The organism is Paenibacillus sp. JT31N7 (genome assembly GCF_059692095.1).
Map to the genome: position 1 here is coordinate 230,687 of NZ_JCAUAT010000005.1, position 57,671 is coordinate 288,357.

Below are 57,671 nucleotides of genomic sequence, written 5' to 3' on the forward strand. Positions count from 1 at the left end.
AGGCGATCCGTATAAGCACCTCCGGTTTCTGTCTTCCGGTTGAGACGGCGTGAAGTTCCGGTCCGGCGGGATATGGGCTCATCTCGTTCTTCTCCTCTCGGCTTGTATAAAACGCCTTACAATACATCCTCGGCCAGGGCCTGCTTCCCGCCAGATGGGGCGGCAATAAACGCAAAAAAAACCACTTTCCGCAGAAAGTGGTTTTCCCGTACACCGTTGCACGCGAGCCTGACGCCGCTCCGCCGTTTGGCGGAAACGGCCGGTGCCGGTTTTCTTCATTCCGGTCTTCTCGTACCTACGGCCGCCAGGCGGTTCGTAAGCAGACAAGATTTCTCCGGAACAACCGGCAGGGGCCTCAGGCTTGCAGTGAACTAAAAAAGACCGGACGGAATATACCGTGCGGCCTTGGTCGGCAGGGTTATTCTCTCTACGCTGGCATTACCCAGATCAGATACGGTTAGTGACATTCGCGGTCACACTCTCAGCCGGACTTCATCCAGCTCCCGAAACATATAAGGTTATCTTTACCTTACCCTATCCATTTTCCAATTACAAGCTAAATTTTACCGAAAAAGCAGCCCGAGCCGAAGTCGTCCTCTTCCGGCAAGCTCCGGCTATCCGCTTCCGCATGTTTCCATCCTCCGCTTTTGCGTCAAAGAAAGGGATCTTCGGGTAATAAAAAAATACGATCGGGCGGTGTTCATCTCTTCAGGAGAAACCGTCCCAAACACGTAACCGAAGGGGAGGAATGTCCGATGGCAGCGCTGACCGAAGAAGAAAGAAACAAGCTGGAGCAGCGGCTTTATAAGGAAAAAAGCGAGCTGGAGCACGTCCTTGAGTCCGACCGGGAGGAAAACTCTCTGAAAGACTCCACCGGAGAACTCTCCTCCTACGACAATCACCCCGCCGACATCGCAACCGAAGCGTTCGAAAGAGGCCGGGACCAGGCGGTGGATGAAAATATGGAACAGCAGCTTACAGACGTCAAACATGCGATCGGCCGGCTTGAATCCGGTTCTTACGGCGTATGCGAAGTATGCAAGGAGCCGATTCCGTTCGAACGCCTGGAGGCGATTCCATGGGCTTCTACCTGCGTGGAACATTCGCAGATACGTGCGGAAGGCGATCTCTTAGAACGCCCGGTAGAAGAAGAAATTCTCGAACCGATTCTGGAGTCTCCGAACGATGACGACACGGGCCGTGCCGAAATCGATGACGTGGACGCCTGGAAGACGGTAGAAGAATACGGCAACAGTTCGGATACCCGCAGTACGGGAAACGCTCAGCCGAAGGAACCCGCGGACGATTGCGGAGACCAGAAGTAAATCATCATAAAAAAAGGATGAGGCATTCGCGAAGAATCCCTTCATCCTTTTTGGCATGTCGCATGTATAATCCCTGCTGTAAGTTGACCGCAGCCTAGCTTTCTTCTTCCGTCAGCCGGTATCCGCAGGTCGTGCAGAACTGCATACCGGGTTCGATATCTTCTTTGCATTGGGGACAAAAAGGCTTCAGTTCCATGATAGCCGTAAAATCCGCCTGCTCATGAATCGGCTCGAATTTCCGCCCGCAGTTCGGACAAAACCGGGTATCCACCGCGACCACGTGACCGCATTCGCACGATTTCTCGTCGTACAGGCTGTAGATCCGGTTCTGCATCGCTTTGATTTCATCTTCGATAGCCTGGAGCTCAGCCGTTACGGCCGCGACCTGCGTCTCCGGATAAGGCTGCTTCTGCTTGCCCGCTTCGTAGACGAATTCGCCGATCTGCGTATACAGTTTCTGCATATCTCTCTGCTTCGCCGCAATTTGCAGCTTCAACCGGTTAACTTCGATCGTCTGCTGCGCTTTTTTCCCCGCTTCGGCTGCGCCCTGTTTAATCTTCCCGATAAATCCGGACATAGGGTACCTCCTTGATGTTAAGATTGCATGGGCACAATCTGACTTTTATAATACCCCCATTATACCCGTTTCCCGCTGGATGCGCTAATTTGGCCTCGTTACAGTGTATGGTCCCTTTCCGGAAAAAAGGACACCAATTCCGGTTTGCCCCGGAATTTAACGAATTCCGCGAAATTTCCGGGTCCGATTTGGAGGCGGTTTGAAGGGCGGGACGCTGCCGGCAGTTGGGTCAGGCCATCAACCGGATGGCGGACAGTTCGCATATGCAGATGAACCGCATTCCCGAGAACGAAGCCGTCAGCCAGCTATTCTTTTGCAAAGCTTATCGCGTCCTTCCCCGCTTTCCCCTGTATAAAAAAGCGCCCCGGCCCTTAAGGCCGAAGCGCTTGCCGCATCTTCCGATCCGATGCTCGAATCCGGTATCTGATACGCGAAGGCACCTGTAAAAACAAGCCCGATCCCGATCAGCTCCGGGCGGTCGCTTTACTTTCGCGGGAGGACGGATCAGGGCTGCTGTCTCCGACCAGCTCCAAATCAAAACCGACCTCGAACATCCGGTTCCACGGCAAATGAACGTTGGCGAGCCGGATATGCCCGGACGTCAGTCCGGCGAGGCGCTCCTCGACAAACGAGCGGAGCTTCTCCGCGATGACGGCTTCGATTTCCGGCTGCTTGCCGGCCAGCCCGAAATACCCCGCTCCGAACGCCGGAAGCACGTTCGCCGTCACATCCTTGCGGATGAGGGCCTGATAGCCCCAGTCTTCTACCAGCCGGTAGAAGTAGAAGGCCCGGCTGCTCCGCTTTTGGGCTTCGCTCCGCAAACGGCCTTCCGGCGCCACGTCTGCGCCGGTGCCGCCGGCGGTTTCCCGCGCGCCCGCGTAGTACGCCTCGATGACGGCGTGCGCGATGACGGTGCCCAGCGTATTGCCCGAGGTGTTCCACCCGGCATACGCGGACAGGCCTTCAAGCTGGCCCTGGCGGGCAAGCAGCTTGAGCAGCACGGTATCGCCGCCGTTGCAGACCGCCACGTCGGCCAGGGCTACGGTCCGCCCTTCTCCGAGATACACGCGCATCGCCTGGGCGAACTCGCGCAAATTCACCTCGGAGAAGTAGGACCGGTGCCGCTGGCTCCACGCCTGCGACGTTTCCGCCATGTCCGATTCGCCGACGGCCGGCGAATTGACCATCAGCACGGCGTCCGCCCCCTGCGAGCTATCCGCCATAAAAGCCCCTGCACTCGTCAGGTGCGCCTTGATGCTTTCGTTCAGGCTGCGGTCCTCGTACTTCGGAATACAGAAAGGCCCCCTCGTGGAGGAATAACGGACGAACAGCCTCGGAAGATATCCTTTGCTTTCGCAGAAAATCCGGGCAAACAGCGTACAGCCGATTTCGTCCGCCCCCGGGTATATCGCAACGCGGTCCGTCAGATCCAGCTCTTCCGAAAGGATCGCGAGCGCTCTCTGCTCCAGCGGGGAGAAGCCGTACTGGGAATTATCGTCGAGCGGAATGATCAAATAATCGATAATGCCTTCTTCCGCGAGCTCCAGCGCCGTCCGGTTGACGAAAGCGTTGATTTCGCGACGTCCGGTGAAATCCTCCAGCACATCCTTCGGAATTTTGCCCAGAATGCCGGCGAAAATCTGTTCTTCTTCTTCCGTCAGCGCTTCCTGCTCCTTCTTGTCCGTATACCAGCCGTACAGGAACAGCTCGCGGCCGTAATCCGCGTAATAATCCGGCTCCTCTTCGCTGCTGGAATAGGCGGGCACTCTCATAATCAGATTAAAAGCGTGAATCCGCAGGTCCGGCTTATTCCTTTTGAGTTCGCGCAGCACTTCAAGACGTTTAAGCGCATCCTCACGGGTCAAATAATGCAGCCGGGAAGGTACGATCCCTCCGTAAACGAGCATATCCAGCGAAACCAAGGCATAATCCGCCCCTTCCGCTTCCCGTAGCAGCCAGTTCCCCAGAGCCTCTGTATCCCCAGGTGTTTTCTTGCGGCCCAGGATGGACACAGACGGAGCGGCAAGCTCCAAATCGGTCATCTCGGCCAGGCGCTGCGGATAGTCCAGATTACACGGCCGCTCGTCGAGCGGTACAAATACGATTTTCGTCATCCCGTTGATCTCCCCTGATCAGAAAAAGTGATAATTGCTACGCCAATCGTCCGGCAGGAACCGGTCTAAACGTGTATACGCACGAAGTCGACAAAACGTTTTGTAATCTGCTGGGGCCTTGTGATAGCGCCTCCGATAACGACAGTATGCGCACCGCTGCGGAAGCATTCGGTCGCTTCTTCCCGGGTATGGATACGCCCTTCGGCGAACACCGGGATATCGGCCCGCGCGGCCATCTCGCGGATCAGCTTGAAATCCGGCCCTTCCTGCTGAGGACTGTACGGCGTATAACCGGACATCGTCGTAGACAGGATATCGAAGCCGATTTCCTGGGCATGGAGCCCTTCTTCAACGGTAGAGATATCCGCCATGAGAAGGACACCTGCCCGTTTTTTGATCTCGGACACGATTTCCTTCAGCATTTCTCCTTTGGGCCGCGGCCTCATCGTCGCATCCAGCGCGATTATATCCGCCCCCGCCCGCCAAACGGCCTCCACTTCTTCCAGTGTAGGTGTGATATATACATCGCTGCCTTCATAGTCACGCTTCCAGAGCCCGACAAGCGGCAGCTTTACCCTCGATTTAATCGCGGCGATATCGACCGGCGTATTGGACCTGATGCCGACAGCTCCCCCGGCCTCCGCGGCCAGCGCCATCCTGACCATCATCTCGCTTCCGAACAAAGGTTCATCCGGCAATGCCTGACAGGACACGATAATGCCACCCTTAACTGCTTCCAATAGGCTGTGTTTTTCCATAGCTGTACCTCCGTTAGTTATAAGACCGTCCGGCACCGCTGCCGGCATTTAAAAGAAAACCCCGTCAATTTATTATATGAAGTAATTATCCGTAATTCAACATAATTTTGGAGCAAATTTTCTTTATTTTTTAGTTAAATGTGATTCCTCTCCACACCCTGAAAATAAGACTATGGACCTCCTGCTCTATATGCGTTTACTTTTATAGACACATATTTCCAACAAAAAGTTACATATTCCGCAGTTTTTTGACTTTATTGTCCCCGCTTTAAGAGCGAACCTGAGGAAAACTGGCTTGAAAAAAGCAGCTCCGGCCGCAGATGACCTCTCGCCAGTTTCGGTAAAGGTACGGTCGATAGGGCGGTAGATTGGCGAGGGTACACGCTTGACTTCTGATAGTCCCTGCAACAAAAAAAAGCCCTGTGCTTTCGCACAGGACTCAAAATCAAGATATTTACTGCCCTTTCATCCATCCGAAAGGCTCGGAACCCGGAAGCTCGGCCGGACTCGGCTGAAGTCCGTCCTGGGCCAGGAACCAGTCCCGCAGCATGGCGAGAAGCTGGGCGCTGTTGACCGGCTTGGTGATATAATCCGAGGCCCCCGCCTCCAGACACTGTTCGCGGTCCCCTTTCATCGCTTTTGCCGTGAGCGCAATGATCGGCAGGCCCTGGAACTGAGGTCTGCGGCGGATTTCCCGCATCGTTTCGTATCCATCCATAACCGGCATCATAATATCCATCAGAACAATATTGATGTCCGGCATCTGTTCAAGGATCTCGATGGCGTCGTGACCGTTCTCGGCGGATATGACCTTCATATTCTGACGTTCCAGAATGGTCGTCAGAGCGAAAATATTACGGATATCGTCGTCGACGATGAGCACCTTTTTCGAATCGATCATTTCGTTGGATTGGTGCTTTTTAATCAGAATATCTCTCTGGCTGTCATTGAGGTTCTCCAGCTTGCGGTGAAGGAACAGCATCGTTTCGTCCACAATCTGAATCGGCGATTTCACTTCCTTGATGACCGCGATGGAACGCAGCTCCTCCAGATCGTCCTCTTCCTCTTTGGTCAGCTTCTCGCTCCGGTTGATCAGGACCGGCTTGTATTTGTTTTTGGCGTTCTTCTGCATTTCTCTCACAAACTGGGCCGGGCCCATGTCCGGCAGGTCCGTATCGACGAGTACACAGTCGAAGTCCTTGGTTTTCAGCTGATTCAGCGCCTTGCGGCCGGTATCGGTCGCGCTGACCTTAATGTCGCTGTTCTTCACGAGATCCACCGTCTGTCTGCGGCGCTCCGAATCGGACATGCCGACCAGAAGCTGCTGGAACGGCTTGGCGCTGAAAGCATTCAACTTGTCGATCGCGTTCTCCAAATCTTCGTTCTTGATCGGCTTGCACAGGAAGTCGAACACACCTTTCTGCAGAAGCTCGGTCGCGTCGTCTTCGATCGTCATCACCGTTACCGGGATATGGCGCAGCTCGATGTCTTCCTTCAGCTGATCCAGAACGGAGGACCCGTTCATGTCTTCCAGACGCAGGTCAAGCGTAATGGCAACCGGCTTGTACCTCTTGGCGAGAGCGACCGCCTTGTTGCCTTTCGGCGTGATAATGGCTTTCAAGCCTTTTCTGTGAAGCATATCCAGCAGAATCTCATTGAATTTCATGTCGTCTTCCACGATCAGGAATACGCGGTCGCCCGCTTCAATGTTCGCACGGTCATCTACGAGCTGTGTCGTATCGAACCGGTCGTATTCGTACTTCTTAGGCTGCGGAGCCGGTACGTCGATCACTTCCGGCACATAAGCGGCGGCCGCTTCCAGCATGGCCGGATCCAGATCCACCGGCAGGAAGAGCGTGAAGGTGCTGCCGACGTTGACAACGCTGAACAGCGTGATCTCCCCGCCGAGCATACCCGCGATTTCGCGCGAAATCGCAAGACCGAGGCCCGTTCCGCCGTATTCGCGGTTCGTGCTGCCGTCCGCCTGCTGGAACGCTTCGAAAATAATCTGCTGCTTGTCCTCTGAGATGCCGATCCCCGTGTCTCCGACGGAGAAGGCCAGCACCATGCGGGCGCGGTTGAGCGATTCGTTGTCCTGGCTCCAGCCGCTGTTGGCCCGGCGCATGAGAAGAACGACTTCGCCCTTCTCGGTGAACTTGAAGGCGTTGGAAAGCAGGTTTTTCAAGATTTGCTGAAGCCGCTTGGAGTCGGAAATAATAGATTCCGGCAGCGCTTTTTCCGCCTTGATTTTGAAATCGATTTTCTTATCCTGCGCAATATGGCGGAAAGTCCGCTCCATATTATCGGTAATTTCGGTAAGCTTGATTTCGGTGAAGTCCGGCGCAATCGTACCGGATTCGATTTTGCTCAAATCGAGAATGTCGTTAATCAAGTTGAGCAGGTCAAGACCCGAATCATGGATGGTACGCGCGAATTTCACCTGATCGTCGGTCAGGTTATGGTCCGGATTCTCGGAGAGCTGCTCGGCCAGCAGAAGCAAGCTGTTCAGCGGTGTCCGCAGCTCATGAGACATATTCGCCAGGAACTCCGATTTGTACCGGGACGTCAGCGCAAGCTGCTCCGCCTTCTCTTCGAGGAAGCGTTTCGCCTGTTCGACCTCGTTGTTCTTGCTTTCGACTTCCGCTTTCTGAATGACAAGCAGCTTCGCTTTGTCTTCCAACTCGTCATTCGTGTTCTGCAGTTCTTCCTGCTGCTTCTTAAGCTCCTCCGCGAGAGACTGCGACTGTGACAGCAGCTCTTCGGTTCTCATGTTCGCCTGCATCGTATTCAGCACGATTCCGATACTCTCCGTCAGCTGGTCGAGGAACGCAATGTCGATCTCGGTGAACCGGCGGAAGGAAGCCAGCTCCATAACGGCCAGCACCTGATCCTCGAACATGATAGGCAGCAGCACGATGTTAAGCGGTGCGGCTTCGCCGAGCCCCGAGCCGATTACCACGTAATTCTCCGGCACGTTCGTCAGCAGAATCCGCTGCTTCTCGATGAGACACTGGCCGACCAGGCCTTCGCCCAGACGGAACTCGTTGGACAGATGCTTGCGCTGCTGATACGCATAGCTGGAGAACATGCGCAGCACCTGCTCTTCGCCATTCGCCTCGTTCATATAGAACACGCCGTGCTGCATGGAAACAAGCGGAGCCAGCTCCGACATGATCATGCGGCACACTTCGTACAGGTCGCGCTGACCCTGCAGGAGACGGCTGAACCGGGCCAGATTGGTCTTGAGCCAATCCTGCTCCGTATTGATCCGCGTCGTTTCCTTGAGGTTGCGGATCATCTCGTTGATGTTATCTTTGAGTGTTCCGACTTCGCCCGCCGCGATGACGTCGATAGTCCGCGACAAGTCGCCCTTCGTCACCGCGGTCGCGACGTTTGTAATCTGGCGCACCTGAGTCGTCAGCGTGGACGCCATGTAGTTCACGTTATCGGTCAAGTCACGCCACGTGCCGGAAGCCCCCGGCACATGCGCCTGACCGCCCAGCTTTCCTTCGGCCCCTACCTCGCGGGCCACGGTCGTAACCTGGTCGGCAAACGTATCGAGCGTGTCGATCATGTTATTGATTGTTTCGCTCAAATCGTAGATCTCGCCCGCCGCGTCTACCATCAGCTTCTGCTTCAGGTTACCGTTGGCGACGGCCGTAACGACCTTCGCGATGCCGCGCACCTGGTTGGTCAGGTTGGTCGCCATGATGTTAACGTTGTCGGTCAAGTCTTTCCAGATTCCGCCGACCCCGTTCACATGCGCCTGGCCGCCCAGCTTGCCGTCCGTTCCTACCTCGCGGGCTACACGCGTAACCTCGGAGGCGAACGAACTGAGCTGATCCACCATCGTGTTGAACGTTTCTTTGAGCTCCAGGAGCTCGCCTTTAACGTCGATCGTAATTTTCTTCGACAAATCGCCGTTGGCGACGGCCGTCGTAACGGCCGCGATGTTCCGCACCTGGCTGGTCAAGTTGCCGGTCATGAAATTCACCGTGTCGGTAAGATCCTTCCACGTTCCGGAAACCCCTTTAACATCCGCCTGGCCGCCCAGCTTCCCTTCCGTTCCGACCTCGCGCGCCACGCGCGTCACTTCGGAAGCGAAGTTACTGAGCTGATCCACCATCGTGTTGATCGTGCTCTTCAGCTGCAGCATCTCGCCTTTAACGTCAACGGTAATCTTGCGGGACAAATCGCCCTTCGCAACCGCCGTCGTTACGTCGGCGATATTCCGCACCTGGTCGGTCAGGTTGCTCGCCATGTCGTTTACGCTTTCCGTCAGGTCCTTCCACGTTCCGGCAACGCCTTTAACCTGGGCTTGGCCGCCAAGACGTCCGTCCGTTCCTACTTCACGCGCCACACGGGTAACTTCGGACGCGAATGTGCTGAGCTGATCCACCATCGTGTTGATCGTGTTTTTCAGCTCCAGAATCTCGCCCTGTACGTCTTCCGTGATCTTCTTGGACAGATCGCCGTTCGCGACGGCCGTCGTGACGACCGCGATGTTCCGCACCTGGTTCGTCAGGTTGCTCGCCATGTCGTTTACGCTCTCCGTCAGGTCCTTCCACGTTCCGGACACGCCCTTCACGTTCGCTTGGCCGCCCAGCTTCCCTTCCGTTCCTACCTCGCGCGCCACGCGGGTAACCTCGGACGCGAATGTGCTGAGCTGATCCACCATCGTGTTGATCGTGTTCTTCAGCTCCAGAATCTCGCCGGTCGCGTTAACCGTGATCTGCTTAGACAAGTCGCCCTTCGCGACGGCGGTCGTGACTTCCGCAATGTTGCGCACCTGATCGGTCAGCGTACTCGCCATGTAGTTAACGCTATCGGTCAAGTCCTTCCAAGTTCCGGAGACGCCTTTCACGTCAGCCCTTCCGCCTAGCTTGCCGTCGTTACTGACCTCGCGGGCTACGCGGGTAACCTCGGACGCGAACGTGCTGAGCTGATCCACCATCGTGTTGATCGTGCTTTTCAGCTGCAGAATCTCACCCTTGGCGTCTACCGCGATTTTTTTCGACAGGTCGCCGGTCGCAACCGCCGTTGTCACCTCGGCGATGTTGCGCACCTGATTCGTCAGATTCGTCGCCATGTAGTTAACGCTTTCCGTCAGGTCGCGCCATGTGCCCGATACGCCTTTAACGTCGGCCTGGCCGCCCAGCATCCCTTCCGTTCCTACCTCGCGCGCCACACGAGTAACTTCGGAACCGAACGTGCTCAGCTGATCCACCATCGTGTTGATCGTATTTTTCAGCTCCAGAATTTCGCCTTGCGCTTCTTCCGTAATCTTCTTGCCCAAATCCCCGTTCGCGACGGCCGTCGTGACGACCGCAATATTCCGCACCTGATTCGTCAGGTTGCTCGCCATGTCGTTAACGCTCTCCGTCAAATCGTACCAAGTGCCGGATACACCCTTAACGTCGGCCTGGCCGCCCAGCTTGCCTTCCGTTCCTACTTCCCGGGCCACACGGGTGACCTCGGAAGCAAACGTACTGAGCTGATCCACCATTGTGTTGATCGTATTTTTGAGCTCCAGGAACTCGCCCTTCGCGTTAACGGTAATCTTGCGGGACAGATCGCCCTTCGCAACCGCCGTCGTCACATCCGCGATGTTCCGGACCTGGTCCGTCAGGTTGCTCGCCATGTTATTGACGCTCTCCGTCAAATCGCGCCACGTACCGGATACGTCCGTCACTTCGGCCTGACCGCCCAATATGCCTTCCGTTCCTACTTCGCGGGCTACGCGCGTAACCTCGGCCGCAAACGTCCCAAGCTGATTGACCATGCGGTTGATATTGTTGGCGGTACGCAAAAATTCGCCCGTAAGAGCGCGCCCTTCAAACTCAAGCTCTACTTTCTGCGAAAGATCGCCCTGCGCCACGGCATTGATCACCCGTACCATCTCGCTCGTAGGCTGAATCAGATCGCTGATCAGATTGTTCAGGGAATCGTTAAAGGCGTTCCAGCTTCCGCCCATGCTCCGGCACATAAAGCGGCGGTTGGTATTGCCTTCCTTGCCGACAACCCGCTCGACCGTCTGCACTTCCTGCACCACGTTCTCCTGCATATCGAGGATATCGTTCAGCGTATCGGCGATTTTACCCGGCATTCCGTTCAGATCATAGGGCATACGTACGGAAAAGTCGCCCTTCTTAAAAGCCAGCAACACCTGAAGCAACTGTTTTTCATCCAAAACATCTAGGGAATCATTGGATCTCTGATCTTGTTCCGACATACGGCTTTTCCTCCGAGTTTGTATATATATATGGAAAAAATGAATCGTAAAATTTTAATGATGCCAATTTTAATAGTAGTGTTTCTAAAAACCGAATACAATAGCAAGTAGAGGAAATTTTGTATACTTCTTCGCATGCGGGAACCCTCTTAGTCGAAGTCAGATCCCCTGCCGCGTTACCGCTTACATATCGCCGGTTTATCCCCCTTTTCCGCTCAAATGACAAGTTTATTCCCTTTGGCCTTACACGTCCTTTGTAAATACGTCCCCCTGTGCAGATAGTTTCTGTCTGCAAAAAATTGTCACAACAACAATTCCCGGTGAAAGAAGTACGAAACATTTTTCGACATTAAGGTACGTTGATGCGCTTTTATACCCGATTTCGTTAATCTTGAAACAGGGTTTTCGATTTTTTTCGAAAAAATGTTGTGGGGTTTTAAAGGAATCGCGCGGGGCCTGATAAAAGGCGGAAATCCCGGGAATTACGAGTGCGTTGAAGCATGTTTAGAGTATAGTGCGGGGATAAAAACGGCCTGCTATTCTATTAAAGTAAAGCGTACCGAGTAATAAGGAGGAAGCATGACTATCTTGCCGAGGGTAAGGAGTTTGATTTCGCGGGAACTTTACGGGGACGAAGACGGATTTACCGGTGGAACCGGGTACGGATAAACTGCCGTTTTTCATTTACAGGGCAGCAGGCTTCTCCTATAATAAAGAAGTAAAAATTCTTTTATCATTATATATTAAGGAAAATTAATTCTTCTAAAATCACGAAGCGGGGGAAAAGGATCATGTCTTCTTACGCAGCGATCGGCATCGACATTGGGGGCACCCACATTAAAAGCGGCCTCATCCTTCCCGACGGGAAGGTGCTTGCTTCCCGCAAAACCGAGACGGAAGCGTCCGCCGGCAAAGCCGGTCTCATGGCCAAGCTCGCCGGACTTATGCAAACGTATTCGGAAGAGGCCGCTGCCGCAGGCGTCAAGCTCGCCGGCACCGGAATCGGGAGCGCCGGCTACATCAACCGCGAAGGAACCGTAGCTTTCGCGACCGATAATTTGCCCGGCTGGAGCGGAACGACGCTGCGCGCGGATATCGAAAAGCTTTCCGGTCTGCCCGCGGCCGTCGACAACGATGTCAATGTCATCGCCCTCGGCGAGCAGTGGCTCGGAGCCGGACGCGGCTGGGACACCTTCCTCTGCGTAGCGCTGGGCACGGGAGTGGGCGGCTGCTACATCCGCGAAGGCAGCCCCTTGCACGGGCGCGACGGCTTCGCGGGAGCTTACGGCCACATGGTCGTGGCTTTCGGCGGCGAGCCGTGCACGTGCGGCCACCGCGGCTGCTGGGAGCAGTACGCGTCCGTGACCGCGCTGAAGCGCCTCATTCGCGAACGGGGCGGGGAGACGCTGGAAGAAGCGTCTCCGCCGGAGCTGTTCGCGCGCGCCCGCGCCGGGGACGAGACCGCGATGGCCATCGTGCGGCTGTACGCCGAGTACGTCGCCACGGGGCTCAGCGGTCTCATCCACGCGTTCAACCCGCCCGCCATCGTCGTGGGCGGGGCCGTCACCGAACAGGGGGACTTCCTGTTCGATCTGATCCGCCGGCATGTCCTGGACATGACCATGCCGGCCTATACGGCGGCGCCTGTCCCGGTCGTGCCGGCCGAGCTCGGAGGCACGGCAGGCATGTTCGGCGCCGCCAAGCTGCTGTTCGACCGCCTGAAGGCCGAACAGCCCTAAAGCAAAAAGCCCTTCGCATCGTGCGAAGGGCTTTTGCTTGTTTGCGCCGGGCGCCGCCAGTCCTGCTCGAATCGCTGCAGCGTCCCCGCTCTATCGGCGCAAATAAGCACGGTAGGGCTATGAGGCGAGAGCGGCTCCCACGTTTCATCCCGCAATGCTGAAGTCATTGCTGACTACTGGGCGCTGCCTCCTAAGTCCTTGCACGGACTCATACAATCTGGCTATGCCGCTAATGCGTAAATCCGGCTCCTCCAGATTCGCCCGACAGTTCAGCAAGAGTTGGGAATTTGTCGGCGGTCGATAGAGGGCGGACCTTCAAAACATTTGTAGGAAGCCTTACTCCCTTTTCCCCGCCTCCTGCCACACCGATACCTGCCGGCTACCTCATGGCAGACTGCCGCCTGTTCCGGTAGCTCCGGTACGTCCAGATACAGACGCCCAGCCAGAAACCGCTGGCCAGATATCCGCCCAGTACGTCGCTGGGATAATGCACACCGAGATAGATCCGGGCGAGTCCCATCGCCACAATCAGTGCGGCCGCCAGCACGACGAGAACGGCTCTTCCCGCCGCACTCGAAATATGCTTCCACAGCAGATAGACCAGAATTCCATATAAACCGACTACGGCCATGGAATGTCCGCTGGGGAAGCTGAATCCGGCTTCTTCCATAATAATATGGATGGTCGGACGTTCCCGCTGGAAGATCTTTTTAAGAATCGTATTTAAAATAGCGGAGCCGCCGATAGCGGCAATGAGCAGAATTACTTCCGACCGGTGCTTCAGCACGAAGTATAAATACAAAGCGGCGGCGATCGTAATAAACGGGACCACGGCCGAAGAACCGATTTCCGACAGCAGACTAGCCGCCGCGGTTAATCCGGGGCTTTCCGCCCCCTGCACGAACGAAATGATCGTCTCGTCGAACGAGGCAACCTGCTGGCGGCTTACAAGCAGCGCCACCATTCCGAAGCATAGGGCAAGTAAAAGACAGACGAGAAAAGAACGGGTCAGCAAAACGTTTAATTTCGTATTCATTGCAATAAAAAGTCTTCCTTTCTTCACCTAATTCCTGGTCCTGAACAAAGAGATCGGGAACAGCCTGATCATACCATATTTTAATAAATTGTAAAAAACTTGCCTTTGAAATGCAAAAGGAGCTTTCCGTTAATCCCTTAAGGAATCACTGGAAAGCTCCTGTTATTTAACGCCTCGGCGATTGCCCGAAATGCTACGGTCAGCGGCTTTTGATAAGAAGCTCGACGGCTTCCTGCACAAGTTTGCCCGTATCCTTGCCCTTCTCTTCTTCCTGCCGGATGCAGTGTTCGAGATTGGTGGCGACAATATAAGCCATCGCTTTATCGGCCGCGCTTCTGACTGCGGAAAGCTGAGCGACGACGTCTTTGCAGTCTTTTTCTTCTTCCATCATTTTGAGAATGCCGCGTACCTGGCCTTCCATCCGCTTCAGCCGGCGGACTATGCTTTCATCGTAGTTCATCGCGATCTTCCTTTCCGTATAATGCCGTTTGCGTCGTTGTTAAGGGCAGCCTGCTCCGCAGGTCTTCTCGGGACCAGTCCCCAAAGCGCGAAGTTCGGAACGAAGCTGCATGGCGTACAGCCCCTTGAATCCGCGCCTTTTCAAAAAACGGGCCGCTTTCTTGATGTGACGGTTGGAGTCCCCGACCAGCAGAACCCGGTCTTCCGGAGAGAATTCATCCTTCCACAAGTAAGGCAGCCGGCCGACGGACATATTAATGGAAGGAAAACCGGACGCCTCTTCATAGTCCGAAGCGTCACGCACGTCCAGCACCTTAATCCGTCCTGCTTCCTTGGAAACGACAAGCTCCCTCGCCTTCTCCTGACTCAGATAAGATAGCCCTCTTACCGGAAGCCAGCTCAGCGCAATCGCCAAGACCATCATTCCCGCGATGATCTCCCACATAATCATTCGACAATCCCTCCATATTCACGCTGTTGACAGCTATAAATCGGTTGCCGGTCTATCTGCCGACTTTGCGGCTCTCGATCTAACGTCCGGATGAGATACGGTCCGTCCAGTTGTTCATACCGCCGGTCATATTAACGACGTCGTAGTTTTGCTCCGCCAGCAGTTCGCAAGCCAATCCGCTCCGGTTGCCGCTGCGGCAAACCACCGTAAGTTCCCGATTCCGGTCCAGTTCGTCCAGTCTCTGCATCAATTGCCCCAACGGAATATGAACGGCCTGCGCGATATGCCCGTCGGCCCATTCCTCATCTTCCCTGACATCCAGGATATAAACATCCTCTCCGTCGTGAATCCGCCGGGCGACATCCTCCGGTGTACGGTTCTTAGGTATTTGAAAGGCCATTCCAGCTCTCTCCTATATCGTTTCTGTCTTTATCATCCTGAACTCATATACCCATACGGGTATGTTTCTATGATAGGTTTTAAAGCCCTAACTGTCAATATAAAAATTACAGACTAGTCCGCGCAAAAAAACTGTGGACAACCCTGCCTGTGGGTATGTTTATAAATATTTCAAACTTATGCACAGCCTAATATTTCAGGTTGTTGATTTGTGTATAAACCTGTGTATAGATTTAAAATTTCAAAACGGCGGGTTTTATATCTTACCATCATCCTTTCCAAATTAAAAGAAAAGAACTCCGTTTCCGGAGCTCTTTTCGGGATATTTTACTTAGGAACTTATGTACGTTGCCCTTAAAGCTAATCAAGCTACCTCCTCAGCGAAGGCCGCGTTCGAACAAAAACGCAATATAGTCGGTCGGTGTGCCCTTATGACCGAGCTGGCGCAGCATGGCGGATATATTGCCGCGATGATACGTCCCGTGATTCACCACGTGCTGTACCAGAGCATAGACCCTGGTTTCAAGGGAGCCGAACTGGGGATGCGACGGAGCCGTTTCGGCGGCTGCGCCTTCTCCCTCGGCGAAGAAAGCCCGGTACTTCTCCACAGCCAGAGCGAATTTCTTCTGCAATTCGTCCAGCGAGTCCCCCCGGCCCTGCGCGTAAAGGTCCGCCACGACCTTCCTGGCTTCTTCATAGCCGCCCCCTTTCATAATGACCAGCCACATTTCATCCATCATGTAGATATGATTCAAAGCGTCGGCGACGGACGGAAAAATACTCTGGATCTGCTCGAAGGAAAGCTTCTCGGGCAGGGCCTTGAGGCCTGCGAAAACCTTCTCGTTTGCCCACACATGATAGTCGTACTGCTGCTCCGCATAACCGCTTAATACAGCGGCCTTTTCCAGTTCCTGATTTTGCGTATCCGAAGACATTCCGGTTCCTCCCTGTTTCTGTGGATATGTTGAGGTGTTGCTTTTAAGGCCTGCGTATAACTCCGTGCGAAGCCGGATAACTGTTTGACGGGTGACCGCCGTCATGCACGCTCCTCTGCGCGCACGGAAATTCCGCCGTCCAGGCTGCTCCTTTTTCCCGTAAACTTCCTTGCTTTCTTAGGATAACCCGGATTAACTGATAATTCCGGTCAGTGAAGCTAAAGCTGTTTATAAAATTCAAGCAGGCCCGACGTCACGTCAATCAGCTGCTCTTTCAGCAGAGGAGGTTCAAGAATCCGGATCGACTTCCCGTAGATCATCAGAAAATAAGGGACGTAGCTGCGGATCGCTTTTTCTTCCAGCTTCATATGGATCTGATCCGTCGTACGCTCCACGATCGCATGGCTGAAAAGCCAATGATCGCACAGCTCGGCTATCGCTTGGGGAGCCCCGTGTATACGGATGGAGACAAGCTGATCCTGCCGGCTGGTATCAGGCAGAAGATTATTCATAAAAAACTGACGAGCGGAAAACCCCGTCGGCCTGGTAAAGAACCCTTCCGTATGGGACAAAGCCTGGATACGGTCGACGCGGAAGCTTCTAAGCTCGCCGCGAAGGTGGCAAAAGGCGACCAAATACCATTTGCTCTTCCAGTGAACGAGCCCGTACGGATCCATACTCCGGCTCTGGCTCGCCGCGGAGTTTCCCTTGCTGTATTCCATATGGAGGGTATGCCCGTCGGCAACGGCTATCTCCAGCATCTGCAGGTAAGCCTCCAGCGAAGAATCGGTCGGAGGATGAATCACATCGAAGCCAGCTTCGTGCCGCTGGATGGCACTCAGCTGCTCGGGGTTCGTATACTGCTTGAGCTTCCCCACGGCGCTGCTCAGTGCGTCCCCGAACGGGTAGCCCGCTTCTTGCGCGAATATGGCGGCATGAACGAGAGCCTTCTGCTCGGCGGCATTAAAGAACAGCGGAGCCTCCCGGAAACTCGGCAGCAAGCTGTATCCGCCGTTATGTCCGGAATCCGCCAATATCGGCACTCCGCTGGCGCAAAGCGCGTCAATGTACCGGTACACGGTCCGGATGTTGATTTCAAGCGCCTCGGCCAGTTCCCGGGCGGTCATTCTTCTCCCCGATTTCAAGTGCCACAGTATGGCAAGCATATTATCCGCTTTGGACATGTTCCATCACCTCGCGCTCCTTTCCGGACATTTCCATTCTAGGGCCGCGGGGACGAAGTTTCAATCGGGGAGGTTAGAGAGGACCACGTTCCTGACTTTTGGCCCGATATCAGCAGGACGCTGCCGAGGTCGCAGTTGAGCATCATTTTTACCTTTTCCGGAAAACCGGCGGTAGAAAATAAGGAAACTCTTGCGGGATTAAGACACTTAAATTACTTTGACAAGCAAAGTACATCTGTTTATATTGTAATACGGAAGGCGAGGTTTTCGTGGATAAAGAGAGCAAGTTAACTTCAAACTTGATACGGGGACACACGAATTATTCTCAAGCTGCTCCGAAGCGGCGATAAATACGGCTACGAAATTAGCAAGCTCGCTGTCCTCATCCCGGACCTGCTTCTATAGGAAGGGGCGGTCCTTGACGGACACAAAGCGAACCGGGGTCGTGTCACGGCCCTGTAAATCATTTCATTGAATCGGAGGAAACAAGCTTTATGGCACCAGCTAAAACCAAACACCTGGGCATCGTCATTGCGGGGCTCCTGCTCGGCATTCTGATGGCTTCCATGGACAATACGATCGTCTCGACGGCCATGGGAACGATTGTCGGGGAGCTCGGCGGACTCGACAAATTCGTGTGGGTTACTTCCGCTTACATGATAGCGGAAATGGCCGGCATGCCGATCTTCGGCAAATTGTCGGATATGTACGGCCGCAAAAAGTTTTTTGTATTTGGCATTATCGTCTTTATGATCGGCTCCATCCTGTGCGGAACGGCAACTTCGATCGTTCAGCTCAGCATCTACCGGGCGATTCAGGGAATCGGCGGCGGAGCGCTCGTTCCTATCGCGTTCACGATCATGTTCGATGCGGTTCCCGTGGAGCAGCGCGGCAAGCTCGGCGGACTGTTCGGCGCCGTGTTCGGCATGTCCAGCATTTTCGGGCCCCTCCTGGGCGCTTATATCACGGACTACATCCACTGGGAATGGATTTTCTACATCAACCTTCCTCTTGGATTAATCGCTCTGGTCTTTATCGCGGCCTTCTACAAAGAATCGCACGAGCATTCCAAGCAGAAAATCGACTGGCTGGGCGCGGTCACCCTGGTCGGGGCCATTATTTGCCTGATGTTCGCTCTGGAGCTAGGAGGCAAAGAATACGCCTGGGATTCCGCAGTTATTCTGGGCCTGTTCGCAGGTTTCGCCGTCCTGGCGGTTCTGTTCCTGTTTATCGAAACACGGGTGGCCGAGCCGATTATTTCGTTCGGCATGTTCAAGAACCGGCTCTACGCCACGAGCAACGCGACGGCAATTTTCAGCGGGGCTGCTTTTATAACGGCGTCCGTCTATATTCCCATCTTCGTCCAAGGCGTACTCGGCGGATCGGCCACGAATTCCGGCATGGTTCTGCTGCCGATGATGCTGGGCTCCGTCGTAACGGCCACGGGAGGCGGTTTCCTCATGAACAAGGTGAGCTACCGCGCCATCATGATCCCGACTACCGCCATTCTCGTGGTAGGTACTCTACTGCTCACCACGCTGAACGCGGATTCTCCCCGCTGGCTGGTCACGATCTTCATGGTGATCGTCGGCCTCGGAATCGGAGCTTCCTTCTCCGTGCTGAGCAATGCCGCGATTCATCTGTTCGATGCGCGCCAGCGCGGCTCCGCGAGCAGCACGCTGAACTTCCTCCGCTCGCTCGGCATGACGCTGGGCATTACGATCTTCGGCATCATCCAGAGCCACGCGTTCACCCGCAAGCTCACGGAATCGTTCGCCGGACAGGCGCAGGCGCCCCAGGGACTCGATACGAGCGATGCGCGCAGTCTGCTCGATCCGGCCAAACGGGCGCTTATCCCCGCTCCGGTGCTCGATAAGATCACGCAGGCGCTGTCCTCCTCCATCGTCCATACATTCGCATGGACGGTACTGCCCGCGGCGCTAGCGCTCGTATGCGCCATTGCGATGAGCCGGGAGAAGCTGGATCCGAACCAGCAGCAGGGGCCCGCTTCGCATTGAGGAGGCGCGCTGCTCCCCCTGCTGTTTAAGCAGACGCCAGCGCCAACCAGGCTCCTCGCGATGCTGCATAGCGACACCGGCGGGATGCCAAGCTTCCCGCGATACCGCGCTGCAGAAGACAGACGCAGTATCGCCAAAAAAGGCCTCCAGTTCCACCCTTTCGGGTGTGACTGGAGGCCTTTTGGCATCCTCCTCCCGAGACTCGGGAGGAAGTGCCAGGCAGTTCCGGATGGCTCCGGAGGGCGTTACTCTACTGCTGCTTACTTGATGCCTGCGCTGACTTCTTTGACCATTTCGGCTACGGATACAAGTCCGCCGCCGGACAGGTACCAGTAGTCCGGGTTCAGATAAATGATGTTGCCTTCTTTGAACGCTTTCGTCGTTTTCACCAGTTCGTTCTCGATGACTTTCTTGGCTCCCGCGCTTTCCGTACCGATAGCGGAGTCACGATCGACGACGAACAGGTAATCCGGGTTTTTCTCTACGATAAATTCGTTGGAGATGCTTTGGCCGTGTGTGGATACTTCAATCGTTTTGTCTACGGCCGGAACGCCGAATACATCATGAATGATGCCGAAACGGGAGCCTGGACCGTAAGCGCTGATTTTACCGCCGTTCACGAGGGTAATCAGACCGGTTTTGCTGCTTGCGCCTACTTTATCTTTGATTCCTTTAATCGCTTCGTCCACTTTGGCAAGCTCTTGATCCACTTGAGCTTCTTTGCCGAAAATTTGGCCGAGCTGTTTCGCGTTTTCTTTAAAGGACTCCATGTATCTCTTCGCGTCTACGCCCATGTAAATCGTCGGGGCAATGCTGCTCAATTCTTTGTAAGCGTCCTGCTGTCTGCCGGAAATAATGATCAGATCCGGTTTCAGCTTGTTGATCACTTCAAAAGCCGGTTCTTTCAGGCTCCCGACATTGGTGTACTTGGCTTCTTTGTATTTTTTGAGGTAAGTCGGCAGGCCGTCCTGCGGTACGCCGGCTACTTCTACGCCCAGTTTATCCAGGGAATCCAGGACGCCCATATCGAACACGACAACTTTGGCAGGGTTCGTTTTCACTTTTGTTTCGCCCAGTTGATGCTTGACGGTCAGCTCTTTAGAAGCCGCGGCCGTTGGAGCCGTTCCTTCTTTCGACGAAGTTGTAGCCGCCTCTTTATTGCCGCACGCCGCAGCCATAACGGCCAGTACGAGGGTCATGAGAAGCAGGGATAATTTCTTACTCATTGCAATCACTCCTATGGGTTTAATTGGGTTTGTAGTTAGCGGGCATGACACCGTCCGGCATCATCCGTCTAATTGGTTACCATTTGTAAAAAAAGCGGTTGATGGGAATGTGTTCCCTAAGCGAAGTACGTGCAAATCCTGCTGCCGTTTATGTTGTGAATCTCGATATCCATATCGTAAATCTCTTTCAAAACGGCGGAGTCGATGATCTCGTCCGTTGTGCCTTCTTTCACGACACGTCCGTTCTTCAGAGCGACGATATAGTCCGAGTGGCAGGAAGCGAAATTGATATCGTGAATGACGATCACAATCGTTTTGCCCAGCTCGTTGACCAGCCTGCGAAGCACTTTCATGATCTGGACGGAGTGCTTCATATCCAAGTTGTTCAGGGGCTCGTCGAGCAGGATGTATTCGGTATCCTGGGCCAGCACCATGGCGAGATAGGCTCTCTGCCTCTGGCCGCCGCTCAGCTCATCCAGATATTTGTCCTGGATATCCCCGAGTTCCATGTACTGAATGGCCTCGTCGATATATTTCTTATCCTCTGCGGTCAAACGACCCTGCGAGTATGGAAACCGTCCGAAGCCGACCAGATCCCGGATCGTCAAACGAATGTTGATATGGTTGGACTGCTTGAGAATGGAGATTTTCTTGGCCAGATCATTGCTCTTCCACTGTCCGATCTCCTTGCCCTCGATAAGCACTTCCCCCTGATCTTTGTCGATCAAGCGGCTTACCATGGACAGCAGCGTACTTTTACCTGCGCCGTTGGGACCGATGAAGGAAGTGATTTTGCCTTTGGCGATCTGGACCGACACGTTCTCGACCACATGCTTGCTGCCGTATAGTTTGGATACGCCCTTGACTTCTACCACGTTTTTTTCTCCTTTAATAGAAGATAGATAAAGTAGACACCACCGATGAAGTTAATGATCACGCTCAAAGTTGTCGAGAAGGTGAATACCCGCTCTACAATCAGCTGGCCTCCTACTAAAGCGATAATGGAGATAAGGATGGAACCGGTAATAAGAACGCTGTGCCGGAACGTCTTGAGAAATTCGTGCGCCACGTTCGCGACAAGCAGGCCCAGGAACGTAATCGGCCCCACCAGAGCGGTAGCGATCGAGATCAGGATGGCGACGACGACGAGCAGCCTTTTGACCACATAATCGTAATCGATGCCGAGGTTGACGGCATGTTCCCTGCCCAGCGCCAGGACATCCAGATACTTCGTGAATCTAGCAAAATAAACACCCACCAGAGCGATCATCACGACGGAAATGACGAGCAGATCCGTATTCACGTTGTTGAAGCTGGCGAACATTTTGTCCTGCACGATCAGAAATTCGTTGGGATCGATCAACACTTCCATAAAGGAAGAGATGCTCTGGAAAAACGTCCCGAAAATCAATCCCACCAGCAGCAGGAAGTACAAGTTCTGGCCCTGCTTCTTGAAAAGCAGCTTATACAAGACGCCGGTGAAGGCAACCATCAAGCCGACGGAGATAAGAAAATTCACGTTCTTGTTCATCAGGAAGCTCGCGGAGCCGGCCAGGAACACAATCGCGGTCTGAAACAGCATGTAGAGCGAATCGAGACCGATAATGCTCGGCGTCAGAATCCGGTTGTTCGTGATGGTCTGGAACACCATCGTCGAGAAGGCGATAGCGCCGCCCGTCAGGACAATCGCCAGGATTTTCTTTCCCCTGCGGGGAAGCACGTAATCCCAGTTGCCGGAAGCGTCAAGCACGAGAAACAGCGCGATAAGCACAAGCGCGAGTACGGCAAGGAGGCTGATTTTAACTTTTGCTTGTGAATTCATAGGGCCTTTCTCCTTGCCAGCAGCATGTAAAGGAAGATTCCGCTTCCGATTACCCCGACCGTTAAACCGATCGAAATCTCATACGGGAAAATGATAATCCGTCCCAGAATGTCGCAGAAAAGGACGAACACGGCTCCGAGCAAGGCGGTGTGGGGCAGCGCCTTTTTCAGATTGTCTCCCATGTAGAGCGTGACGATGTTCGGGATAATCAGCCCGAGGAACGGCAGCGTACCGACCGTCAAAATGACGACGGAGGACACCAGGGCCACGATGACGAGCCCGATATTGACCACCTGCTTGTATTTCAACCCCAGGTTAGTGGAGAACTCCTCCCCCATGCCGGCAATCGTAAACCGGTTGGCGAACAGGTACGCGATAACGAGCACCGGGATCGAAATGTACATGATTTCGTACCGGCCTTTCATCACCATCGAGAAATCTCCCTGCAGCCACGAGGACATGTTCTGAATGAGATTGTTTTTGTAAGCGAAAAATGTGGTGATAGAGCTCACGATGTTTCCGAACATCAGACCCACCAGCGGGATAAAAATCGTGTCCTTGTATTTCACACGGTCGAGAATCTTCATAAAGATGAACGTTCCCAGCAGGGCGAATACGAAAGCGATCAGCATTTTCTCCAGCGGACCGGCCGAGGTGAACAGCATCATCGAGACCAGAATGCCGAACCTTGCGGAATCCATCGTACCGGCCGTAGTCGGCGACACGAACTTATTGCGGCTCAGCTGCTGCATGATCAGACCGATGACACTCATGCTCATGCCCGCGATCAGGATGCTGACCAGCCGGGGAAGTCTGCTGACTAGCAGGATATGGACTTTATCGTCGCTCAGGTTGAACAGATCCAACGGGCTGATGTCTTTCACCCCGATAAAAATCGATGCGACGGATAAAACGATAAGCGCGATCACCAGATATCTCTTTTTCATAAGCTGTCCTTTGGGCGGGTAATTTTGTATATGTAGCTCGGTAGTAAGAACGTTTCTCATTAATAATGAGATTCATTATCATTTGGGTTCGTAGAGTATTATAACATCTCCCCCAGTTGTGTCAACCGGAAGGGGGGATTTTTTAGTAGTAGGACAATAAAAAGAAAACATTCAGAAATTAATTACCAAAGACACGTTGATAAATGTAGATGCCGTCCATTAATCCTTGCTTGTACATAAGTTCAATTGCCAACGCGGTTTGGATTTGTCCCTCTTCTTCGTATTTCAACAGCAACTCTCTTTGTTCATCCGACGCTTGTTCAAGAACTTCATTAAATTTTTTCTTAAGCAACTCAGATAAAAGTTGATAATCCTTATGTCCCATAAGAACATTTTGACCTAATTCATCCGTTCTTTTCTCAATAAATGATTTCAAATAGCCGTTTAAGTTTTCGAGCATATCTCCCACTCCTTTCCGATACCAAAGTGATGTCACTTAATTCCAATTCTATAGTGACATCATAACGATATCAAGGTGATCGTATATCGTTTTATTTCACCTTGCTATAATAATGACATCACTTTGAAGGAGGCCCGTTTTATGGCTACCAATAAAAGAGTCTTCACTCTGCGCCTAGAGGAAGAAAACTTCGAGAAAATAAAATACATCGCTGAAAGAAACAAACGTTCTATCGCGATGCAAATAGAGTATTTAATTGAACAATACGTTGAAGAATTTGAGAAGAAGAACGGCAAGATACGGGTTGAGGACTAACTCAACTTAATATTCTAAATTCATGATATAGTGCATCACTTTTAAAGAATGGGTTGAGCATTTTCGGGTTTGCTCGGAAAGTATCGCTTCAAGCTCATGTTTTTTATAGTATTTGCTTTCTTATAACGTGGGTCCTCTTTATCCCATCGCTCACTTTCAAACCATCCTACCAGGTATATTCCATATTTTTTTATTCTTTCAAATATCTACTTACTAATTGAGTTTCAAGCGCCTGAGATGTTCAAAGGAAATAAAGTATTTTCTTAGTGCTTAGGTTAAGATAAGTCCCCTGTTTAAGCACTACATGCTACCCACGTACGTTCTTTAATAGGTGATTGGAAATGGAATATAATGAGGAGAACGTAGCCCAAGCGAAGACGGAGAGCGTTCTTTTTATTGAACTAACTGGCAGGATAGATGAATTTTGTGAATATACTTCAGGTATGCGAACGATAAAAAAATAAGTTTAACTTTTAAGATTAAAGACGTGCTACAGTCTTCAGAGTTCACTGAATTCGTTAAAGGAAGTACGATCGCAGAAAAAAGAGGTCGAACCAGTAAGTTCTGGTGACCTCAAATCCGATCGGTTAGGTTATGAATTCATGAGAGATATAACCGGGCTAAAGAACAGGGAATCTTGCTAGGCCTGACAGACATCCAATGCAAGTGACGATCTATTCTTTAGTGCTAAGTGACAACAAGTGTTTTAGATTGTCATCAATAAATTGATTATCGGCACTGTTGATTCCACGACCGGCAAAATGGCCCCAGATCGATTGGATTGGTTTCAAGACAGCATTAGGTATACGCTTAGCTTCGTATTCATTATCGTCCGCTGTGCAGAAGAGATCCGTGCTTCCCGGCATGATACAGGCAAGAGCTTTTATGCTCTGAAGTGCTTTATCAAAGTCTCCGTTATAGGAGGGGTTTGCACTGATATCTGCATGTTGGCCTGTCCATAACATTGCCAGAACATTATGAGGATCCATATTCATAAAGCTATCTTCCCAGACACCAGCTACAAAATCCTCCAATGTGTCAAATCCCATCTCACGGTAAAGCTCTTCTCTATAAAATGCATGTGATAGTCCCCATCCCGCATACACCCGACCAACGGCACGCATGTCTGTAGAACTTAGTTGGTTTAATTTACTTGAGTCGAAGCCGACTGCAGATAGCAGTGAGGCTTTTACACCTTCCAGCACTACATATGTGTGAGGCCAAGGTTTGGCGATGCCTCCGAAAGGTGCGATTCGTTCGACCATCTCCGGGTAACTTGCCCCCCATTGAAATGCCTGAATGCCGCCCATCGACCACCCGACGACGAGAGCAATCTTTTGAATACCGAATTTTTCGGTCAGCAGTTGGTGCTGGAATCGAACGTTATCATAGATGGTTACCTGTGGAAAGTTAGCCCGATCAAATGGAGGAGGCGTGTTACTGGGAGAGGAAGATAGCCCATTGCCCAGCAAATTGGGAACGATAATAAAATATTTCTCTGGATCGAGTGCCATCCCGCTGCCAATGAGCCATTCATTCTGAACATGCTGATCCCCAAAAGCCGTTGGATAGACAATAACATTATCCTTCTGTTCATTTAATTTTCCGTATGTTTTATAAGCAAGAAAAGCATTTGGTAACGTCACTCCTGATTGTAAGAGTACATCACCCAAATTAAAAATTTCATAGTCCATCGTATAGTCGCTCCCTTCAAAATGAAAAACCACATGTTCACTGTGATCTCTTGTGCTCAGTATAGAGCTGTGATACTCTCAATAAAAGTGAATAGAATTCAAGATAGCATTCAATAAAATTGAAAGATGAAGGGGGAGCATCGGATGGAATTGCGTCAACTGAATACGTTTTGTACGGTTGCAACAACATTGAATTTCACGCGGGCAGCAGAAGTGCTGAGCTATGTTCCTTCCAACGTCACGATGCAAATTAAAGCATTGGAAGATGAGCTAGGTGTTCGTCTCTTTGATCGGTTGGGCAAGCAACTCGCGCTCACAACTGCGGGTAAACGCTTTTTAACACACGCCCAAGGCGTTCTTGAAAAAATGGACGAAGCTCGTAGTGCTGTCCATGATAATGAAAAACTAAGTGGTACATTAACGATAAGTGCGAATGAGGTTATTTGCTCCTACCGGCTTCCACCTGTCTTCCAACGGTTTCGTTCGCAGCATCCGGGAGTTCGTCTAATCTTCCGCTCAGTTCCGAATCAAGAGCTCAAGCAAACGCTCTTTGAGGGAACCACGGATATTGTTTATATGTTGGATGAACCCATTCGCTCGAGTGGACTTTCCGTGGAACCTTTGCTGGAAGAACATTTCCGATTGTTAGCTGCTCCAGATCACCCGCTCGCCAAACGAACTGTGCTTCAGTTGGAAGATTTTCACGGAGAAGTATTCCTGACGAATGAAAAGGGTTGTCCTTATCGAACTATGTTTGATCGATCATTTGAGAAAGAGGGCATTGATAGCATTACATATTTAGAGTTTCAAAGTGCTGAAGCCATTAAACAATGTGCAATTTCAGGAATCGGTATTGCCTTTCTTCCTGAGATCGTCGCGGAATCCGAAGTTGAACGCGGAGAACTTGTTGTCCTCCCATGGCAAATTCCGGACTTGCAGGTATATACACAGATGTTGTGGCATAAAGACAAGTGGCTTTCACCAATCATGCTATCTTTCATAGAAGCAACCAGCGCAGTTTTTGGTTCACAGAATGAGAAACTAGTTTTTCCGACCAAGGGCAAGAACTTAACTCCATAGCTGAAAAGGTTAAGAACATGGACCAATGTCGATTAGAATATTAATCTGTTTCGTTAAGCTAACGGGAAATATTAGTTCAATAAATAGGCTTTTACCACTTTTGAGCAACATGCTAAAACACCTTAGTACCAGTTAACCGCCCTTTTGTTGGATAGGAGAACCATATGCTTTGGTACAGTGCAATTCAGGAACCCGAAAATGATATTTACCAAGAAATTGATGAACCTGATTTTTCTATATCAACCCTACCATCTACTAATTCACCTGCATGGAATAGAATTAAAGACGATTTAATTCTGCAGTGGATCATTTGCCCATTTCTTAAGAAGAAGGAAGGGTTGTGCTACCAGGTTCCGATTCATACACCGGAGATACAAACTTACATTTTAAATCATGTGGCAGGCCACTTTAATACCGTTCAAGGTATCTATGAAAATCAAGAACTTACGATGATCAGACTCAGCGAGCTTAAATTGGCGACTCAAAACTATTTTCAAGACAAGAAGGGGAATATGCAGCTAATTAACCCGATTGTTTTTGACTTTTATATGAGGAAAGATCTCGGTTCGCAAATAAAGGGAATACTTGATTGCGAAAATGTTGAAATAATGATTCGAGAATTTCGCAACCTCTGCAAAGTGGAATTTGACGAGATGAATGATTCCTTATGGAAGTTCTTCAAAGAGACGCATCTCGATTATGAGGGAAACATAATTCTAGTTCCTCAAAACTGGCTTTTTAGCGACGAGCTTCTCACTTCCGAGACTTTAGCTTATTTTTCACGATTTGCACACCGTATAATCCTCACAATTAACAAAACAAATAACCATGTACGAGCAGTTGAACTAAGGTAGAACACTCATTTTAACGTAAGAAGATAAAAGTTGTTTCCTGACCCCTTCCACAATAATGCCTACTATATTTTAAGTCAGGCACAATTTGCTTGCTTAACTATTCGTAGCAAAAAGAAAAGCCGGAGCGCTCTGCTCCGGCTTTGTTTATTTCTAGTATTCTATCGGCGAAGCCCAACTGTCACGATCTCATGAGGCGCGACAGGTTCAATGGGAAAATAATACTAGAATAGAATTTTGCCATTGAATTAACGGTGAACGTTGGTTCAACATGAATACTAGCAGGTCGCCGCATATTAGTAAGGAGGAGTGGGAAGTATGTTTCATGTAAAAGATATTTTATCCGATCAGTTATTGGCAAATGCTAATGACCCTAGTTGGTACCTACCATTTTCAGCTGCAGTCGAAAATTTGTCCGAGGAAGCAGCTTTTTGGAAACCTAGTGAAGATAGCAATAGTATCGCTGAAATTGTGCAGCATTTACTTTATTGGAATGAAACATGGCAAACCAGGTACCAAAAATCTGATGTCAATACCGTGCCTTCCATAGGAAATAATAATAAAAGTTTTATAATTCCTAAGGACAAAAAATTCACTGATTTAAAAGATCAATTATTAGATGTGCTTTTAAAATGGCAAGATCTACTTACTGAAGAAAAAGTCGAAAGTGATGTAACCGGATTTCCAGTGGCTGCCAAGTGGTGGGAGTTACTTGGAAATTTATCAACTCATAATGCATATCACATTGGTCAAATCTGTTATATTCGGAAGCTACAAAAGAGCTGGAATGTAGATGAAAAACAAGAAATAATTTGACGAGATGCAAAAAGAACAAGCCGGAGCAGAGCGCTCCGGCTTTAATCATTTTATTATTCTATCGGCGAAGCCCGATGGTCACGATCTCATGAGGCACCCCGGTTGTGTCAACCGGTTGGGGGTATTTTTAGTAGTAAGAGTACCCATGCCCAAGCCATATGAATACCCTATTTTATAATTCTGTGAAGGGAATGAGGAAACTCCATGTATTACGCCAGAAATACGTTTCCATATCCATACTACGTTAACGCACCCGCGTATAACTATGCCAGACAACCTGTGGACCGGGCTATTCCACATGAATTAGAGAATGCAGACCGATTTGGTCATCGGCACCCCTCGAACACAAACGGCAAAATCGAGTTAAAAGATTATGGAAAAACACCGTTTGTCGTGAATATTAACGAGGCCGCAAAGCAAAACAATACTTATCGCACTGTCATATGGACAGGAGATCATTTACAAGTCGCGCTGATGAGTATCAACCCCGGAGAAGACATCGGTTTAGAAGTTCACCCCACAACTGACCAATTCTTGCGTATTGAACAGGGTCAAGGTCTCGTTCAAATGGGGGATACTAAAGATCATTTAAATGTTCAAAAAAGAGTTTACGATGAATACGCGATCATGGTACCCGCCGGTAAATGGCACAATGTAACCAATACGGGCCATACACCACTTAAGCTATATTCTATTTATGCGCCGCCTGAGCATCCATTCGGTACGATTCATAGAACGAAAGCAGACGCAATGGCTGCCGAATAAAAACACCATATACCCGCAGACATCCTCCATTAAGGTAACTGGATCTGTAACGGACCGTTCTTTAAGGACAAAAATAAAATCGGGCAGACTCCGGCCTTAAAAGCCGGAGTCTGCCCGATTTGTTTGATTTCTCTTCTAACGGCGAAGCCCGATGGTCACGATCTCATGAGGCGCGACAGACACGCGGATAGCGCCGTCCTCCGCAGGGATCGCCTCCCCTGCTTCCTCCATGATGGTGCTCTTGTAGAAGCCGCTGTGAGGCAGCGAGGTGCGGACAGGCAGCTCTGCCTGCTCCGAGCTCATGTTGAACCAGCGCAGCAGGATGTCTCCGGACTCCTCGTTCATTTTGAGCGAGGAGAAGGCCAGTTCCCGGCCCTCCCATTGGACTGGTGCGTAAACAGGCTTAACGGCGCCTGTATGCACGCCGGTCTGGCTGAGGGTCCACGGGATCTGGAACTGGTACGCCTGCGCATAAGCGCCGGAGATGACGCCGTCACCGCTGTGTGGAATAAGCATCAGGCGGGCCGTCTGCTCGCCCAGACACTGCGCCTCCGGTGTCGGGAACAGTCCCCAGTCGCCGAGCTCTCCGACTGCACGGAGCAGCGTCACGGCGATGGTGTTGCGTCCGTCGCGCAGCACTTCGTACTCGCTCAGGCCGAGGTTGGCGACGGTCAGACCGGCCTGTGCCTCGCTCACATCGACAAACGCCTGCTGATGCTGCGTGTTGCTCGGGTTTTCCCACTCAGCCGCAGGCTCGTTGTCCCGGCGGGCGATTTCGAAGACGGAATCGGCCGCATGAGAGCTTGCCTGAAGGTCCGTCGGGAACAGCGCGCGGATGCGATGATCCTTCGCCTGATTGTTGAAGGAGACGGACAGCTCCACGCCCTTGCCTCCGCGGTCCAGGCTGACGACGGTGCGAATGACCATCGGCACGGTCTCGGTGGAACGCTGGGCTTTGCGGTGCGGGAAATACACGATTTCCCGCTGCTCCCGGTCCAGCGTCTCGTCTGCGGACACGGGGATTTCCCACTCGTGGACGATTTCCACGGAAGCGCGGAAAGCCGTGTCTTCCAGCACGCGAACCTGTGCGGGAAGACCTTTCGTGGTCAGCGCGGTTTCGCCTTCCGGCTGCTTGTACATGTACTCGTTGCCGATGTCTCCGGTGTTCTCGTACACGCCGAGATCGCGGTACGTCCGTCCGCTCGCCTTGTCGGTCAGCGCAAACGATCCGTCCGGTGCGATCTCGACTTTGAGGCTCTCGTTCTCCAGCATGCGTTCGCCTGCGAACAGGGAAGCAGGCGCGGACGGCGCCTTATCGCTGCGCACCCACGCGTAGGTCTGGAGTCCGAGCGCCGGAACGTTCCGCGCTTCGAACGTCAGTTTCACCTTGCGGCACGAATACGGCTGGCGGAACTGATCGTCCGGCAAGTCGTAGCCGAACAGGAGTCCAAGGTCCTCCACCGTGCACGGGATGACCTTGCCTTCCGCGTCGACAAGCACGCGGCCCGACAGGTCCACGTTCTTCATGCGGCTTGCCGTTTCTTCCAGGGAATAGCCTTCCCGGAAGTACAGACGCGCCGCATCAAGCTCGATGGAGACGGTGCCGGTGCGTTCCCAGCCTGTCGTGTTGAACACGACAACGGGAAGGGCATCCTCGCCGAATCCCGCGAACACGCTCGTGTCGATCGCTTCGGCGATGGCACGCTTGCTGTCGTCCACGATGGATTCCGCCACGTGGCGGCTCTTCTCGAACCGCGTCACCATTTCGCGGTGCACTTCGTCCACGCTGCAGCCGCAGATGCTGTCGTGCGGATGGTTCTGCATCAGCGTTTTCCAGGCATACGTAAACAGATGATGCGGGTACTGCTCTCCGAGCAGATGCGCGAAGGAAGCGAGCGGCTCGGCTACCTTTTCAAGCAGCGCCTGGCCTTCCTGGTTCATCTGCTTCAAGTAGACGCGGGCCGACGCCGTGTTGACGAGCGTAGACCAGCCGTCCGTACGCTGGCTGCGCAGCTCGCCCTTGACGGAGGACAGCTCGCGCTCCACGCTGCCGCCCAGCGCCTCCAGATAAGCCGCGAAGCTCGAATGGACGAACTCCGTGTCCGGGTACAGCTTCCGTGCCGTTTCGATCGCTTCGGGCAGGTCGAGCTGGATCGGCTGATGGTCGCAGCCGTTCATAAACAGCAGCTCGCCCGTGGACGCGTACTTCTCGGCGTCCGCAAGCTTGCGGGCCCAGTACGCCTTCGCTTCCTCTTCTCCGGCCGGCACTTCGTTGCCGTTGGAATACCAGTTCGCGAACAGGACGCCAAGCACCTTGGAGCCGTCCGTTCCTTCCCAGATCAGCTCCGAGAACGACGATTCGTATCCGGAATCCGATACGGTGTTGTTAAAGCCGGTCGGCTTCACGCCGCGTCCGAAGAACGCGTTGCGGATGCCCGCCTGCCGCAAAATCTGGGGCGCTTGCCCGTAAATGCCGAACGTATCCGGGAAATAACCGATTTTGGATATTTGTCCGTACTTTTTGGCGTCCTGGTGCCCGATTTGCATGTTCCGCACGTTCGCCTCGGGGCTGGTCAGAAAAGCATCCTGCAGAATGTACCAGGGACCGATAAAAATGCGCCCTTCGCGGATGTATTTCTCCAAACGCTCTTTCTGCTCTGGACGAACCTGCAGGTAATCTTCGAGAATGATGGTCTGGCCGTCGAGATAAAAACTTTTATAATCCGGGCCCGCATCCAGTTTATCCAGCAGCGTATCGACCAGCTTCACGAGCCGGACGTGGTGCTTTTCGTAAGGCAGATACCATTCGCGGTCCCAGTGTGTGTGGGAAATGATGTGCGCCGTTCTTTTTTTGCTCATGATCATTCGCCTCCTGGCTTTTCTTTGTCGTGATGCCGTTTGTTTGCAGATCTTCTATTGAAAAAAGGGCCGGAGAGCTCCGCATCGAGGCAGAGCTTTCTCCAGCATAATTGTCATTAGTTAAAAACAAGCGACTGCCTGACGGGTCAAGGATAACGCAGGTACGTGCAAACGTACCCTGACGCTCCCTCCCGTCTTATTCGCTGTCTGCGACGATTTGAACCTCGTCCGGCCGGTAAACGGCAAGAAGCTTGCCTGCCGAATCGGCCGCGAAAAGAACGGACCGCTCTTTCTCCAGCAGGAAGGAGTAGACCGCGCCGGTCTCCGTGTCCTTCACTTCCACCGGGGCGTCCCAAGCGAATTCGGAAACGAACACGAAGAGCGAGCCTTCCTTGAAGCTGATTTTGCGTCCGTAAACGCCCGGCAGATTACCCCCGCGGCGCCATTCCAGACCGCTTTCGCAGCCGGCCGCCTCAAGGGCGTACCGGTAGAGTTCGGCCACGGCTTCGGTTCTCTCGTTAAGCTCGACGGGCAGCGGGCTCCAGATCAGGCGGCCCTTGCCCAGCGGTATATCCACAACCGGGTCGCCTTGCGGGCTGTCAGCTTCTTGTCCCGTTACGCCGGTTGCGGTTCCGGGCGCGGATGCCGTGCCGATGCCGTCTCCCTCGGCCGCACCGTTCTGTCGAACTTCCTTGACGGTTTCCGCGATGCGTCTTTGTCCGAATGAAACCGGCTGGACGGAGCCGCCAATGTTCAGCATTTCTTCCCGCCGCACGTTGGCGAGCTTGCCGCTGCCCAATACATCGTCCAGGCGGTCCGTCTCTCTCCAGTAAGCGTCGATGCCCAGCGGACCTGTCGCAAGCAGCACGGCTCCTGTGCGTTTTACAAACTCCACGAGCTCCGCCATCGCTTGATCGTCCACATTATGGGCGCTCGGCAGCATAATCAGCTTGACCGGCCCCTGCTCCAGCGCATCCAGGTGATACTCCGATGCCGCCCGGAAAGGCTGGTTAAGCTGGTAAGCCAGCACACGCGTCAGCCGGGTCGTGGCTTCGAAGGCCAGCTTCCGGTTCGAAAAATCGTTCGAATACGGGAAAACGGCGACGATATCTTCCAGTTTCCGTTCCCGGAATAAATCGCGGATACCGGCCATAAACGTTCCGAAGTCATAAGAAACGTCCGCTTCCGGCTTCTCCGTGCCGTCCGCCCGCAAAGCCCCGATATGCGATTCGTTGGCATTATCCATATAGAAGTTCGTGTTCCAGATCCAGTGGACAGCCCCCGCGCCGCCTGTCGCGAACGCGTAGGCATATTTGCGTTCCAGCAGGTTCCGCAGCTCCGTCTCGGTCCGTTTCGCCCGGCCGTCCGGTGTTTCCACGTACATGATGCCGGTTTCTTGGACGAGATTCGGCTTATCCGCCGTTTTGGTGAAAATGCCGTCCCACAGAAGCTGATCGTTCAGCCACCAGGAGTGAACGGTCGTATAGTCGACGGCTTCTTCGTAGAAGAACGGCGATGGTCTCTGCGCTCCCAGCGCTTCGTCCTGCCCGACGGTCACGAGATGATCCGGACACTGTTCCTTGATCGTCTCGTAAAGCTCTTTGGCCCAGCGGTTGTGCATGTCCATGGAGAAAAGGCAGTAATCCAACCAGCGGGTCCCTTTCTTGCCGCGGTGCATATCCTGCACATCGAAATTGATCTCCCCGGCTTCCGGCACGACAGCCGCCTCAAAATCAGGAAGCTGCTCGGGAGACATGTTCCAGCGCTCCTGGAGCGCTTCGATCGTGCCGTGGCGCTCGCGGAGCCACTGGGTAAAGGCCCTTTTCTCAAAAGGATCGCGGCAGGAGCGCGGGCCGTCGGAGAAGATTTTTTCCGGCTCGAACATGGACGGTTCGTTGATCAGATCCCAATCCACGTTCTTCGTATTCCGGTGGCGCGAAACGATGGAGCGGATAAACCGCTTCTGCGCTTCCACGCTCTGCGGATCGAGGTAAGGATTGACGCCTTCCCACGTTTCCGGCGTGAAGGAGAAGAATGTGAACGTGACCTGCAAGCCATGTTTCTTGGCCGTCATCAGGAACGCGTCGATAGCTCTGAGCACATCCTCCGACACGTGGCCGTCCACCTGCATAATGTTGCGGTAGGCGGTCCAGATGCCGGTGCGGATCCAGTTGATGCCCGCGCGGGCCATTTGAGCCATATCGCGGTCCCATACCGCCGCGTTGGGCAGGAACAGGAACTTGCGGGCCACGTCGGAAGTCATGTAGGTCATGCCGACGACAGGCAGCGGCCTGCCGTCTTGAATGAAGTAGTCGCGGTCCCGGCCGATCGGCTCGCCTTCCGCCAGAAGCTTGGCGTCCAGGCCCCAGAAACCCTGGCGCAGGATGCGGAGCTCACCGCCAGCGGATTCGGCCCGGCATTCCACCCGGTACAGACCGCTGCGAATGTCGAGCGTCACCGGGATACGGACAAGGCCGAATTCGCCGGTAACCTCCTGTTGAAGCTCATACGTCCAGCGGTCGGAGGAGCTCTCGTGCTCCACGGTGATGGAGAACGTCCAGTTCTCCGCCAACTTCGCACGGGATGCTTCGCTTGCGCGTGTCATCCGCTGGGTCTGCAAAGTAAGCTGCGGACGCTCGCCCTCCTCGTAGGACGCGTAATTCGGCTTCAGCCACAGCTCGGTCACGCCCGCCGCGCAAAATTCCGTCCACTGCTTCAGCGCCGAGGCGCCGCCCTGCTCCCAGAATGTCGAGCCGAGCGGCTGGTTAACGAACAGCCAGCGCGAGCCTTCGAACTTGCCGCGCGAGTTTTCCCACAGCACGACGGGGGCCGACACTTCGCGGCCTTCCGCGGTAATCCCCTTGAGCAGCGGATAAATCTGCGTGTTCATCGGTCCGGCGGAACCCATTTGATGCGGGAGATCGCTCGTTTTGGTGACGTGCGGCACGAGATTCCACGTGTCCGTCACACTAAACAGCGATTCCTGACCCGCCAGCAGAGGGACCGTGTCGGAAGCGGACAGTCCCGCTGCGGATGATGCGTCCACGCGAAGCGCCTCGTGGATGTGCAGCTCCTGGTGGTAAGCCGTCTGCTCGGCTTCCACGTGCCAGCCGCCGCCCTCGCGGCGTACCGGATGCTTGAACGGCGCGCCGCCGACGGAGATGAGGCTTCCGCCTCTCGTCAGGAAGCCGAGAATGGCCGGCCACGCCGCCTTCGGGAAGTATGGCGCGTGCAGGTTCACGAAGCAGCCGCCGGCCGCTTCGTCCAGGGCTTCGGCCAAGCCGTCGGCGCTGACGAACCTCCCGATACCCGCCAGGGTATCGGTCTGGAGCGCGGCGCCGGCAGCGCCGGTCAATCCCGCACCGGAGCCTGCGTCCGGCTGCCGGGTCTCTTGCCGCGAAGCCGGCACGGTCTGCCGGCCTGTTTTCACGTTTGCTTGTTCTGCGGTGCTTATCGGAAACGACGGATCATAGAAAAGAACGACCGGCTGATTCACGCTCATAGCAGTCCGTCCTTCATCGCCCGGTACACGAGCTGGGAGAACAGGCTGTTCGACCATGCGAACCAGGTTCTCGTGAACGTGTTCGGATCGTCGGCATTGAAGCCCTCGTGCATAAAGCCCGTATCCGCGTCGGTCGCTTCGAGCATGGCGATCATCTCCAGCTTCTCCTCGGCCGTAGTTGCGGTCAGTCCCTGCATGGACAAAGCCATATGCCAGATATAGCCGGGAGGGGTGTGCGGGCTGCCGATTCCTTTTGCCGCCGTGCCTTCGTAGTAGAACGGATTCTCTTTGCTGAGCGCGAAGCGTCTCGTGTTCTGGTAAACGGGATCGTCCGCGTTCACGTATCCGAGGTAAGGAATGGACATAAGTCCCGGCGTTCCCGCATCGTCCATCAGGCAGTAGTTGCCGAAGCCGTCCGTCTCGTACGCGTAAATCGGTCCGAATTCGGGGTGCCGGTAAATGCCGTACAGCTGAATCCCGTGATCGATATCCGCTTCAAGGTCTTTCAGTTCTTTCAGGAACTCCATATCGCGGAAAACCCACTCGGCGAATTCCTGCATGTGGCGGAGTGCCACCACGGCGAACATATTCGCCGGAATATTGTAATGGAAGTCGCAGGCATCGTCGCTGGAACGGAAGCCGGACCAGACCATGCCCGTATAATTGACCGGCATACCGAGCCCGCTGTTGCGGAGCGAATCGGTCGGAATGCCGTTGTCGCGCGTGAAACGGTAAGGAGACTGTTCGAAGTGGCGCTGCTCGGTTTTGAACAGCTCGACGATTTTGCGCATCGCGCTTTTAAAGCCCGCGTCGAAAATGTCCGTGAGTTCGGTTTCTTTCCAGTACGTGTAAGCCAAACGCATCGAGAAGCAGAGGGAATCGAGCTCGAATTTGCGTTCCCACACCCACGGGGACATGTCTGTAATGTCGGTGGTGTTCCAGTGCCAGTCGTTGGCGGATTCGTTGAACGCGTTCGCATACGGATCGATATGAATGTAAGCGATATGGCGCTTGATCAGGCCGCCGATAATACGCTGCAAATCCTTGTCTTCTTTGGCAAAAGGCACATATTGGATCACCTGCTCGACCGAATCCCTCAGCCAGGAAGCCGGAATGTCTCCGGTAATGACGAAGGTGGTGCCGTCATCCATCAGTTTCGTTGTCGTTTCCAGCGTGTTCGGGAAACAGTTCTTGAAAAGCTGAAGCAGCTTCGGGCGGTGCGCCAGCTTCTCTTCGGCTTCGTTCAATACTTCCTGGATGGCCTGCGGGAGCTCCAGCTTAGGCATCGGAATTTTGGGCAGTCTGAATTGTTCCATGGCTTCGGTTCCTCCAATAATTTCCCAGATTGTCTGCTAGTTTACCTGATCTATCTCGTTTCTTATATGTGTAGGTTTTGACCCGGTATGTCACTTCTGCTCTCATGAGGCAAAAAGCGGCATCCGGCGCGGAGTATCCGCTCCCGCTCCCGAAGCACGAGCGGCCCCGCAGGAGGCAGGGCCGTTATGTGCCGCTTCCGGGGTACGATCCCGGAATTAGACGGGGTATGCCCGCCCGCCGGTTCGCCGGGAGCGCCTTCCGCCTCCGGCTGACCGGTCCGCGACGCGCGGTATACATTACGTGCGGGTAACACCGAGTCGCGTGTTTCGAAGCATTCGTGCGGAACGCGACGCACGGTCCATCTATTCTTTCACGGCGCCGATCGTCAGGCCTTGAATGAAGTAACGCTGGAAGAACGGATACGCGAGAATGATCGGTCCGGTCGCCAGGACGACCATCGCCATCCGGGACGTATCCTGCGGCAGCGACTGCAGCACGCCCATCCCGAGCGACGGGTTGTTCGTGTTCTGCAGCAGAAACTGCATGCTGTTCTCGATCCGCATCAGCATCGATTGGAGCGGAACCAGCTTCGGATCGTCGATGTACAGAAGCGCGTTGAACCAGTCGTTCCAGTAGCCGAGCGTACTGAACAGGCCGATCGTCGCCATGCCGGGCAGAGCCAGCGGCATGACGAGCTTGTAGAAGATCTGGAATTCGCCCGCGCCGTCGATTTTACCGGATTCGACAATCGCGTCCGGCACCGAGGTGCTGAAGAACGTCCGCATAATCATGATGTAGAAGGCGTTCCCCGCCAAGGGCAGAATGAGCGCCCACAGCGAATCTTTCATTCCGAGCAGCTGGGTCACGACGATATAAGTCGGTACCATACCGCCGTTGAACAGCATCGTGAAGAAAGCGAAAAATCCGAAGAAATTGCGGTATTTGAACGTTTTACGCGAAATGGCATAAGCGAACAGCGCCGTCATAATGACGGAGATGACGGTTCCGACAATCGTGACGAGAATCGTCACGCCGTACGAGCGGAGAAGCTGGTCGCCCGCTTTGAACAAATAGCGGTAAGCCTCCAGGCTCCATTTTTCCGGGATAAGCTGATAGCCGTTGGCGGCCAGTGTCGTTTCATCCGTGAAGGAGATGATCGTAACGAACAGGAACGGAAAGACGCAGGCAAAAGCGAACAAGGCTGCAATCAGGTTAAAGACAACGTTCCAGACGGTCGGGAGCTGATGAAAATCGCGGCTTTTTTTTCTCGTTTGGGCTTGCACAGCCAATTCCCCCTTTCACATGCTGATCTATTAGAACAAGGCATTCTCTTTGTTGAATTTGCGTACGATGTAGTTCGAGGTAATGACGAGAACAAATCCGACCAGAGACTGGTAAAGACCTGCGGCGGTGCTCATGCCGATTTCACCGGTCGTTTTGAGGCCGCGGTATACATACGTGTCGATAACGTTCGTCACGGAGTAGAGCGTGCCCGAATCTCTCGGAACCTGGTAGAAGAGACCGAAGTCGGCATAGAAAATGCGGCCGATCGCCAGCAGCGTCAGGATCGTCATCAGCGGCTTCAGCATCGGGATCGTAATGTGGATGATCTGCTGCCATTTGCTCGCGCCGTCGATCATGGCTGCTTCGTAGAGGGACTTGTCGATCCCCATAATGGCGGCCAGGTAAACGACGCTGTTGTAGCCGACGGACTTCCACAGGAACACCAGAATGATGATCAGCGGCCAGTATGTCGGGTTGTTGTACCACTGGGTAGGATCTACGCCGAACATGGCGCCGACTTTGTTGACGAGACCTTTGTCGAAGCTGAGGAAGCTGAATACGAAATAGCCGACGATGACCCAGGACAGAAAGTACGGGAGGAACATGCCGGTCTGATATATTTTGGCGAGCCGTTTATTGACGATTTCGGATAGAACGATAGCCAGCAGGACCGAAAGGACCAGGCCGACGATAATAAATACGGAATTATACAGCAGGGTATTGCGCGTAATGATGTAAGCGTCGTTCGTACTGAACAGGAACTTGAAGTTTTGCAGGCCGACCCACTTGCTTTCGATAATGCTGGCCCAGAAGCCGTCCCGGCTGTACCGGTATTGTTTGAACGCAATGACCATACCTGCCATCGGCAGATAGGAGAAGAACAGGAACCAGATCGTGCCTGGCAGTACCATGAGAAGGAGTGCTTTATTTTTGTTGATGTCTTTGAAGAAATTCGTAATCCTTGTCACACCCTATCACCCCTTTTGAGAAATAATTCGAAGCCGGTAACGCTCGCGAGCATAAAAAATCAGGCGAATGCGGGAAACATTCGCCTAATCCGATTCTGATTCTCTTACTTCTTGGAAGCTTTCCACTCATCGATTTGACGTTGAGCTTCCGCCATAATTTTATCCAGACCCGCAGCTTTCATTTTCTCGTTAGCTTGCGGCAGGTATTGATTCGGATCTACCGTACCGGTCATCAGTGAAGTCCAGAAAGCTTCCTTCACGTTCTGTACGGCGGCGATTTCAGTTGTCACTTTCGAAGTGTCGAAGTTAAAGCCGAGCAGCGGAGCCGGTTTGCCCGCGTCGTTGAACTTCTTGAACTCGTCCCACTTGTTGGCAGGGTCTTCTTTGTTCAGGTAGGTAATAATGACGCTGCCGAGCGAGAAGGTCGGCATGTCGTAGTTCTTCGCATCCGGAAGGTTTTCCATCACGTTGTCGCCGAGTTTCTTGTAGTGCACGCCTTCGATGCCGGAGTCCACCATGTTGCGGAGCTTCGGATCGGTATTCAGCAGGTTCAGGAATTCCATCGCTTTCTCCGGATATTTGGAGTTGGCGGAGATCGCCTGCATGGAGCCCATTACGGACCAGTTGAAAATGTTGGACGGACCGGCCGGAGTCGATACAACCGGATATCCGTAGCTTGCGGACCATTGGTTGTCGGCGAAAGGCTGGTTGGTCGCTTTGTCCGCGAACCATTTGCCCGTTGCTTGAACGTCGCTCAGCGAGTTCAGTGTAGCCGCTTCAGTCGGGATGTAGCCGGCTTTATAGTACTTGTTCATCGTTTGCAGCGCCTGTTTCATTTCCGGTGTATCGAAAACGTTGACTACTTTCAGGTCCGTGCTGTCGAGCTTGACGGCCATCGGCATTTTTTCGATAACGTAGTCGTAAGGAACGTACAGACCGAAGTTTTTGTCCGCCGCCAGCGGGAATACGTTCGGTTCTTTTTCCTTGATCGTTTTGAGCAGCGGCTCCAGGCTTTCCAGCGTGTTCACGTTGGTGATATCCAGGTTGTACTTGTCGAGCAGCTTCTTGTTGAAGCGCCATACTTCCTGTGCCGGAAGCTCTTTGTTAGCCGGAATACCGTAGTTGTGTCCGTCTACTTTGGAGCCTTCGAGGAACGCCGGGTCGAGCGCGTCTTTAATGCCTTTGCCTTGTTTATTCAAGAGGTCGTCGATCGCCAGGAATGCGCCTTTTCTTGCATTCTGGACATAATCGAATGCCCACGAAGAGGTAAACATAATATCGATCGGCTCACCGGAAGCGGCCATAACTTGCAGCTTCTGCGAGTAGTCGCCGAAATCGATTTGTCTCATTTTGACGGTAACGCCGATTTTCTCTTTCGTGTACTTGCTGACTTCTTCCATGACGCGGTCCGTGTCTTTCTGCGGAGTCCCGATGGTGTACCAGATCAGTTCTACCGGCTTATCGGACGTTCCCTCGCCTTGTTTGCTGTCTTTGCCGCCGCAGGCGCTAAGCACCAGAGTAAACGTAAGCAGCATGGCAAGTACGACAGCCAGACTTTTCTTGCTTCTGTTCATGTGTGTATCCTCCCCTTAATTCATCCGCCATCTCTGCACGAACAGGCAGACGGTTTTCTACGCGATCTTCTGCTCTATTCATTGTGCGGAACCGGGAAATGCCCTATGCATGGGGCTTTAGGCCGCTATCCGCTTGCTTCGAGGACTATCTTTACTGTACGTGATGAAAGCAGTTTCAAATAGAAGAGAAATTAAAGTTATCGTGTCTAAAATAAAGAAAAGAGACCGCCCGCGGCCATCCGCTAGAGCAGTCCCTTGAAATCCGTAGGTGATATTCCCACATATTTCTTAAATTGTTTGTAAAAGTAACCCGTTTCCCAGTAGCCCACATTCCGGGCGATTTCATGCACTTTCAGATGGGTCGTTTTCAGCTGTTCCTTCGCCTTCTCGATCCGGTATTTGTTGATATATTCCGTAAAGGTTTCGCCTGTCTCCCTATGGAACAACTGGCCCAGATAGACGGGATGGATATTGTACAGCCCGCCCAGCGCTTTCAGCGAGAGCTCTTCGGCATACGATTCGTGGATGTAATTGAGCACCTGCTGGACAACCGGGCTCTTGATATCCCGGACCAGCGAATCGACCGTAAGCCCCGCCACGTCCTGGATGGCCGTGATCAGCTCGCGCAGGGTGCCCGCCTGCCGCACTTTCTCGAAACCTTCCTTGTAGAGTTCGGTTTCTTCCACATGCTTGATCTCTTTCAGCGCCATTTTGAACAGAATAATGACTTCCATGGCGATATCCTGGATGTCCCCGGGGGTGACGCCGTCCAGCGTCTGCATCTCCTCGAAATCTTCTTCGATACGCAGGAGCAGCTTCTCCCGGTCTTTGGCCATGATCAGCTTCGTATACTCGCTCCAGTCGATGGGGAACGTCGCTTTCCCCGCATCTTTGCCCGAAGGCAGGTCGCTGTAGTCGATAAGGCCGTGCTCCGGGTAGAGCAGGAAATATTCCTGCGCCTTCTTCGCATGCCGGTAGCTGAGCGGCGCCTGATCCGGAAGCGGCTGCACGCTTCCGATGGAGGTGCGGATGGGCTGGTACGTCGTCAGCCGGTCCAGCAGTTCTTCGATTGTGCCGATCATCTCGCGCTTGCCTTCTTCGGGATCGTCCATCACGAAAAGGATCACAAGGTCTCCGTCCACATCCCGGAACGGGATGATCGACTCGTTGTATTTCATCTGCCGCGAAATCAGCTCGAACACCTGGACGAAGTTCTCTTCCAGCCGCATAACCGCGGCGGCCATGTACGGCTTGTCCATCTCGATGCCGAGCAGATCGGCCCGTTCCCGGTACTCGCCGGACGCAATCTGCCCCGTCAGCCAGCGGTGCATCATGTTATCCTTCAAAATCTGCACGCCGTATTCGTTGAACAAGCGTTCGGATTTTGAAGCATTCAGCTTCTCCACCGCATTGTCCAGCGTCGCTTTCAGCTCGTCCAGATTAATCGGCTTCAGCAAATAATTTTCGATGCCGAGCCGGATGCATTCTTTCAGATACACAAAATCGTTAAACCCGCTGAGGACCACTACCTTCAGGTCGGGATGAAACTCCCGCGCCCCTCGGATCAGATCAAGCCCGTTCATAACCGGCATCGAAATGTCCGTGATCAGGAGATCCACCGGCGTCTTCTTCAGCGCCTCCAGCGCCTCCCGGCCGTTCTCGGCCTGGCCCACAATTTCGAGCCCGAACGAGGACCAGTCTATGATGTCGTAAAGCCCTTCGATAATGAACGGCTCGTCATCCACCAGAAATACTCTATACATGGGCCGCCTCCTGTCCCTCTGCGCCGGGATAGCGGACGATTATCGTCGTGCCTTGTCCCGGCTCGCTGTGAAGTTCAATCCCGTATTCGCTCCCGTACTGCAGCTTCAGCCTCTCATGAACGCTCCTCAGACCGAACGATTCGCCTTCCGTTTCCTCCCGGTCCAGCTTCTCCGTGATCTCGGCCAGCTTCTCTTCCGTCATGCCGTTGCCGTTGTCCTGCACCCGGACCCGGACAAACCCGTCCTCATCGCCGATCGTGATCGTAAGGCGGTTATCCTTGCGGTCGCTGCGGATTCCGTGAACGACGTAGTTCTCGATAATCGGCTGCAGGGACATTTTCAACATCTGAACGTGCGCCAAGTCCCGCTCCCACACGATCTCGTACGAAAAACGGTCCTTGTACCGGATACGGAAAAGCTCCAGATACATCCGGCACGCCTCCACTTCGTCCTTCATCGTATAGATCGTCTTCTGCTGCACGAAACTTTTGAACAGCACGGATAAGCTGTATATCATCTCGCCGACATCGCTCGCCCCTTGGGACAACGCCCTCATCCGGATCACTTCCAGCGTGTTATAGAGAAAGTGCGGATTAATCCGGGCCTGAAGCGCGGCCAGCTCGGTATGCTTCTGCTTGATCTCCGCCTTGTACACGCGGTCGATGTAGTTGTTCAGCTCGTCCAGCATATCGTTAAAGCTTTTGGAAATCTGCCCGAGCTCATCTTCCCGCGTATCGCGAATCCGGGCTTTCAGGTCTCCCCGCTTCACCCGCCGCGTGAACTGGATGATCCGGTTCGTCCGCTTCGCGAAGTTCATAATGAATAGCGACGGAATGAGGATCGCGAACAGAATAGCAATCGCGCTGACGAGCAGGATCGTATTGCGCAGGCCCCGGTAGGAGGCCGCAATCTCTTCCTTGGGCGCGGCCCCCATGACGATAAAGCCGCCCCGGCTCTGCGTCAGCTTCGTCAAATACATGCCGTTTTGCAGCGTGCCCGTATCGTACAAGCTGTTGATCCGGTCGGTGTAGGGGAACTTCTTCCCGTAGTATTGCCCGGAGGAATCAAACATCACATCCCCGTCGGGAGTCATGACGAAGATTGTGCCTTTCAAATCCGGTTTGTAGCTTTCGAGCGCCCGGACAATTCCGTCGGAATTGAAATAAAGAAGCAGCTGCCCGATATTTTTGAGCGAATATTTATCGTTCACCGGTACGCGGATGGAATACAGCCGGGGGTCCCACTGGTTCAGCGTCTTGCGCATCCATACGTTCGGCGGAGAAATCGTGCGGGTCTCCTGCGCCATAATGTCCGGAATGTAGGAACGAGAAGCGTTCGTGGAAATCAGCTTGCTCAGCCGGTTGGAATTGTACGTGTAGAGATACTGCTCCTCCGCGCTGTAAAGCATGAGATTCTGGATATCCGGGTCCGCGTCCAGCTTATTTTGCAAATATTTCAGAGCATCCGTCGAGAAATTCGTATCTTTATAAAATTGATCCAGCCGGTGCTCGGCATACTCCTGATAAGGATGCTGGAGAAAATACGACATGTTGGCCGACAGGGCGTCGTTCTGGTAAATGTCCGTGAGCAGCGACTGCACCCACTCGAATTTGCCGTTGACGTACGAGCTGACGCTTTCCATCGCCTTTTTCTGGTTGGCCAGTTCCCGCTGCACAATCGATTGGGACATAAAAGAAAACATCAAATACGAAAGGGTAATGATGGTCAGGATCGTGATCAGGGAAAACATCAGGATCATTTTCAGAAACAAGTTGTTTTTCAAATAATTGCGGTAAATTCTCCTGACACCCATGCGGTCTGCCCTCCCTGAACTGAACGTTATCCGTCTCGATTATAGCATGCCGCCGCCCCTACAACCTAACCGCCTTTGTCAGTTCATCGGCTCAGGGCTTGGGCTCCCTCCAAGCCGGTGCCTTATAGTTTCGGGGCCGTTTGGAAACCCTATCCATGGCAAAGCCATCTTGTTAAAACGGGAGCTGTATAGGCACCCATAGAATGCTTCATAAGCTTCTTTTAGCCTGCGCATTGTAATATCGTCTTTTTTGAGTACATAATCGGTATATCGGTATATGGAAAGGGGATTTGCACATGCGCTACCTATACGAGTTTATCAAACATCAAGATGACCTGCCGTATCGTTTATTCGTGAATAGCGTCGCGTTTGTCCCGTTTCATTGGCACAGGGAAGTCGAAATCATTTACGTCCTTCACGGAGCCGTTACCCTTTGGCTGGATCAACACCAATATGCGCTGCATAAGGACGATATTATCGTGGTAAACAGCATGTCCGTCCACAAGATTGAACGTACCCATCAAGACAATGTGCTGCTGACGCTGCAATTCAGCCCGGATCTGCTTGACAGCCAAGTGTTTATCGACTGCAGCTCTTTGCGGCAGACGCCCGTCAACCGGGAACGCTATGACAAGGTACGCCATTACTTGGCCCAGTTGACGTGGGAAGCGAGCAAAAAGGCTCCCGGCTGCCGCAATTTTTCGATAGGCCTGCTACACTTGTTAACCGGTCATCTGTTCCGCTATTTCACAGCCGGCCCCCATGAAGCTTACCAAGAAGACAACAAAGCTTACGACTATAAACGTCTTAACCGGGTATTGAAATATATCGATCGTCACTACAGCCAGAAAATTACGCTGCAATCCATTGCCGAGCAGGAGCATCTGAGCCTCCATTATTTCTCCCATTTCTTCAGCGATAAAATCGGCATTCCTTTTCAAAAATACTTAACCTCGATCCGCCTGGAGAAAGCGGTGGCCGAACTTACGGAATCCGCCAAAAACGTGACGCAAATTGCGCTGGATTGCGGATTCGCAAACGTAAAACTGTTCAATAAATATTTCAAAGAGAAGTATGAAATGACTCCCGGCGCCTTCAGAGAGGCCGCAAAGGAAAAGACGGCATCCCCGGAGAGAAAGCCGCTGACCTACGATGACTCGCCAAGCGGGGACTATTACGAGACCGACACCATTCAAGCGATGGAATCTTTGTTTCATTATTTGAATCTTAATGAAGACAAAACGGACTTGCCGGGAGCCAAGGAAATCGTTCACGACCAGGTTCATATTCGTGTCCGTGCGGACGATCCGGGCCGTTCTTATGAGCCGCACTGGCAGCGATTAATAAATGCGGGCAGAGCCGCAGAAGGGCTTCGTGCCGATTGGCAGGAGCAATTTATAGACTTGCAGCGAAGCTTGGCCTTCACCCATATCCGCTTTCACGGCATCTTCAATGATGAAATGATGGTGTATAGCGAAGCGGAGGATGGGAAAGCTGTTTATAATTGGGCCTATGTGGACAAATTGTACGATTTCTTACTGCAAGCGGGCATTCGTCCGTTCGTCGAGCTCAGCTTTATGCCGACACTGCTGCGCCGTTCCCGGGAGACGATTTTTTGGTGGAAAGGAAATATCGCCCCTCCCGCGGATCCCGACAAATGGAACTCGCTTGTTCGCGAGTTTGTCCGCCACTGCCTGAACCGGTACGGCCTTGAAGAAATGAAGAATTGGTATTTCGAGGTATGGAACGAACCCGATCTGACGGGCGTTTGCTGGGCCGGAACGAAGGAAGAATATTTTGAATTTTACAAGTCAACTGCTTGTGCCATTAAAGATGTCGCTGCCGAACTGAAAGTAGGCGGGCCGGCTCTCGGCTACGGATCGATCTGGAATGATACCTGGGCGGAGGACTTCATGGCTTACTGCCTGGAGAATAACGTGCCCCTCGACTTTTTCTCGTTCCACGTATATTCGGAATATCCCAATAAGAAGGACGAAAAAGCTAAATTAACGACGATTATGCCGCCATCGTTCTATGCCGACAGCATCAAGCGGTTAAGAACTCAAATCGGTTCCGACCAGATACCCGGGCTGGAGCTTCATATGACCGAGTGGAACTTTTCTCTCTATGACCGGAACTACATCCACGATACGATGTTTATGGCAGCGTTCGTTATCCACCAATCTTTTCTCACGCTGGGGACGCTTACTTCGATTGCTTACTGGTCATTCACGGATGTATTCGAGGAAAGCCAAGTTCCCGTGTCTTTGTTCTACGGCGGCTTCGGCCTTATAAACCGGTCCGGTCTGAAGAAACCGAGCTATTATGCCCTGGAGCTCCTTAACAAGCTGGGTGATAAACTGATCACGTATGGAGAGGGTTATGTCGTAACATCCCGGGCAGACGGGAGTATACAGGTGTTAATGTACCATTACACGCATGTAGACCAGCTCTATGCCAGCGGAGACCGGTCCGGACTGACGGAAAAGAACCGGTACACGATTTTTGAAGAAAAAGGAGACAAAGCGCTTCATTTGAAACTGAACGGCTTAAAGGGCAGCTATAAAATGAGTAGCTACCGGCTTGACCGCGAGCATGGGTCGGTCTTCGACGAATGGCTTCGTTTGGGCATGCCCGTCTACCTCACAGAGGAAGAACTCCTCTTTTTGCGCAACAAAAGCGGTCCGGTCCTGCAAACGGAACTGCTGACGGATGTCGACAGCTATGACGGGACATTTATCCTTCCCCCTCACGGAGTCATGCTGGTTACCTTCACAAGACAATACTAAGCGTGCCGTTGATGCGCGCGGGAAGGCACCCTTGCGAAACAGGGGTGTTTTTTGCTATAGGCAAAATTCCTGAAAAAACGAAAAAACCGCAGAAAAAAGTTTTCGGCAAAAAACATACCTCCACTCGGCAAGTAAGAACAAGAAAGCGCTATCAAAAAGCTCTATCATTGGTTACACGGCCACTTGGTGACAACATAAGCATTGGAGGGATCACAATGAATCGTTTAATGAAGTGGATGGCGGAAAAATTCGCGCCCCGCATTAATGCGTTTACGAAGAATGTATGGGTCGATTCGATTCAGGAAGCGATCATGGTTACGCTGCCGATGATTTTCATCGGTTCGTTAATAACGCTTGTCTCTATTTTAAAGGACTTTATTCCCGGCATGCCCGACTTAACGCCGATTACGACGTTCAGCTTCGGCCTTCTCGGCATCTTTATTTCTTTTCTGACCCCCTATATGGTCATGCAAAAGAAAGAACGCCACAAAATTAAGCTGATCTCGGGAGCGACCGGCCTATCGCTGTTCTTGATGCTTTTAAATCCGAAATTCGGGGATGACGGCACCGTCCAATTCGTGCTGGAGCGTTTCGGGCCTTCCGGCATGATTACGGCGCTCCTGGTAGGTATAACGGTAGCGGTCGTAATTAATGCGTTTAATCGTTTTTCCTGGTTCAAAAAGGATACCAACCTGCCCGAGTTTATTGTGGACTGGTTCGATTTTCTCGTACCGATCGCTCTCATTCTGACTTTCGGTTGGGTGCTTATTTATCAATTGAATTTCGATATCTTCGAACTAATCGTAAGTCTATTCCAGCCGCTTAATACAATAAGTCAAAGTCTCGCGGGCTTTGTGCTGTTTAATTTCGTCGGCGTGCTTCTTTATTCGTTCGGCGTCAGCCCCTGGGTGATAACCCCGATCCTATATTCGATTTGGATCCCGGCGATCGAAGAGAATGCGAAATTGGCCGCTCAAGGCTTGCCACCCGTCAATATCAACACATTTGAAACGTTTTTCTCCGGCTGGGTCGGTGTGGGCGGGCTGGGCGCGACGCTTCCGCTGGTCATTTGGTTCCTGTTCGCAAAATCCAAGAAATTGAACTCCATCGGAAAGGCGACGATCGTGCCTTCGCTGTTCAATATTAACGAACCCGTCATCTACGGAGCGCCGATCGCGTTTAATCCCATCTTGATGATCCCCATGTGGATCAACGGCATTATTACGCCCATCATTGTCTACCTGACGCTCGATCTCGGACTGGTGGACATTCCTAGCAAGGTGTTCCAGTTATGGTACACGCCTATGGGGTTATCTACCTATCTGTTGTCCGGGTTCAAGGGACTTCTATTGCTGGCGGTTGTCTTATTAGTTGTGTTTGTCGTTTGGTTTCCGTTTTTTAAAGTGTACGATATGCAGGAGTTGAAGAAAGAACAGAATGAACTTCCTCAACAATAAGGGGAAATCGCAAGAGGAGGATGACATCTATGAATCCGTCAACTGAAACTTTGTTAAAAGAACTGACGCTTGAGGAAAAAGCCGCTCTTTGCTCGGGCTTGAATATGTGGATGACCAAAGGAATCGAACGGCTGGGTATCCCGTCTATTCATATGTATGACGGCACGAACGGCATACGCAAAACGAACAGTGACGAAGAAATGGGCATCACGGGAGAAAATATACCGGCCACCTGCTATCCGACGGGCTCGGCAATCGGCTCTTCGTGGAATACCGAACTTCTTCACGAAGTCGGCACCGCTCTTGGCGCGGAAAGCAAGCAAATGGGCGTAGAGCTGCTGCTCGGGCCGGGAATCAATATGAAACGCACGCCGCTCGGAGGGCGCAATTTCGAATATTATTCGGAGGACCCTTGTCTGTCGGGCGAGCTCGGGGCGGCATTCGTAAACGGGTTACAAAGCCAGGGCGTCGGCGCATCGGTTAAACATTTTGCCTGCAACAACCAGGAGTACGAGAAAATGGTAACCAGCTCGGAAGTCGACGAGCGCACGCTGCGCGAAATCTATTTAAGCGCTTTTGAACGCATTGTCAAAAAATCGAATCCCTGGACGATTATGTGCTCCTATAATCTCGTGAACGGCTCCTACGCAAGCGAAAACGAACATCTGCTTCATCATATTCTCCGCGAAGAATGGGGATATGAAGGGGTTGTGCTGTCCGACTGGACGGCTGTCAACGACCGGCTCCGCGGCCTTAAAGCCGGACTTGACCTGGAAATGCCCGGGCCGGCACAGTACAATACGAATGCGATTGTCGAAGCGGTCCGGAACGGCCATCTGAGCGAGGCCCAGCTTGATAAAACGGTCCGCCGCATTCTCGAACTTGTGCGCAAAACAGTCGGAACAGGAAGCGGAAATGAAAAGGAACACCCTGCTGCCGATTATCATGCCCTTGCCAGAAAAGCCGCGGCCGAAAGCATGGTGCTTCTGAAAAATGACAATCACATTCTTCCGATTGATGCCGCAAAGGTATCTTCTATAGCCGTTATCGGCAAATTTGCCAAACAGCCGAGAATCCAGGGCGCGGGCAGCGCCAAAGTAACGCCGACTCATATCGACATTCCGTGGGATGAGATGGCTAAGGTTGCGGGCGATTCCGTCTCGTTCACCTATGCGGACGGTTATCCGCAGGATGACAGCGTGGATGAGAACCTTATCCGGGAAAGCGCCGAATTGGCGGCGAAGACGGATATGGCGGTCTTGTTTGTCGGACAACCTGAGTATGCGGAATCGGAAATGCATGATTTGGACGGCATAGAGCTGCCTTTGCATCAGATCAAGCTCATTGAAGCGGTGTCCGCCGTTCAACCTAAGTGCATTGTCGTTACAAGCAGCGGAACGGCGCTGGCGATGCGTCCTTGGGTGCATCATGTGCCGGGGATTCTCCACTCTTGGCTGAGCGGACAAGGCAGCGGCAGAGCGATAGCGGAAATTTTGTTCGGCCGCATAAATCCGTCCGGCAAACTATCCGAGACGTTCCCCGTCAAATTGTCCGATAACCCGTCGCATATGCGCATTCGCGGCGAAAACGGAAAGCTGTATTACCGGGAGGGCTTGTTCATCGGATACCGGTACTACGACAAAAAAGAGATAGCGCCGCAATTCCCGTTCGGACACGGATTGTCGTATACTACCTTCGCTTACTCTAACTTGAAAGCCGTACAGAACGGCGGCACGGTAAAAATTACGTTCAGCGTTGAGAATACGGGAGCTATGTACGGGAAAGAAGTCGTCCAGTTGTACGTGCATGACGAGGAGTGCAAGTGGGTCCGCCCGGAGAAGGAACTGAAAGCATTCGCAAAGCTTGCCCTGCATCCCGGCCAGAAAAAAGACGTAAGCTTTATTCTCGAAGAACGGGACCTTGCTTACTACAATACGAAATATAATAAATGGGTCGCCGAAACCGGGTATTTCCAGTTCGCGGCGGGCAGTTCCTCGCGGGATATCCGCATTCGCGAAAGAGTGTATTGTGATTTCGGAAAAGAAGTTATTGCCCTTCATAAATTCAGCTTATTAAGCGATTGGCTCGGCAACCCGACGGCGAAGTCGGTCTTGGTCGAAAGTCTTGAAGAAATGAACGCCCATGTGTCTGACAAGGTATACCTTAACGAGGAATTTGTCGGCTTCTGGGGAGATTTTCCCGTCATCAAAATTTTCCAGATGTTCGGACAAAATTGGCTGGCCGATACATCTCCGGATGTGCTCCTGGATCAGTTGATCCAATCCTTCGAGCATAAACGGCGGACCGAATTATAAAAAAAAGTGCCCATCCATGAGGATGGGCATTTATGCGGTCCGGGGGACCCGAATTACATGAATTTCGTCAGGGTGATAGATCTGTCCTGCTGTCCCCATTTAACGTCCCAGCCGAGCAGTTCCGTAATAAACCGCAGCGGCAGAACGGTTCTTCCATCCGCATTGACGAATACGTTGGAACCGATATTTTTCTTCATGCCGTTAAGCTCCATATAATCTTTACCGATCCAGAACTGCATTTTGTCGCTGCCGGCCTTAACCCAGACGGACTGGGCCTCATTGTCCCAAGTCACTTCCGCGCCGATTCCTTCCGCCAGGTAACGCAGCGGGATGTAGCTCATGTCATTCCAGATGAACGGAGTCGTGTCCATCTTCGTTACGGTCCCGTTGATGTTCAGGTCATGGCTGCCGATTTGCATCCACACGGTGGTCATGGACGGGTCCGCCTTTTCCTGGAACTTCTCGCCGTATTGCGTCACGATGGCATTCCCAAGCGCCTGGCCTACGCCGAACATGACCTTGAAGCCTTCGCGGTCGGTTTTATAGGCGGCTGCATAGTTGCCCGCAGCGTATTCGTTCAGCACTTTCTGTACCTGACCTTCATGCTGGCGGAGCACATCCTGGGCAGTAGCGGCCGGAAGGTTGCCGGCGGTCGCCGTACCGAGGAAGTTAGCAAACTCGGTCGTAAACCCGTCGATTCTTTTCTCCACGGCGGCTTTTGCGGCCTCGTCTTTGTTTTTGACGGCAGTCACATAATCGCTTTGGGCGTTCACGTGGTTCGTGACCCAGATTTTCTCGAAGGCCATGCCGCCTTCGGCGCCGTAGATCGAGCCCATCGCGGCTTTGAAATCGGCCGTATTGCCGCTTTCCGCCTTGATCAGAGCGTCGGAGTCCTTGCTCCCGTCGTACTGCTTCTGCATTTGCAGTGTAGAGAGGGCCAAGTGCTCTGCGGCGAGATTGTTCAGAGCCGATCGCAAATCAGCCGCCGGCGTATCCGCCTTCGTGTTGTTGAACTTCTCCGGCATTTGCGTGGTGATAGCCGTGGACAACGCTTTGCTGATTGTGAACATTTCCTTGAAGCCTTCACGGTAAGCCGTGTAAGCCCCCTGATAATCGCCTGCGATATAGTCGTCGAACGTTTCCTGAACCTGATCCTCGTGAAGACGGATCGCCTGGGCGGCAGCCTGCTTCGGAAGCTTGCCGGCGGTCGCTTTATCCAGGAAGGCCGAGAATTCGTCCACGAAGCCCTGCACCTGTTGTTCCGCTTTCTTGCGGGCTTCCTGGTTGTTCATCTTGGTCGCTTTGACGAGATCGTCCGTGTACTTATTGTGGGCCCGGAAAATCCGCTCGAACTCGGCCGCGCCTTCTTTCCCGTAGAGGGAGGCAATCGCCGGCGTCATATCCAGCGCGTTCTGATCCAGTGCCTTGTACGCTTCGGCCGCATCTGCGGAGCCGTCGTACGCTTTCGTCATGGCGGTAACCGCCAGCGCGAAGTGTTCGGAAAGCAGGTGATCCAAGCTGGCCCTCAGATCGGCGGCCGGTGTGTTTACCGTAGCCTTCGGTGTTTGAACAGCGGCTGCGTTGGCGGCCACCGTCGGCATAAGGATGGACAAGCTCAGTGCCGGAAGAAGTAATTTTTTCATTTGCATGGACGTTCACTCCCTTGGTCTATGTGTTTTCGCGTTTCCGTTTTGGCGATGCTTGTTCTTGTTTGGTCTTTACATAGGGTGTAACGCAGGGGAATGAAGTTTGGATCACTGTTTTCCAAAAAAGTTTTTTGGGGAGTCGGACGAATCCGTTTTTTTACTTTAATTGCCAATTTAATCAATAGCCGCTACACTAGAGAAAACATCCACCCTCCCCGGAGAGTCGGCCACAAGTGTCTTTCGTTCATACAGCTTGCTGTCCGAACCCGGACGCCGAACGGCTATACATTTCACGTCATTAACTTTTATTCAATCCGAAGTCTTTATTAAGTAACAGGAGGAAAAGATGACTAAAAAAGCGATCACCGGGATTACTGCGCTTGCTGCTGTGGTCCTATCAAGTACCGTTGTGTATGCGGCCAATACGACAGCCGGACTAACGCCCGCCGACACGGCACGTCCGTTTATCGAAAAATATCCGGCCATCGTGTCCCCAGAGGCCTCCTCTAAACCCATTCCTTATAAGGAGTTTTCCCACGCTAGCGTATATTCGAAATTAGAAACCTCCTGGAATAAGGCGATTCAGGCGCTTAATCAAAAGCCCTCTAAGGAAGCAAATCAAGACTCCAAACAGCCGGTCGCGTTCGCTCAAGATCAGTGGAACTTGATTGCGGGTCCCGATATTGAGGCTGAATTCGAAAGCAAGCTCGGCCGGAACGAAGCTTCTTCTTTCAATGAAGTTTTCATTACGGCGACTCGCGGGCTTAAACCCGGCGATCTTATGTATGCGCTGCTTCTGCGCGACAACAAAGCGGAAGCCAAGGTTGTCTGGCAGCGGGCCAACGGGGATATTCATGTCTCGCATCTGCGGCAGTCCAAAGACCTCCACGGCAATGCCGTATGGTCGCTGCTCGGCAGCGAAGAGATTCCTTCCGGAGAGTAACGCAGCGGGCAGCGTACTATGCGTAGCATGCGGCGAAAAGCATAGGGGAAGCGTACTATCCGCAGCATGCGGCGGGCAGCACAGGGTGAGCGTCTGTGCGCAGCTTCCGGCAGGAAGCGGCGGCGTCTGGTTAAGCACGCCGATCAGGTAGCCGGTCAAACCGTGAAGCCACCGGGGTCTCTCTTTGCACCGGCGGGCTCGCTCCCGTGCACAGCCCGGACGCACCGTCTGGTGTCCCCGGCCGGTACCGTGCGAAGCCGGACGGCGAAGACACCCACCGGCGTAAATAAAAAGGGAAGGAGTCGGACTCCTTCCCTTTTTGACGCAGCCTTGCCCTGCCGCCATGTTCACACCGCGTGCAGTTCCCGGCGCGCGATACGGCGGCGGCACCGGGAGCTGCACGCGGCGGCGCCGGACCATCGCACAACGGCTTCGCTCTTTTTCCGCCGTCAAATAAACAGATTCACCTTCGCCTGCGAGGCATCGCCCAGGTAAGCGGCTACGCCCGCGTACTCGATCCCGTCCAGCAGTTCTTCCTTTTGCAGGCCGAGCAGATCCATGGTCATCGTACAGGCGACGAGCTTGATGCCCTGCTCCCGCGCCAGCTCGATGAGCTGCGGAAGCGTCAGCGCATTGTGCTTTTTCAGCACATGCTGAATCATTTTCGGGCCCATGCCCATATAGTTCATCTTGGACAGGCCCAGCTTCTTCGGCCCTCTCGGCATCATGCGGCCGAACATCTTTTCCAGCCAGCCCTTCTTGAGCTTGACGGGTTCATCCTTGCGCAGCGCGTTCAACCCCCAGAAGGTGAAAAAGATCGTCACCTCGTGATCGTAAGCGGCCGCGCCGTTCGCTATAATAAAAGCGGCGATAGCTTTATCCATTTCTCCGCTGAACAAGACAATCGTCGTTCCTTCTTTATGATTCTCCATCATGTCACTCCTTTATACATATACCTGTATACGTATGAAAATTGCGAAAATTTTAGCCGATCCGCAGCGGACCAGCTTACTTCAATAAAATAGGCAGCCATATTTTAACTGCCGTGGCGGCAATGAGCACAATCAATGCGTACCGCAGGTATTTCACGTTAATCCGGGCCGACAGCCGGGAACCGAGCGGCGCTCCGAGCAGACTGCCGATGACCGTAAATAAGATCGGAAGCAGCGGAATATGCCCCGCCCCGATTTTCCCGATCACCCCTCCGACCGCCGAAATAAACACAATGGCCAGCGAAGAAGCGATCGTGGTGCGGGTAGGAATTTTCAGCAGGGTCAGCATGATCGGGATTAGAATAAACGCCCCGCCCGCGCCGACGATCCCCGAAACCAAGCCCACTGCCAGCGCCGAAAGTACGGCGAGCGGCTTGTTGAAAACGAGGCCGCTCCCTTCCTCCTGCCGCTTCCCCTTAACCGGGATTAGCATCAGCACCACCGCGATTACCGCCAGCACGCCGTAAATGACATTAATCGTGTCGCCCGGCATATATTTCGAAGCCAATCCGCCGATCAGACTGCCCGCAAGTACGCCTCCGCCCATATATAAGACAAGCCCTTTATGAACGAGGGAGGGCCCCTTCTTCCTGCGGCTTTGAAACAGGACACCGGACAAGGCGGCGAAGAATACCTGGAACATCGAGATCGCGGAAACTTCCTGAGCCGTAAAAGCGGCCTCCCCGAACAGAGGAGGGACGAACAGCAGGAGCGGATAGTTGATGATGGCTCCCCCGATTCCCAGCATGCCCGAGAAAAAAGACCCGGCGAGCCCCAGCGCCAGCATGATGACCGCTAACAAAATATCCATAACATCCTCCTTGTCTGACCTGATGCGAATCTTTAGCACAGCATTCCGGCGGCGGCATAAATTAGAAGGGAGAAGCGCTGTACTTCCATCCCCGATCCGGCTATAATAAGTCAAAACCAAGTAATTTAGTTGGAAAAAGGGGTTTTAAGAAATGATTCAACAACTCAAACGGTTATTCGTTTCCGCTTGTCCCCATTGCGGGCAGCACCTCCAAAGCGATGAAGCTACCTCGCACTGCGTAGTTAAAGTTTGCCCCGGCGGTCACTACACCGAAGAAACCTACGGCCATCTGGGTGTCCGTGTCGTTTATACCGATAACTGATACGGGAGTTGCGGAAAAGCCCGGAGAATCGCGTTTTCAGGCAGCCTGTGCCAACGCTCCCGCCTTATTTTTTTCTCACGTAGAATGTATATACGCCGTTATCTTCCTCATGCTTGATCAGCTCGTGCCCGGTCTGCTTAACCCAAGCCTGAAAATCGTTCAGCGAGCCTTTGTCCGTGGACAGAACTTGCATAATGCCTCCGGATTCCAGCGAATCGAGTGTCTTCTTGGCTTTGACGATCGGCATCGGACATGCCATTCCCTTCGTATCAACCGTTACGTTCACTTCCATATTGTTATCCTCCTCTATCGTTTATCCCGTTAAGGATTGCTCTTGTAAAGAATCGTATTATTGATCGTGCACGGCACAGCGGTTCGGACCAATCTCCATTTCGCGCTGTTCTTCTTCCGTCGGCATTATTTTGCCCATATTGGTTTGCCGGATTTCCCGGTACGCATTGGGCTGAGGAGGCAAGTTCTCCGAAACGGTTTTTCTGAACTCGTCTTCGTCGCCGATATTCAGCCCCGGATTATTCGCGAAAAGATCGCCGAGTCTGGCGGACACTCTTCCGCCTTCGTCCAGCTCGGCAAACCGCCCGAAGTGCGCCGGGAGCACGATCAGCTCTTCGGACAGCTTCTTGTAGCGGTCGTACAACGTGGTGCGCAGATCCGCGACCCAGTCCTCCGCCTTGCCGGCCAGATCGGGACGTCCGATGGAAGCGACGAACAGGATGTCTCCCGTCAGCAGATAGCGGTCGTCCACAACAAACGACGTGCTTCCGATCGTGTGGCCCGGGGAATAGAGCGGCTGGATCGCGATCCGGGTGGAGCCGGCCGTAATATCGGCGCCTTCCACCAGCTCCGAGTAGCCGAACACCACTTCTTCCGCATCTTTGGGCGGCAGCCAGTAAGACGCTCCCGTTTCTGCGGCCAGCTTGCGGCCTCCGGATATATGATCGGCATGCAGGTGCGTATCCAGCACATGCTTGATCACCGCCCGCTTCTCCCGGGCAAAATCGATGAACACCCCGGTCATCCGTACCGCATCAATCACCGCGGCTTCCCCGCCCGAGATCACCATGTAAGAAAGGCAGCCTTTGCCGATTCGTACGAATTGGTAGACGGCTCCTCCGTCTTTCAGATCGCCCACCTTCACGGGCTCCAGGTGCTCGCTCCACGATTTCATTCCGCCGACCAGGTACGAAACATCGGAGAAACCCGCTTCCACAAGCTGCTCGCCCACGAATTTCGACGAGCCTTCTTTGGCGCATACGACCAGCACTTCCCGGTCCGTCGGGATTTTACCCGTTACGGCCTCCACGCCGTCCAGCAGCTCGAAGTACGGCACGTTCAGCAGCTCGATCTGATTGCCTTCGATTTTCCAATCGGCAAAGTCGCTTTCATTGCGTACATCTAATATAAAAAGGGTCTTCTTGCTAAGAACCTTCTTCGCCAGCGCGGCGGCCGTCATTCCTTTAAGCCGCCCTTCCTCTTGATTTCTCGCATTCATCCGTACAGCCTCCCTACCTCTTAAAAGTGATTCATGGTTTTAATGATCCGATCCGTTAATTGTCTGCCCAGGCAGTTCTCTCCCTCTCCCTCAAAAGATCAGCATAACGTCCGCATCGACAGCAAGATCAAGAAAAGTCGCGGCACCGCCGACTTCAATGCCCTTTCCGAAATCTTCCTCCGTAAGGCCGCGTCGAATATGCCACCATTGGATGCGATAATCGTTACTTTTCTGCTCATGGTGAAGTTCTTCCTAAGATGTTGGATTCAAGTCCGTTAAAATTTCAGGTGGTAAAAGGCTTCCCGCCGGCCGGGTGTCAAATGCCCGCCGACTTCTCCAGCGGACCCATCCAAGCGGACATGCCCGGAAGCACGTTGCGGATGTGCTTAAAACCTTGGCGCTCCAGCAGCTGCGCGGCCATATCGCTGCGTCTGCCCGTCCGGCAGACGATATACAGCTCTTCCTGCCCGTTCAGCTCGCCGATCCGCTGCTCCAGCTCGCCCAAGGGGATGGATACCGCCCCCGGTATGTGCCCGAATGCGTATTCCGCGGGTTCGCGTACATCGAGAACGTTCGTTTGCGGCTTTTCCCGCAGACACTGCT

At 53.0% G+C, this 57,671-nt stretch carries 44 protein-coding genes (2 of these 44 running past the window's edge); 13 read left to right on the forward strand and 31 right to left on the reverse strand.

All coding sequences use genetic code 11. The annotated features are described in order from the left end of the window. Positions 1 to 82: the beginning of a thiamine phosphate synthase gene (locus AC58P5_RS21510; RefSeq protein ID WP_497390177.1), read on the reverse strand. 575 nt of this gene lie to the left of the window's left edge; 82 of the gene's 657 nt are visible here — the first part of the coding sequence; its start codon is at positions 80 to 82; its stop codon lies off the left edge, out of view. Positions 83 to 755: 673 nt separating this feature from the next. On the opposite strand from AC58P5_RS21510, the gene AC58P5_RS21515 reads away from it, so the two are divergent. Beyond that, positions 756 to 1,325 (forward strand): TraR/DksA C4-type zinc finger protein, encoded by a 570-nt coding sequence (locus AC58P5_RS21515; RefSeq protein WP_497390179.1) that lies wholly within the window; start codon positions 756 to 758, stop codon positions 1,323 to 1,325. Positions 1,326 to 1,419: 94 nt separating this feature from the next. Here AC58P5_RS21515 and AC58P5_RS21520 read toward each other — a convergent pair whose 3' ends face one another. From AC58P5_RS21520 to AC58P5_RS21535, 4 genes are all read right to left on the reverse strand, one after another. Next, positions 1,420 to 1,902: a zinc ribbon domain-containing protein gene (locus tag AC58P5_RS21520; protein WP_218231233.1), complete on the reverse strand. Its 483-nt coding sequence runs from the start codon at positions 1,900 to 1,902 to the stop codon at positions 1,420 to 1,422. A 464-nt stretch (positions 1,903 to 2,366) separates the two neighbouring features. Continuing rightward, positions 2,367 to 4,016 carry a DUF4127 family protein gene (locus AC58P5_RS21525; protein ID WP_497390181.1) on the reverse strand — a complete coding sequence of 550 codons (1,650 nt, stop codon included), beginning with the start codon at positions 4,014 to 4,016 and terminating at the stop codon, positions 2,367 to 2,369. 65 nt (positions 4,017 to 4,081) lie between these two features. After that, a complete protein-coding gene (locus tag AC58P5_RS21530) occupies positions 4,082 to 4,774 on the reverse strand; it encodes an N-acetylmannosamine-6-phosphate 2-epimerase (protein ID WP_497390183.1) in 693 nt (230 codons plus the stop codon). Positions 4,775 to 5,228: 454 nt separating this feature from the next. Further along, the gene (locus tag AC58P5_RS21535) at positions 5,229 to 11,006 is read right to left on the reverse strand and encodes a HAMP domain-containing protein (protein WP_497390185.1); all 5,778 of its coding nucleotides are present in this window, start codon (positions 11,004 to 11,006) and stop codon (positions 5,229 to 5,231) included. A gap of 791 nt (positions 11,007 to 11,797) precedes the next feature. Here AC58P5_RS21535 and AC58P5_RS21540 point away from each other — a divergent pair. After that, on the forward strand, positions 11,798 to 12,745 hold the full coding sequence (locus AC58P5_RS21540; protein ID WP_497390187.1) for an ROK family protein: 948 nt from the start codon (positions 11,798 to 11,800) through the stop codon (positions 12,743 to 12,745). A gap of 379 nt (positions 12,746 to 13,124) precedes the next feature. Here the strand turns inward: AC58P5_RS21540 and AC58P5_RS21545 are convergent, their stop codons facing one another. The 6 genes from AC58P5_RS21545 to AC58P5_RS21570 all read right to left on the reverse strand — a co-directional run bounded on the left by AC58P5_RS21545 (position 13,125) and on the right by AC58P5_RS21570 (position 17,209). Continuing rightward, positions 13,125 to 13,781, reverse strand: coding sequence for a phosphatase PAP2 family protein (locus AC58P5_RS21545; RefSeq protein WP_497390189.1), 657 nt, complete (start codon positions 13,779 to 13,781; stop codon positions 13,125 to 13,127). A 199-nt stretch (positions 13,782 to 13,980) separates the two neighbouring features. Beyond that, positions 13,981 to 14,241 carry a metal-sensitive transcriptional regulator gene (locus tag AC58P5_RS21550; RefSeq protein ID WP_218231228.1) on the reverse strand — a complete coding sequence of 87 codons (261 nt, stop codon included), beginning with the start codon at positions 14,239 to 14,241 and terminating at the stop codon, positions 13,981 to 13,983. A gap of 39 nt (positions 14,242 to 14,280) precedes the next feature. Further along, positions 14,281 to 14,691, reverse strand: coding sequence for a rhodanese-like domain-containing protein (locus tag AC58P5_RS21555; RefSeq protein ID WP_497390191.1), 411 nt, complete (start codon positions 14,689 to 14,691; stop codon positions 14,281 to 14,283). A 79-nt stretch (positions 14,692 to 14,770) separates the two neighbouring features. After that, complete coding sequence (locus AC58P5_RS21560) at positions 14,771 to 15,091, reverse strand: rhodanese-like domain-containing protein (protein WP_497390193.1); 321 nt, start codon at positions 15,089 to 15,091, stop codon at positions 14,771 to 14,773. A 376-nt stretch (positions 15,092 to 15,467) separates the two neighbouring features. After that, complete coding sequence (locus AC58P5_RS21565; RefSeq protein WP_497390195.1) at positions 15,468 to 16,025, reverse strand: DinB family protein; 558 nt, start codon at positions 16,023 to 16,025, stop codon at positions 15,468 to 15,470. Between the two features lie 218 nt (positions 16,026 to 16,243). Next, positions 16,244 to 17,209: a helix-turn-helix transcriptional regulator gene (locus AC58P5_RS21570; RefSeq protein ID WP_497390197.1), complete on the reverse strand. Its 966-nt coding sequence runs from the start codon at positions 17,207 to 17,209 to the stop codon at positions 16,244 to 16,246. 494 nt (positions 17,210 to 17,703) lie between these two features. Here AC58P5_RS21570 and AC58P5_RS21575 point away from each other — a divergent pair, with 494 nt between their 5' ends. After that, complete coding sequence (locus AC58P5_RS21575; protein ID WP_497390199.1) at positions 17,704 to 19,227, forward strand: MDR family MFS transporter; 1,524 nt, start codon at positions 17,704 to 17,706, stop codon at positions 19,225 to 19,227. Between the two features lie 260 nt (positions 19,228 to 19,487). Here the strand turns inward: AC58P5_RS21575 and AC58P5_RS21580 are convergent, their stop codons facing one another. The 5 genes from AC58P5_RS21580 to AC58P5_RS21600 form a co-directional block, all read right to left on the reverse strand. Further along, on the reverse strand, positions 19,488 to 20,453 hold the full coding sequence (locus AC58P5_RS21580; RefSeq protein WP_497390201.1) for a siderophore ABC transporter substrate-binding protein: 966 nt from the start codon (positions 20,451 to 20,453) through the stop codon (positions 19,488 to 19,490). Between the two features lie 116 nt (positions 20,454 to 20,569). Beyond that, positions 20,570 to 21,328, reverse strand: coding sequence for an iron ABC transporter ATP-binding protein (locus tag AC58P5_RS21585; RefSeq protein ID WP_497390203.1), 759 nt, complete (start codon positions 21,326 to 21,328; stop codon positions 20,570 to 20,572). Then, positions 21,322 to 22,275, reverse strand: a complete 954-nt coding sequence (locus AC58P5_RS21590) for an iron chelate uptake ABC transporter family permease subunit (RefSeq protein ID WP_497390205.1) — start codon at positions 22,273 to 22,275, stop codon at positions 21,322 to 21,324. Before AC58P5_RS21590 ends, AC58P5_RS21585 begins: the two co-directional genes overlap by 7 nt. Further along, on the reverse strand, positions 22,272 to 23,222 hold the full coding sequence (locus tag AC58P5_RS21595; protein ID WP_497390207.1) for an ABC transporter permease: 951 nt from the start codon (positions 23,220 to 23,222) through the stop codon (positions 22,272 to 22,274). Before AC58P5_RS21595 ends, AC58P5_RS21590 begins: the two co-directional genes overlap by 4 nt. 178 nt (positions 23,223 to 23,400) lie before the next feature. Then, entirely contained in the window at positions 23,401 to 23,682 is a 282-nt protein-coding gene (locus tag AC58P5_RS21600) for a hypothetical protein (protein WP_497390209.1), read from the reverse strand. A gap of 141 nt (positions 23,683 to 23,823) precedes the next feature. On the opposite strand from AC58P5_RS21600, the gene AC58P5_RS21605 reads away from it, so the two are divergent. Then, positions 23,824 to 23,997 carry an Arc family DNA-binding protein gene (locus AC58P5_RS21605; protein WP_497390211.1) on the forward strand — a complete coding sequence of 58 codons (174 nt, stop codon included), beginning with the start codon at positions 23,824 to 23,826 and terminating at the stop codon, positions 23,995 to 23,997. 674 nt (positions 23,998 to 24,671) lie between these two features. On the opposite strand, the gene AC58P5_RS21610 is transcribed toward AC58P5_RS21605, so the two are convergent. Continuing rightward, positions 24,672 to 25,691, reverse strand: coding sequence for an alpha/beta fold hydrolase (locus tag AC58P5_RS21610; RefSeq protein WP_262685444.1), 1,020 nt, complete (start codon positions 25,689 to 25,691; stop codon positions 24,672 to 24,674). 144 nt (positions 25,692 to 25,835) lie between these two features. Between AC58P5_RS21610 and AC58P5_RS21615 the strand changes: the two genes are divergently transcribed. The 4 genes from AC58P5_RS21615 to AC58P5_RS21630 all read left to right on the forward strand — a co-directional run bounded on the left by AC58P5_RS21615 (position 25,836) and on the right by AC58P5_RS21630 (position 29,203). Then, on the forward strand, positions 25,836 to 26,771 hold the full coding sequence (locus tag AC58P5_RS21615; RefSeq protein WP_256872278.1) for a LysR family transcriptional regulator: 936 nt from the start codon (positions 25,836 to 25,838) through the stop codon (positions 26,769 to 26,771). Between the two features lie 164 nt (positions 26,772 to 26,935). Continuing rightward, the gene (locus tag AC58P5_RS21620; RefSeq protein WP_497390214.1) at positions 26,936 to 27,625 is read left to right on the forward strand and encodes a hypothetical protein; all 690 of its coding nucleotides are present in this window, start codon (positions 26,936 to 26,938) and stop codon (positions 27,623 to 27,625) included. A gap of 315 nt (positions 27,626 to 27,940) precedes the next feature. Beyond that, positions 27,941 to 28,438 (forward strand): DinB family protein, encoded by a 498-nt coding sequence (locus AC58P5_RS21625; RefSeq protein WP_497390216.1) that lies wholly within the window; start codon positions 27,941 to 27,943, stop codon positions 28,436 to 28,438. Positions 28,439 to 28,642: 204 nt separating this feature from the next. Then, positions 28,643 to 29,203, forward strand: coding sequence for a cupin domain-containing protein (locus AC58P5_RS21630; protein ID WP_497390218.1), 561 nt, complete (start codon positions 28,643 to 28,645; stop codon positions 29,201 to 29,203). A gap of 135 nt (positions 29,204 to 29,338) precedes the next feature. Here AC58P5_RS21630 and AC58P5_RS21635 read toward each other — a convergent pair whose 3' ends face one another. The 8 genes from AC58P5_RS21635 to AC58P5_RS21670 all read right to left on the reverse strand — a co-directional run bounded on the left by AC58P5_RS21635 (position 29,339) and on the right by AC58P5_RS21670 (position 44,283). Continuing rightward, positions 29,339 to 32,062 carry an alpha-mannosidase gene (locus AC58P5_RS21635; RefSeq protein WP_497390220.1) on the reverse strand — a complete coding sequence of 908 codons (2,724 nt, stop codon included), beginning with the start codon at positions 32,060 to 32,062 and terminating at the stop codon, positions 29,339 to 29,341. 196 nt (positions 32,063 to 32,258) lie between these two features. After that, positions 32,259 to 35,564, reverse strand: coding sequence for a beta-galactosidase (locus AC58P5_RS21640; protein WP_497390222.1), 3,306 nt, complete (start codon positions 35,562 to 35,564; stop codon positions 32,259 to 32,261). Further along, positions 35,561 to 36,880 carry a glycoside hydrolase family 125 protein gene (locus AC58P5_RS21645; RefSeq protein WP_497390224.1) on the reverse strand — a complete coding sequence of 440 codons (1,320 nt, stop codon included), beginning with the start codon at positions 36,878 to 36,880 and terminating at the stop codon, positions 35,561 to 35,563. The genes AC58P5_RS21640 and AC58P5_RS21645 overlap by 4 nt, the downstream gene beginning before the upstream one ends. Before the next feature lie 363 nt (positions 36,881 to 37,243). Further along, complete coding sequence (locus AC58P5_RS21650; protein WP_009673528.1) at positions 37,244 to 38,164, reverse strand: carbohydrate ABC transporter permease; 921 nt, start codon at positions 38,162 to 38,164, stop codon at positions 37,244 to 37,246. 30 nt (positions 38,165 to 38,194) lie between these two features. Continuing rightward, positions 38,195 to 39,076, reverse strand: a complete 882-nt coding sequence (locus tag AC58P5_RS21655; protein WP_497390425.1) for an ABC transporter permease — start codon at positions 39,074 to 39,076, stop codon at positions 38,195 to 38,197. A gap of 161 nt (positions 39,077 to 39,237) precedes the next feature. Next, on the reverse strand, positions 39,238 to 40,707 hold the full coding sequence (locus AC58P5_RS21660; protein WP_497390226.1) for an ABC transporter substrate-binding protein: 1,470 nt from the start codon (positions 40,705 to 40,707) through the stop codon (positions 39,238 to 39,240). Between the two features lie 242 nt (positions 40,708 to 40,949). Then, positions 40,950 to 42,470 carry a response regulator gene (locus tag AC58P5_RS21665; protein ID WP_497390228.1) on the reverse strand — a complete coding sequence of 507 codons (1,521 nt, stop codon included), beginning with the start codon at positions 42,468 to 42,470 and terminating at the stop codon, positions 40,950 to 40,952. After that, positions 42,463 to 44,283 (reverse strand): sensor histidine kinase, encoded by a 1,821-nt coding sequence (locus AC58P5_RS21670; protein ID WP_497390230.1) that lies wholly within the window; start codon positions 44,281 to 44,283, stop codon positions 42,463 to 42,465. The genes AC58P5_RS21665 and AC58P5_RS21670 overlap by 8 nt, the downstream gene beginning before the upstream one ends. Before the next feature lie 296 nt (positions 44,284 to 44,579). Here AC58P5_RS21670 and AC58P5_RS21675 point away from each other — a divergent pair, with 296 nt between their 5' ends. The 3 genes from AC58P5_RS21675 to AC58P5_RS21685 all read left to right on the forward strand — a co-directional run bounded on the left by AC58P5_RS21675 (position 44,580) and on the right by AC58P5_RS21685 (position 50,844). Further along, positions 44,580 to 47,072 carry a GH39 family glycosyl hydrolase gene (locus AC58P5_RS21675; RefSeq protein ID WP_497390233.1) on the forward strand — a complete coding sequence of 831 codons (2,493 nt, stop codon included), beginning with the start codon at positions 44,580 to 44,582 and terminating at the stop codon, positions 47,070 to 47,072. Between the two features lie 215 nt (positions 47,073 to 47,287). Further along, the gene (locus AC58P5_RS21680; protein WP_497390235.1) at positions 47,288 to 48,529 is read left to right on the forward strand and encodes a PTS sugar transporter subunit IIC; all 1,242 of its coding nucleotides are present in this window, start codon (positions 47,288 to 47,290) and stop codon (positions 48,527 to 48,529) included. 29 nt (positions 48,530 to 48,558) lie between these two features. Continuing rightward, positions 48,559 to 50,844 carry a beta-glucosidase family protein gene (locus tag AC58P5_RS21685; protein ID WP_497390237.1) on the forward strand — a complete coding sequence of 762 codons (2,286 nt, stop codon included), beginning with the start codon at positions 48,559 to 48,561 and terminating at the stop codon, positions 50,842 to 50,844. A 53-nt stretch (positions 50,845 to 50,897) separates the two neighbouring features. Here the strand turns inward: AC58P5_RS21685 and AC58P5_RS21690 are convergent, their stop codons facing one another. Continuing rightward, positions 50,898 to 52,493 (reverse strand): copper amine oxidase N-terminal domain-containing protein, encoded by a 1,596-nt coding sequence (locus AC58P5_RS21690; RefSeq protein ID WP_497390239.1) that lies wholly within the window; start codon positions 52,491 to 52,493, stop codon positions 50,898 to 50,900. Between the two features lie 343 nt (positions 52,494 to 52,836). On the opposite strand from AC58P5_RS21690, the gene AC58P5_RS21695 reads away from it, so the two are divergent. Beyond that, a complete protein-coding gene (locus AC58P5_RS21695) occupies positions 52,837 to 53,433 on the forward strand; it encodes a hypothetical protein (protein WP_497390241.1) in 597 nt (198 codons plus the stop codon). A gap of 449 nt (positions 53,434 to 53,882) precedes the next feature. Here AC58P5_RS21695 and AC58P5_RS21700 read toward each other — a convergent pair whose 3' ends face one another. After that, positions 53,883 to 54,365 carry a DsrE/DsrF/DrsH-like family protein gene (locus tag AC58P5_RS21700; RefSeq protein WP_497390427.1) on the reverse strand — a complete coding sequence of 161 codons (483 nt, stop codon included), beginning with the start codon at positions 54,363 to 54,365 and terminating at the stop codon, positions 53,883 to 53,885. Between the two features lie 76 nt (positions 54,366 to 54,441). Continuing rightward, positions 54,442 to 55,236, reverse strand: a complete 795-nt coding sequence (locus AC58P5_RS21705) for a sulfite exporter TauE/SafE family protein (protein ID WP_497390243.1) — start codon at positions 55,234 to 55,236, stop codon at positions 54,442 to 54,444. Positions 55,237 to 55,387: 151 nt separating this feature from the next. Between AC58P5_RS21705 and AC58P5_RS21710 the strand changes: the two genes are divergently transcribed. Further along, complete coding sequence (locus tag AC58P5_RS21710) at positions 55,388 to 55,558, forward strand: hypothetical protein (protein WP_497390245.1); 171 nt, start codon at positions 55,388 to 55,390, stop codon at positions 55,556 to 55,558. A gap of 64 nt (positions 55,559 to 55,622) precedes the next feature. Here AC58P5_RS21710 and AC58P5_RS21715 read toward each other — a convergent pair whose 3' ends face one another. The 3 genes from AC58P5_RS21715 to AC58P5_RS21725 form a co-directional block, all read right to left on the reverse strand. Next, positions 55,623 to 55,850 carry a sulfurtransferase TusA family protein gene (locus AC58P5_RS21715; protein ID WP_217561009.1) on the reverse strand — a complete coding sequence of 76 codons (228 nt, stop codon included), beginning with the start codon at positions 55,848 to 55,850 and terminating at the stop codon, positions 55,623 to 55,625. A 57-nt stretch (positions 55,851 to 55,907) separates the two neighbouring features. Further along, positions 55,908 to 57,029, reverse strand: coding sequence for an MBL fold metallo-hydrolase (locus AC58P5_RS21720; RefSeq protein ID WP_497390429.1), 1,122 nt, complete (start codon positions 57,027 to 57,029; stop codon positions 55,908 to 55,910). Positions 57,030 to 57,384: 355 nt separating this feature from the next. Continuing rightward, positions 57,385 to 57,671, reverse strand: the final stretch of a protein-coding gene (locus AC58P5_RS21725) for a sulfurtransferase TusA family protein (protein ID WP_497390247.1). 292 nt of this gene lie beyond the right edge of the window; the window shows 287 of its 579 coding nt (coding positions 293–579); its start codon lies beyond the right edge, outside the window; its stop codon occupies positions 57,385 to 57,387.

Bases quoted from the DNA above. Each gene is read 5' to 3' on its own strand.
- AC58P5_RS21580 (WP_497390201.1), bottom strand. From the start codon at position 20,453: ATGAGTAAGAAATTATCCCTGCTTCTCATGACCCTCGTACTGGCCGTT.
- AC58P5_RS21640 (WP_497390222.1), bottom strand. From the start codon at position 35,564: ATGAGCGTGAATCAGCCGGTCGTTCTTTTCTATGATCCGTCGTTTCCG.
- AC58P5_RS21620 (WP_497390214.1), top strand. From the start codon at position 26,936: ATGCTTTGGTACAGTGCAATTCAGGAACCCGAAAATGATATTTACCAA.
- AC58P5_RS21630 (WP_497390218.1), top strand. From the start codon at position 28,643: ATGTATTACGCCAGAAATACGTTTCCATATCCATACTACGTTAACGCA.
- AC58P5_RS21675 (WP_497390233.1), top strand. From the start codon at position 44,580: ATGCGCTACCTATACGAGTTTATCAAACATCAAGATGACCTGCCGTAT.
- AC58P5_RS21535 (WP_497390185.1), bottom strand. From the start codon at position 11,006: ATGTCGGAACAAGATCAGAGATCCAATGATTCCCTAGATGTTTTGGAT.
- AC58P5_RS21605 (WP_497390211.1), top strand. From the start codon at position 23,824: ATGGCTACCAATAAAAGAGTCTTCACTCTGCGCCTAGAGGAAGAAAAC.
- AC58P5_RS21690 (WP_497390239.1), bottom strand. From the start codon at position 52,493: ATGCAAATGAAAAAATTACTTCTTCCGGCACTGAGCTTGTCCATCCTT.
- AC58P5_RS21635 (WP_497390220.1), bottom strand. From the start codon at position 32,062: ATGAGCAAAAAAAGAACGGCGCACATCATTTCCCACACACACTGGGAC.
- AC58P5_RS21715 (WP_217561009.1), bottom strand. From the start codon at position 55,850: ATGGAAGTGAACGTAACGGTTGATACGAAGGGAATGGCATGTCCGATG.
- AC58P5_RS21565 (WP_497390195.1), bottom strand. From the start codon at position 16,025: ATGTCTTCGGATACGCAAAATCAGGAACTGGAAAAGGCCGCTGTATTA.
- AC58P5_RS21680 (WP_497390235.1), top strand. From the start codon at position 47,288: ATGAATCGTTTAATGAAGTGGATGGCGGAAAAATTCGCGCCCCGCATT.
- AC58P5_RS21665 (WP_497390228.1), bottom strand. From the start codon at position 42,470: ATGTATAGAGTATTTCTGGTGGATGACGAGCCGTTCATTATCGAAGGG.
- AC58P5_RS21625 (WP_497390216.1), top strand. From the start codon at position 27,941: ATGTTTCATGTAAAAGATATTTTATCCGATCAGTTATTGGCAAATGCT.
- AC58P5_RS21595 (WP_497390207.1), bottom strand. From the start codon at position 23,222: ATGAAAAAGAGATATCTGGTGATCGCGCTTATCGTTTTATCCGTCGCA.
- AC58P5_RS21720 (WP_497390429.1), bottom strand. From the start codon at position 57,029: ATGACGGCCGCCGCGCTGGCGAAGAAGGTTCTTAGCAAGAAGACCCTT.
- AC58P5_RS21560 (WP_497390193.1), bottom strand. From the start codon at position 15,091: ATGGCCTTTCAAATACCTAAGAACCGTACACCGGAGGATGTCGCCCGG.
- AC58P5_RS21575 (WP_497390199.1), top strand. From the start codon at position 17,704: ATGGCACCAGCTAAAACCAAACACCTGGGCATCGTCATTGCGGGGCTC.
- AC58P5_RS21520 (WP_218231233.1), bottom strand. From the start codon at position 1,902: ATGTCCGGATTTATCGGGAAGATTAAACAGGGCGCAGCCGAAGCGGGG.
- AC58P5_RS21545 (WP_497390189.1), bottom strand. From the start codon at position 13,781: ATGAATACGAAATTAAACGTTTTGCTGACCCGTTCTTTTCTCGTCTGT.
- AC58P5_RS21550 (WP_218231228.1), bottom strand. From the start codon at position 14,241: ATGAACTACGATGAAAGCATAGTCCGCCGGCTGAAGCGGATGGAAGGC.
- AC58P5_RS21695 (WP_497390241.1), top strand. From the start codon at position 52,837: ATGACTAAAAAAGCGATCACCGGGATTACTGCGCTTGCTGCTGTGGTC.
- AC58P5_RS21705 (WP_497390243.1), bottom strand. From the start codon at position 55,236: ATGGATATTTTGTTAGCGGTCATCATGCTGGCGCTGGGGCTCGCCGGG.
- AC58P5_RS21645 (WP_497390224.1), bottom strand. From the start codon at position 36,880: ATGGAACAATTCAGACTGCCCAAAATTCCGATGCCTAAGCTGGAGCTC.
- AC58P5_RS21600 (WP_497390209.1), bottom strand. From the start codon at position 23,682: ATGCTCGAAAACTTAAACGGCTATTTGAAATCATTTATTGAGAAAAGA.
- AC58P5_RS21615 (WP_256872278.1), top strand. From the start codon at position 25,836: ATGGAATTGCGTCAACTGAATACGTTTTGTACGGTTGCAACAACATTG.
- AC58P5_RS21685 (WP_497390237.1), top strand. From the start codon at position 48,559: ATGAATCCGTCAACTGAAACTTTGTTAAAAGAACTGACGCTTGAGGAA.
- AC58P5_RS21525 (WP_497390181.1), bottom strand. From the start codon at position 4,016: ATGACGAAAATCGTATTTGTACCGCTCGACGAGCGGCCGTGTAATCTG.
- AC58P5_RS21655 (WP_497390425.1), bottom strand. From the start codon at position 39,076: ATGGTACTGCCAGGCACGATCTGGTTCCTGTTCTTCTCCTATCTGCCG.
- AC58P5_RS21710 (WP_497390245.1), top strand. From the start codon at position 55,388: ATGATTCAACAACTCAAACGGTTATTCGTTTCCGCTTGTCCCCATTGC.
- AC58P5_RS21570 (WP_497390197.1), bottom strand. From the start codon at position 17,209: ATGTCCAAAGCGGATAATATGCTTGCCATACTGTGGCACTTGAAATCG.
- AC58P5_RS21555 (WP_497390191.1), bottom strand. From the start codon at position 14,691: ATGATTATGTGGGAGATCATCGCGGGAATGATGGTCTTGGCGATTGCG.
- AC58P5_RS21530 (WP_497390183.1), bottom strand. From the start codon at position 4,774: ATGGAAAAACACAGCCTATTGGAAGCAGTTAAGGGTGGCATTATCGTG.
- AC58P5_RS21540 (WP_497390187.1), top strand. From the start codon at position 11,798: ATGTCTTCTTACGCAGCGATCGGCATCGACATTGGGGGCACCCACATT.
- AC58P5_RS21700 (WP_497390427.1), bottom strand. From the start codon at position 54,365: ATGGAGAATCATAAAGAAGGAACGACGATTGTCTTGTTCAGCGGAGAA.
- AC58P5_RS21670 (WP_497390230.1), bottom strand. From the start codon at position 44,283: ATGGGTGTCAGGAGAATTTACCGCAATTATTTGAAAAACAACTTGTTT.
- AC58P5_RS21515 (WP_497390179.1), top strand. From the start codon at position 756: ATGGCAGCGCTGACCGAAGAAGAAAGAAACAAGCTGGAGCAGCGGCTT.
- AC58P5_RS21610 (WP_262685444.1), bottom strand. From the start codon at position 25,691: ATGGACTATGAAATTTTTAATTTGGGTGATGTACTCTTACAATCAGGA.
- AC58P5_RS21660 (WP_497390226.1), bottom strand. From the start codon at position 40,707: ATGAACAGAAGCAAGAAAAGTCTGGCTGTCGTACTTGCCATGCTGCTT.
- AC58P5_RS21590 (WP_497390205.1), bottom strand. From the start codon at position 22,275: ATGAATTCACAAGCAAAAGTTAAAATCAGCCTCCTTGCCGTACTCGCG.